Source organism: Tangfeifania diversioriginum, assembly GCF_900141875.1.
GTDB lineage: Bacteria > Bacteroidota > Bacteroidia > Bacteroidales > Prolixibacteraceae > Tangfeifania > Tangfeifania diversioriginum.
The window spans coordinates 1-57,671 of the sequence record NZ_FQZE01000011.1 but is presented as its reverse complement, the minus strand read 5'-3'; the positions used below and the strand labels follow the sequence as shown (position 1 = coordinate 57,671).

Below are 57,671 nucleotides of genomic sequence, written 5' to 3'. Positions count from 1 at the left end.
TTCCCGAGGCCAGCATGGGGTCGGATAGTATAACCACTTTCCCGTCGAGCGATGGCGAGGCCATGTATTCAAATTCAATATCGAAACCACCGTTTTCGGTGTATTTCCGGTAGGCCGAAATAAAACAGTTCTCAGCGCGATCCAAAATTTTCAGCAACCCGTTGTGCATTGCCAAACCGGCACGTAAAATGGTAGCCAGCACCGGCTGCTGTTTCAGCACCGGCACCTTTGCAATCCCCAGCGGTGTTTTAATATCTGAAGTTTCATATTCCAGCTCCTTGCTGATTTCGTAGGCAAACAATTCGCCAATGCGGTACATGTTTTCCCGAAAACGCATCGGATCTTTCTGAATATTGCAATCTCTGATTTCCGCCAGATACTGGTCGAATATGGTATGGCTATTTCCAAATACCTTAACTTCCATGCGATTTTACTTTAATTATCTTTGAAGTGATTGTATTAATTGTTTAATTCAACAATTTTCGGGTTCAAAAATATCAAAAATATTAAACAATCTGCCATGAGTGTACTGCCTGATTTCTTATTAGTTGGCGCTTCAAAAAGCGGCACTTCCTCCATTTACCATTATTTGAGGCAACATCCTGAAATATTTTTGTCGGATGTTCAGAAAGAGGGCAGGTATTTTTCGCAGATGGAAGGAAACTTCAGTGGCCCGGGCGACACGAGAGTGGATGCGACAATTACACGCAATCCGGAACAGTACAAAGCACTTTTTCAGAATTGTAAAAATGAAAAAGCTGTTGGCGATATTTCTCCCGAGTACCTTTATTTTCATGAGAAAGCGATTCCCTTAATTAAAAAGGTTTTAGGCGCCGACACAAAAATTATTATCATTCTCCGCTCGCCGGTTGAGAGGGCATTTTCGGGCTATTTGCATTTTAAACGCGACAAACGAGAGACACTTTCATTTGAACAAGCACTTGAAAAAGAGGAGGAGCGGAAGCAGAAAAACTGGATTTGGGCCTGGCAGTACAAAAATTCGGGTTTGTATTACGAACAGGTGAAAGCGTATCTCGACAATTTCACGAATGTTAAAGTAATTGTTTTCGATGATCTCAGGGAACAGCCGCAAAAAGTACTGGCTGAAATTTGTGCGTTTATTGGAGTAAACCCCGGTTTTGATTTCGATACCAGTTACAAATACAATGTATCGGGAACGCCTAAAAATCAGGCACTCTACAAGTTGGAAACTTCGCGCAAATTTGTGATTTTTCTGAAAAAGCTGATGCCGAAAAAACTGGCACAAAAATTAAAAAACAGATTGACCGGCGAAAAGCAAATGGAAAAAGAAGAAATGCTGCCCGAAACCCGTAAACAGTTGATTGAATTTTTCAGGGATGATATTTTGAAGCTGGAAAAGCTGATTCAGAAAGACCTGTCGCACTGGTTAAAGTAGCGGGATTTAGTGCCTCACAGTGTCCTTGCCAATCAATTTCCGCAATTCGTAATACATAAATTCTCCTTTTAAATTGAGTTTAAAGTTGCCGGGCTGCTCCATCGGGTAGCGCTGAAAATGGAATTTGAATTCATCGTATTTTACTCCGGCCGTTCCAAAAGTGATGTCGCAAATTTGTTCTTTTTCAATGGTTTTCAATACCGGTGCCGGAACCCCGGAATCGGTAAACGGAAAAGCAAATGCTTTGATTTTTTGCGGAATGTTTGCCGAAATCCAGTCCATGCTTTTTCTGATTTGTCCGAGTTGCTCATCTGAAGAAATTTTCCAGAACTCCGGATGATCGAAACTATGCGCGCCAATTGAAAAACCGTTTTCTGCAAGCTTTTTGGTTTGCTCAACTGTGAGATAGGGTTCTTGATTCTGCAAGAATTTTTCAAAATCAATCCCTATTTTTTCTGCTGCCTGATCGAGTACAGCAATTTGTGAAAACTCCGCCTGCAATATTTTCCGGCCCGATAATTTATTTTCCTGAAGGATTTTTTCCGCTGCTTTGTTCGGCTTTTTTTGCAGTTCACTCAAAATCAGGCTGGCTTTGTATTTGTGGAAAAGCTGTTTATTACCAACAAATCCGGGGTTAATGAAAAAAGTAGCCGAAATTCCTTTCTGCTGCAAAACCGGTGCAATAATTTCGGCACATTCGCGCAAACCGTCATCAAAACTAAGGTGAAATATTTTTGAGGAACTTTCGCTGTTTTCAATCAATTCGTCAAGCGAAACCGGTTCAAAATGTTTCAAAAAAAAATCCAGCTCTTTTTCAAAATCGGCAACATTCCGGTAAGGATAATTCAAAATGTGTGGAAGTTTGTCGTTGCTCACCACATGATAAAAAGGAAGAAAAACCGGCGCTGTTCGTCTGAAAAGCGTTTTTGCCGGCACCAACCGGCCAATTTGTTTGCTGACTGAACGTGCGAACGTGTTCATTTTATTTCCGTTTCATCCATTTAAACGGCAAAGGTAACCGATTAAATTTAAGTTGATGATAGGTTTCCGGTATAGCTCCAAAACCTTTATAAAACCTGGCTACTCCGGGAATGGTGGACCCTTCGAGATCGAGCAGGAAATTGCTGTCGGCGTTTTCACGAATAAACTGGTCGAGCAGAAAAAACATACCGCCCAACTCTTTCCCTTTCAAACTGGTTGCTGCATTCATATAAATGACCCGCTCTTTCCACCGGCAAAAATACACGGCCGCACACAACTCATTTTCTGATGTATAAACTCCATAAATTTCGCCAATTCCTTTGTACCGGCCCAGTGCAAAAATGCTTTTCAGTTTTTTGAATGCATCGTCCGAAAGCCTCGCAGGCAGGTTATTTCGCTTAAAATCGAGGTACTCTTCAATTCGGATTCCGGCAACATACGACAATGCATTTTTGCGGGCTTTTTTGATGTTTCTGGAAGTATTCTTCGAAAATCCGGAAGCAATTTCTGTATAATTTTTTGAAAGGTCGAGCAAATAATTGTCGCGGGGAAAAAATGCGATTGGTCCGGCTACCTTATTATTCTTTGAGTTTATTTGGGAATCGGCATAACGAAAATGCTGAAATAAAGCTGAATAAAACTGTTTCAGGAGGAGTTCAGGAGGATCGGGAAAAATACCGAGTTGCTGGCTGAACAGCGGTTGGTAGAGGTATTTTATACCCCATTTTTTCCGGTATGGAAGTGGCATTACCACATCGTAATCTCCCAGAATTAAAGCATCCCAGATTTCAGCCGTGCGATCGAGGTGCCACGACATGGCGTAAATCCGGGAGTTGGCTGCATTTTCAACACACCTGTCCCATTTTTTATAGTCAATATTTTTATGTTCCAGGTATTTTAAACCTCCGCCGTTATTGCTCATTAGCCCACTTAAATCCTTTTTTGTTCATTTTCTCAAAAACGTCGCGGTATCCTTTCCAGTGCCCGGTATCGTTTACTGTTTCGTTGTGCCAGATGCTGATAAATGTGCCACCCGCTTTTTTAACCTCTTCCATTAAAGTTTCGGTTTTCTCCTGCGCTTCACCGGGCGAAAGTCCCAGATAATTGCGCAACGTAACATCCATCACCTGAAACGGATAAATTTTAAGATTTGTTGCCTTCTCTTTTTTTACATCAAAAAAATAGAAAGGAGTGCAAATTCCGGCCCTGAACCCGGCCTGCGAAGAATATCCCATGGTATAATCTTCCTCAATACCAGCTTTAACCAGTCGCCGGTAGGTTCGTGGAAATTTCAGTCGCAAAAAATGCTGGCGGCTTTTTATTGGTTTTTCGCCTGTTACTTCTTCCAGTCGTTTTATTTCAGCATTTAATTTTCCTTTCCCTTTTTTCTTGCTTGAAGAATAGGACGGATGAATTCCAATGTCGTACTTTTGGGCTGTTTCCTGAATAAGTTTTCTGAACAATTTGTTTTTGTAAGAGATGTTTTTGTCATACCTTTTATAATCGCCCAGCAGAAAAAAGTACAGCACATTGGTCTCATTTCCTTTAAAAACCGAGTCGAGATAACTGAATGTGTCATACGGATCGGCTTCTTTTCCCTGCCAAACGCGCAACCTGTTCTTCACCTCCTGGATTTTTCCTTTCAAAACAGATTTGGAAACAGCGCCAAATCCCCGCCAGAATCCTTTATGCGAAAAAGCCCAGGCATTGTCGATATCGATGGTTGAGATGAAATTAAAATCCGATTTAGGGAATTCAACTTCCGGATATTTTTCCTTCATTTTGGCGGCCAGCATGTGTGCCCAGATATTTACCACGGGCTTTTCAAGAAGGCCGTATTTGTACAGAATGCTTTTTTCAGCGGGGTAGCGTTTATATTTCCCATGTTCTTTTTCAATATATTCTTCGTACCGGCTGACCAGGTAAAACGCTGCTGCAAAAAGGTCGAATGGGAAAACAGAATCCCTTGAACTTTCAAAAAAATATTTCTCGCCTTCATACCAAACCGGTTGAATATTGGGCTGAATAAGTGCTTTGCAGTGCATAAACCGGTGCGGTTTGATATACAGTTCATCGCCAAATTTTTCGTACGAGTAATTTATTTTGGGCAGTTCCGAATTTAAAAATTCAGAAGACTTACTCGTAAAAGCCACTTCTGCATTAAGTATTTGGGTAAAAATTAGTTTTGCAGTGTACTCAATCCGCGAATTCAGTTCATCAGAATAAAAAAGTATCATCGTTTTGGTTCTTTTACATCATGCCTTCATCGGCAAGACTAAGATAACTGTTTTGTCCGATTATGATATGGTCGAGCACGGAAATGTCCATCACGGCGGCGGCATTTCTTATTTTCCGGGTAATTTTCAGATCGGCTTCCGAAGCTTCCATTGTGCCTGACGGGTGGTTATGGCATAGAATAAGGGAGCTGGCCAGTTTTTCAAGCGCATTTTTCAGGATGATACGCACATCGATAACTGTACCTGAAATGCCACCCTGGCTGATCATAAAGTGATCGATGATTTTGTTGCCGCGGTCGAGCAGAAGTACCCAGAATTCTTCGTGGTTCAAATCGCCCAGCAACGGGGTGAAAAAATCGGCACCATCGCGGCTACTGGTAATTTTCTTTTTCACAAAGACCTCGGCTTCTTTGCGGCGTTTGCCCAGCTCAAGCGCCGCCACTATAGAAATGGCTTTTGCCTCGCCAATTCCGTTGAATGTTTTCAGGTAGTCGATTCCTTTCCGGCCCAGGTCGTTGAGGTTGTTATTCACTGAAACCAGGATGCGCCGCCCCAGTTCTACCGCGGTTTCATTCAGGTTTCCTGAACCAATAAGGATTCCAATAAGCTCGGCATCGGTAAGCGACCGTGCGCCTTTAACCAGTAGTTTTTCACGTGGGCGGTCTTCTACAGCCCATTCTTTTAGTTTAATTTTTTTGTATTCGCTCATTGCTATGGTATGGAGTGATTTAACAGGAGTAAAATACAAAAAAAATAATAACCCACAGTAGCAGGCAGCAAAAAAAGCCTCTCCGCAAAGCGAAGAGGCTTTCAATTTATCATGAAAATTTCTTTTATAAGCTACTCAGCTGACCTGCAAGTTTCGATTTCAGGTTGGCTGCTTTGTTTTTATGAATGATATTCTTTTTTGCCAGTTTATCAATCATAGAAACCACCTTAGGAAGTCTTTTTACAGCTTCTTCTTTATCGGTCTCATTCCGCAAATCCCTAATCGCGTTGCGGGTAGTTTTGGCGTAATATCTGTTGTGTACGCGCCTTTTCTCGTTTTGCCTAATTCTTTTTAAAGCTGACTTGTGATTTGCCATTTTGTTCTATTAAAGTCTTAAAAAATTAAGTAGCCCGTAGGGGATTCGAACCCCTGCTACCAGGATGAAAACCTGGCGTCCTAACCCCTAGACGAACGGGCCATCATATGTTTCCCTGAAATTGGGACTGCAAAAATACTTCATTTTTGTTATCCACCAAATTTTCTTTATAAATTTTTTCTCTGCCGTGATTTTTTAACCTAAACCTTAACGAACCCGGCTGACAGCATTCTGAAATCAAGCTTTTTAAGAATGTGAAAATTATTTTAACGCAATTCAAAATTCTGTCCCAGGTACACTCTTCTCACATCCTCGTCGTTGGCCAGCTCTTCGGCATTGCCTGCTTTCATAATCGATCCTTCAAAAAGCAGGTAGGAGCGGTCGGTAATTGACAATGTTTCGTGAACGTTGTGATCGGTAATGAGCACGCCAATATTCTTCTCTTTAAGCTGCATAACAATCTGCTGTATGTCTTCCACAGCGATTGGATCAACACCGGCAAACGGTTCGTCAAGTAAAATAAATTTGGGATCGATCGCCAGCGCCCGGGCAATTTCTGTACGGCGGCGTTCGCCACCCGAAAGCTGGACCCCCTTGCTCTTTCGGATGTGTTGCAGCCCGAATTCATCAAGCAGGCTTTCAACCTTTTCACGCTGGTATTCTTTGGAGTATTTGGTCATCTCGAGTACAGCCTTCAGGTTATCTTCCACACTCAGTTTTCTGAAAACCGATGCTTCCTGTGCCAGGTAACCGATTCCTTTTTTTGCACGCTTATAAACCGGTAGTTTGGTGATTTCTTCCTGGTCAAGAAAAACTTTTCCTGAAAGGGGTTGTATCAGGCCCACAATCATATAAAACGATGTGGTTTTGCCGGCACCATTGGGGCCAAGCAACCCTACAATTTCCCCTTGGTTCACATCAAAGCTAACTCCTTTAACTACCGTTCGTTTACGGTATTTCTTAACAATATTTTCTGCTCGAAGAATCATTCAGGCAAATAACGAATTTATAGTTGAATATTATATTTCATCCATCTCTTTTTCACGTTTTTTAACTACCCTGCGCGAAATAATAATACCTATTTCATACAGAAACACCAACGGGAAACAAACCATTATCTGGCTGAATATATCGGGCGGTGTAATAACAGCCGAGAGGAGCAACATAACAACATAGGAGTGCCGCCGGTATGTTTTCATAAACTGCGGGGTGAGCAAACCCACCTTGCTCAGGAAATAGGAAAAAATGGGTATTAAAAATATTACACCGGCTGCCAGCGATATGGAAGTAACCGAGCCTATGTACGACTTCAGGTTAATTTGGTTGGTTACATCACCACTTACATTATAGGTGCCTAAAAAATGGATAGAAAGTGGTACTATTAAATAGTATCCAAACAGTATCCCCATTAAAAACAAAACAGAAGTAAAGAAAACAGCACCGCTGGCATGTTGTTTTTCGTTATCATAAAGTGCGGGTTTAATAAAGCGCCAGAATTCATAAAAAACCACAGGTGAAGCAATAATAAAACCTGCAATAATCGAAACCCAAATGTGGGTCATAAACTGTCCGGCAATTTTAATACTTATCAACTCCAACGGAGTTTGGTTAATTCTTAACGCATCAGTTCCCACTGCGTCAGCCAGCTGTGCAAACATCCGGTTAGTCCAGAAATCGGGAGTACGCGGATTTAAAATTACAGTATTGAAAATGAAATCTTTTAAAATAAATGCCGCCACAGCAAACACAATAATGGCAAGTGCCGACCGGATGATGTGCCAACGCAATTCTTCCATATGCTCCAAAAACGACATCTCGGCATAGGCTGATTTCATTCCGCTTTTATCTTCCTCGTTTTTCTTCTTCCCAAAACGCTTATTTCTTTTTTCTTCTTCGCTCATTAACCTTTTCTTTAAAAACTCCACAAATATAAATACTTCCTGCTATTTGAAGCTTTCCATCAATCCAATAATTTAAAAGATTGCTATATATTTATAAAATTTATTAAAATGTATTGACATTTTTTCTACTTTTAATAATTTAGAATATTAAGAATTAGCAGAAGACATTGAGGGAGAATTGTTTTTATGAATAACCAAAAAACTTTAACGGATTACTTACAGCACTATTTTGGGTTCGACCGCTTTAAAGGCCAACAGGAAGAAGCGGTAAAAAGTGTGATGGATGGAAATAATACATTTGTACTGATGCCAACCGGCGGAGGAAAGTCATTAATATATCAGCTCCCTGCACTACTGCTCGAAGGAACTGCTATTGTTATATCTCCGCTAATTGCCCTGATGAAAAACCAGGTGGATTCCATAAGAGGAATGCATTCCGAAGATAAAGTCGCCCATTTTTTAAATTCATCATTATCGAAAGCTGCCTTACAGGAAGTAAAAAATGATGTACTGGCAGGAAGTACAAAACTTTTATACGTAGCGCCTGAGTCGTTGACAAAAGAAGATAATATTGAGTTTCTTAAAAAAGTGAAAATCTCATTTTATGCCATCGACGAGGCGCATTGTATTTCTGAATGGGGACACGACTTCCGTCCGGAATACCGGCGCATCAGGCCAATTGTTGATGAAATTGGCAACGCCCCCATTATTGCACTTACGGCAACAGCAACTGCAAAAGTACAGCACGACATTCAGAAAAACCTGGGTATTCTCGAGGCACGGGTATTTAAAGCTTCGTTTAACAGGGCCAACCTTTATTACGAAATAAGGCCAAAAGTAAAACCCGAGGCCCAAATTATCCGGTTCATTAAACAAAATGAAGGCAAGTCGGGCATTATCTACTGTCTGAGCCGTAAAAAAGTGGAAGAGCTGGCCGAAACACTACAAGTTAACGGTATTAAAGCATTGGCTTACCATGCAGGCATGGATGCGGCCACCCGCTCGGGCAACCAGGATAAATTCCTCATGGAAGAGGTGGATGTAATTGTGGCTACCATTGCTTTTGGAATGGGAATTGACAAACCCGATGTGCGGTTTGTAATCCACTACGATATCCCCAAAAGCCTTGAAGGATATTACCAGGAAACCGGGCGTGCAGGGCGCGATGGCGGTGAAGGGCAGTGCATTACTTTTTACAGCTATAAAGATATTCAGAAGCTGGAAAAATTTATGCACGGCAAACCCGTGGCCGAACAGGAAATTGGCAAACAGCTTTTGCTCGACACTGTTTCTTACGCCGAATCGGCAATATGCCGACGCATTATATTATTACACTACTTTGGCGAAACATATACTAAACAGAATTGTGGCAACTGCGACAACTGCCTCAACCCCAAAGAGCAACTTGAAGCAAGCGACGAAGTGGTACGGGGCCTGAAAGCCATTATTGAGGTAAATGAGAAATACAAAGCCGACCATATAGCCAATATATTAATTGGTAACAAAACAGCAGCCATCAAATCATTTAAACATTATAAGGTTAAATCGTTCGGCGCGGGAAAAGACCACGACGAACGCTTCTGGAACGCAGTTTTCAGGCAGTCGATGATTGCAGGCCTAATTAATAAAGACATTGAAAACTACGGTCTGTTGAAAATGACTGAAAAAGGGCACGAATTTCTTAAAAACCCCACCAGTTTTATGCTGGTAAAAAACCACGAATACGAAGAGGAAGGAGATGACGTTAACACCGGTGGTGCTCCGTCGGGAGGAACAGGCGGTGACCCGGCATTGTTTGCCATGTTAAAAGACTTACGTAAAAAAATTGCCCGAAAAAAGAACCTTCCTCCTTTTGTAATCTTCCAGGATCCTTCACTGGCCGATATGTCAATCCAGTATCCGGTAACACTCGACGAACTTCAGAAAATACAGGGAGTTGGTCAGGGAAAAGCCCGAAGGTACGGGAAAGAATTTGTTGAGCTGATTAAAAACTATGTTGAGGAAAATGAAATTGAACGTCCTGAAGATTTTATAGTACGCACCATCGCCAACAAATCGAAGATGAAAGTTTTCATCATCCAAAGCATCGACAGGAAAATTTCATTTGAAGACATTGCCGGCTCCAAAGGAGTTGAGGTAAAAGATATAATTTCGGAAGTGGAAGCAATTGTCAACTCCGGCACGCGATTAAATATCGACTATTACCTGAACGATGTGTTGGATGAAGATCATCAGGAAGAGGTGTTCGACTATTTCAGGGAAGCGGAAAACGATTCGGTACAGGAAGCTCTCGACGAGCTCGGAGAAGATGAATACTCCGAGGATGACATCCGGCTGATGCGTATCAAATTTATGTCTGATATGGGTAATTAATCCTTTTTTCACCCGATTGAAAACAAAACATTAATCAAGTGTAATTTGTTAACTTTGCACCGTTTTTAATCGAAAAATTAATAAAAGAAATGAGTGTTGCAGTAAACGAAAAATTGAAATACAAAGTGGCAGATATCGGGCTGGCAGAATTTGGGCGTAAAGAAATTGATATCGCCGAAAAAGAAATGCCCGGCTTAATGTCAATCCGCAAAAAGTTTGGCCCGTCAAAACCCCTGAAAGGAGCCCGGGTAATGGGCAGTTTACACATGACCGTGCAAACTGCAGTATTAATTGAAACCCTTGCCGAGCTGGGTGCAGAAGTGCGCTGGGCAAGTTGTAATATTTTTTCCACACAAGACCATGCCGCAGCTGCTATTGCAGAGTCCGGCATCCCCGTTTTTGCCTGGAAAGGCGAAACACTCGAAGAGTACTGGTGGTGTACTGAAAACGCCCTCGATTTTGGCGACGGAAAAGGCCCCCACCTGATTGTTGACGACGGCGGCGATGCCACCCTGATGGTCCACCGTGGTTACCAGGCAGAAGAAAACGCTTCATTACTCGATCAGCCGGCAGAAGGAGAAGACGAAGTTGAACTCAATAAAATACTGAAACGAATTCTGAAAGAAACGCCTGACCGCTGGCACAAAGCCGCAAAAGACATGAAGGGAGTTTCTGAAGAAACCACAACCGGTGTTCACCGCCTCTACCAAATGAAAGAGGAGGGCAAACTGCTCTTCCCGGCCATTAATGTGAACGACTCGGTTACCAAATCTAAATTTGATAACCTCTACGGTTGCCGCGAATCGCTGGCTGACGGGATAAAACGCGCTACCGATGTAATGATTGCCGGAAAAGTTGTGGTTGTAGCCGGTTACGGCGATGTGGGCAAAGGATGCGCCAAGTCGATGAAAGGCTACGGCGCTCGTGTAATAGTTACCGAAATTGACCCGATTTGCGCACTGCAGGCCGCCATGGAAGGCTTTGAAGTAAAAACAATGGAAGAGGCCCTCGACGAAGGAAATATTTTTGTTACCACAACCGGAAACAAAGATGTAATTACCGCCGAACACATGGCCAATATGAAGGACCAGGCAATTGTTTGTAACATCGGGCATTTCGACAACGAAATACAGGTGGCCAAGCTCGAAAAATTTCCGGGCATTAAAAAACTGAACATCAAACCACAGGTTGATAAATTTACCTACGAAGACGGACACAGTATCTATCTGCTCGCCGAAGGCCGCCTTGTTAACCTGGGTTGCGCAACCGGCCACCCGTCATTTGTAATGAGTAATTCATTTACCAACCAGTCGCTGGCGCAAATTGATTTATGGCAAAATGACTATGAAATTGATGTATATCGTCTGCCTAAAAAACTCGACGAGGAAGTAGCACGCCTGCACCTCGAACAACTGGGCGTGAAACTCACAAAAATGAACGACGAACAGGCCAAATATCTTGGAGTTCCCAAAGAAGGGCCTTTCAAACCAGACCATTACAGGTATTAATATAAAAGGATGAAATTTTCAAAACGGGGTTCTTTGCAGGATCCCGTTTTTTAATTATATACCCGAAGCGTAAATTCATTAACCACCGAAACATTATACTGTTTCAGCGGCATTTCGGCAGGCCCACGCGAAGGATACGCACCGCTGATTAAAATAAACTGCGACTCACAACACGGACATTCGGCCAGCACTCCCTCGTTTTTAACAATGCAGCCACGGCTTACTTCATGAGTGCACGTGGCATCAAAAGCATAATACGAACCCGGCAGCTCGCAATACACAATTATGCCACCATAACCCACATTAGGAAAATAAACTGAATTTGTTGCAACAGTCAGTTCGTTCACGATATTCAAATTAATGGTGAATGAAACCGGCACATTCGGAACAGGAGTGTTTTGAGGCTTTTTGCATGCAACTGAAAAAAGCATCAACAACATGGAAACCATAAAATACTTTCTGCTTTTCAGGATCAGCTGCTTCATTTTTCTTATTTTTACTAAAACTTTCCAGTAGCCAATTTATTGCTGCAAAAATACAAAGAATATGGATGATTTATTAGTTATTATTTTAACATTGATTTTTGCTGCTGCCGGCATTTTCGGGCAGTCGAAAAAAAAGAAAGCACAGCAAGCCAAACAGCCGGTGCCAAAACCGCAACCCGAAGAGCATGACAGTTTCTGGGATTTCCTGGAAGGCGAATCGCCGAAGCCCCGTGAGTCAAAGATTGAAGCCCAACCGGAACAAGCCTACCGGCAACCACAGCAGAACACCGAAAATAAAAAACCTGAACCGGTTCAAAACGTTCAGCCGGCCAAAAAAAAATCATCCATTTATTCTACTGACCTAACCGGAAAAAAGGAGGCTGAAAACCAAAGGAAGTCGAAATTAAAAAACAAATTTTCGCTAAGGAAAGCCGTAATTTACAGCGAAATATTAAACCGCAAATACACTTAGATTGCCATAAATCATTCATTTTTAATATTTTTATAGAAGTTATTTTTAATATTGCAGAAATTAACTATTTTTGTGAAAGGAAGAGTTCCGGGAGATCTGGAATTCTTTCTGTTTTTTTATAGCTCAATTATAAATGAGGAGGAATTAAAAATGTCGACAGTAACATATTTGACACAAAAAGGACTTGATAAACTAAAAAAAGAGCTGGAACGGCTAACAAACGTAGAACGACCGGCCATTTCAAAGCAAATTGGTGAAGCCATCGAGAAAGGCGATATTTCGGAAAACGCTGAATACGATGCCGCCAAAGATGCCCAAGGTATGCTCGAAGCAAAAATCGCTGAGATACAGTCAAAAATCGCTAATGCCCGTATTCTCGATGAATCGAAAATCGACACTACTCAGGTTCAGATTCTGAATACCATTAAAATTAAAAACAAAAAGAACAATGCTACAATGAAATATACCATTGTTCCTGAAAGTGAAGCCAACCTGAAAGAAGGAAAAATTTCAGTAACAACCCCTATTGCCAAAGGATTAATGGGCAAAAAAGTGGGCGACGAAGTTGAAATTAAAGTGCCTTCGGGTATTATTCCTTTTGAAATTGTAGAAATCTCAATTTAAAAAATTATGGCAAGCATTTTCACAAAAATCGTAAATGGCGAAATCCCGGCTTACAAGGTAGCGGAAGATGAAAAATTCCTTGCCTTTCTGGATATTTCACCCGTTGCCAAAGGCCACACGTTGGTAATTCCCAAAAAAGAAGTTGACGACCTCTTCGATCTTGAAGATGAACTTTATTCAGGATTGCAGCTTTTTGCAAAAAAAGTTGCTTCCGGGCTAAAAAAAGCAGTCCCTTGCATTAAAGTTGGAATGCTGGTTCTGGGGCTCGAAGTGCCACACGCGCACATTCACCTTATCCCCATGCAAAGCGAAGCCGATGTTTTAAACTTTTCGCAAAAAATAAAAATGACTGAAGAAGAGTTTGTGGAGTTGAGCAAAAAAATTGCACAGGAAATAAAATAAGACATTAATCTTTTTTACTGAAAAGCCCGGTTTTTTTACCGGGTTTTTTTATCTCATTTTTTTCAACAATTGAAATTCCGGCCTTCAAAAATAGTAACTTTATGCTTCCTTTGGGGCAGGTAAAATTTTAAAAAAAGGCATAAAATGGTTCCGTTTTCACATTTACACGTACACTCACAATATTCAATTTTAGATGGTGCTGCCAGTGTTGCCGATTTGGTAACCAAGGCAAAAAAAGACGGCATGAGGGCCCTGGCACTGACCGACCACGGCACCATGTTTGGCATAAAAGAATTTCATTTAAAATGTAAAAATGCGGGACTGAAACCCATTCTCGGTTGCGAAACCTATGTTGCCCGGCGCTCGCTGACCGACAAAACAAACAAAGAGGACCGCTATGGCGACCACCTGATTTTGCTGGCCAAAAACAAACAAGGGTACAGAAACCTGGTAAAACTTATTTCAGTAGCCTACATCAACGGATTTTACTACAAGCCCCGAATCGACAAAAATCTGCTCGAAAAACACCGCGAGGGACTGATTGTTTCCTCGGCTTGCCTTGGTGGCGAAATTTCCACGGCAATAATGAACAACCACGTGGAAGATGCTGAAAATGCAATCCTGTGGTACAAAAATTTATTTGGCAGCGATTTCTATCTCGAACTCATGAGGCATCCATCCGAAATGCCCGAACAGCGCGAGAATGTGTACGACAAACAGGTGCTGGTTAATGAAACATTGCTGAAACTGGCAAAAAAACACGACATAAAAGTAATTGCAACCAACGATGTGCATTTTACCAATGCCGAAGATGCCGATGCCCACGATCTGCTTATTTGCCTGAACACCGGGAAAGACATCGACGATCCGTCGCGGATGCGTTACACTAAACAGGAATGGTTTAAAACCCAGAAAGAAATGAACGAACTGTTTGCTGACGTGCCGGAAGCGTTATCGAACACCGCAGAAATAGTGGATAAAATTGAAAATTATGAACTGGATTCCGATCCAATTATGCCCTACTTCCCCATTCCGGAAGAGTTTGGAACCGAGGAGGACTTCAAAAAAGAATACCCGGAAGCAAAACTAATTGAAGAATTAGGAGAAAAGGACTTCATCCGGATGGGCGGTTACGAAAAAGTAATCCGTGTAAAAAGGGAAGCAGCCTACCTGCGTCATCTTACTTTTAAAGGTGCCGAAGAAAGATACGGTTCGCCAGTTCCTGAAAATGTTGTAAAACGCCTCGATTTTGAACTGAACACTATCAAACAGATGGGATTTCCGGGATATTTCCTTATTGTTCAGGACTTTATAAATGCCGCCCGAGAAATGGGAGTCCTTGTCGGCCCCGGGCGTGGTTCGGCTGCCGGAGCTGCCGTCTCCTACTCTACCGGAATTACCAACATCGACCCCATTAAGTACGATCTGCTTTTTGAGCGTTTCCTCAACCCCGACCGGATATCAATGCCCGATGTGGACATCGACTTTGACGACGACGGCCGCGAGAAAGTACTCGACTATGTGACAAAAAAATACGGACACGATAAAGTAGCGCACATCTGTACTTTCGGCACCATGGCCACCAAACTGGCCATCCGCGATGTATCCCGCGTGCTGAAACTCCCGCTTCCCGAAGCCGACAGGCTGGCAAAGCTCGTTCCCGATGCCCCAAAAATGACTTTCCCAAAGGCATTCAAAGAAAATCCGGATCTTAAAAAAGAAAAAAATTCCGACAATCCGCTAATTGCCAAAACCATAAAATTTGCCGAGACGCTCGAAGGTTCGGTCAGGCAAACCGGAGTGCACGCCTGTGGCGTACTTATCAGCCGCGACCCGCTTACCGACCACATTCCACTAATGCCTACCAAAGACGGTGAAACGCTGCCAACCACGCAATACGACGGGCGTTTCGTGGAAGATATCGGGTTGCTGAAAATGGATTTTCTGGGATTGAAAACCCTTTCGATTATAAAGGAAACACTCGATAATATCAAATTTTCAAAAGGAATAGAAATTGATATTGACAATATTCCGTGGGACGACGAAAAAACGTTCGAACTGTTTAGCCATGGTGAAACAACGGCCATTTTCCAGTTTGAATCCGACGGGATGAAAAAACACCTCCGCGACCTCAAGCCCAACCGGTTTGAAGACCTCGTGGCCATGAACGCCCTCTACCGTCCCGGCCCAATGGAATATATTCCAAGTTACATTGCACGTAAACACGGCCGCCAAAAAGTGGAATACGACCTACCCATGATGGAAACATACCTGAGCGAAACATACGGAATTACGGTATTCCAGGAGCAGGTGATGTTACTGTCCCGCCTGCTTGCCAATTTTTCGGGCGGCGATTCAGACACCCTCCGCAAGGCAATGGGTAAAAAAATTACTTCCCTTATGGAAGAGATGAAAGAGAAGTTTGAAAAAGGATGCATGGCCAACTACAAATTTTTGGACGAATGTAAACTGGTTGGCAAAAAGCCCGAGTCGGTAATCGAAAAAATATGGAAAGATTGGGAGGCATTTGCATCATACGCTTTCAATAAATCACACTCGGTTTGTTACGCCTACATTGCTTACCAAACCGGCTACCTGAAAGCACACTACCCGGGTGAATTTATGGCTGCCAACATGAGCCGAAACCTCAACAATATTACAGATATCACCAAACTGATGACCGAATGCAGACGCATGGGAATGAACGTGTTGGGGCCTGACGTAAATGAAAGTTTCATCAAATTCACCTCCAACAAAAACGGCGACATACGTTTTGGAATGGCCGCCATTAAAGGCGTGGGCTCCAACGCGGCAAAAGACGTAATTGAAGCCCGCAACAGCAGCGGGAAGTTTGAAACTGTTTACGATTTTGTAGAGAATGTGAACCTGCAAACCGTCAACAAAAAAAATATGGAAGCACTTGCAATGGCAGGCGCTTTCGATAGTTTGAAAGGACTGAAACGAAGCAGTTTTTTTGCCGGCGAAAATGAAAACGACAGCACCACATTTATTGAAAAATTAATTCGCTACGGAAACAAAATTCAAACCGAAAACCAAAGTATGCAGCAAAGTTTGTTTGGCGATGCAGGAAGCAGTTCGGTAGTGAAAAAACCGGCAATTCCCGAAGTGGATGAATGGCCGCAACTTGTTTTGCTCGAAAAAGAGAAAAACCTGATAGGGATTTACCTTACCGCACATCCGCTCGACGATTACAAAATTGAAATTGAAAACTTTTGCGCACGTGATGTGGCACTGAAAGACCTGAAAAACGATATCGATAAATACAAAGGTCGCGATTTTACTTTTGGCGGAATGGTGGTTGCCGCACGCGAAGCCACTTCCAAAAACGGAAATCCGTTCAGCACACTCACCCTGTCAGATTATACCGACACGTATGAATTCTTCTTTTTTGGCCAGGATTACGTCAACTTTCACAAATTCTGCAAAACCGGGCTTTTCATTTTGGTGAAAGGCACTGTTAAACAACGGTTCAACAGCGAATCGTATGAATTTAAAGCCACTCAGATTGAGTTGCTTTCAGAAGCGCGTAAAAATTATGTGCAAAGCGTAACTATAAATATTCCGCTCGGCAAAATCAACGAATCGGTAGTGGAAGAAATTGAAAAACTGGCTCAAAACAATAAGGGCAAAGCGTTGTTAAAATTTAATGTTTACGATCCGGAAAGCAACATGTTCATTAACCTGTTTTCGCGCAGTAAACGGATATTTTTGTCCAATGAATTTGTTCGCTTTTTTGAAGGGAAAGAAGATATTGGATACAGAATTAATTAAATTTGTATAAAACAAAAGAATATTCACATTAAAATAAAAAAATTATGGCGAAAGAAATAACTGATGCCAATTTCGAAGAATTGGTTTTAAAATCCGACAAACCTGTAATGCTCGATTTCTGGGCAGTTTGGTGTGGCCCCTGCCGTATGATTGCCCCTATTGTTGAAGAGATGGCTGAAGAATACGAAGGGAAAGCGGTAATTGGAAAAGTGGACGTGGATTCAAATCCTGAAGTGGCTATGAAATACGGAATCCGCAACATTCCCACCACGCTTTTTGTGAAAAACGGCGAAGTGGCCGACAAACAAGTGGGCGCAGCACCTAAAAATGTTTTTACTGACAAGCTCGACGCACTGCTTTAATTAAAATGCATTGCTGAAGAAATAGTGCACCGGATGGTTTTTGCTGTCCGGTGCTTTTGTTAATTTCGCTGCTGTGAAAAATATTTTCGACATAGAACAATTTCATCAGTTCGATAACCTCGGCCTGATTGCCCGCGAAGTAGTAGAAGGTTTCATAACCGGTTTGCACCGCAGCCCGTTTCACGGTTTTTCGGTTGAATTTGCCGAGCACCGGCTGTACAACCAGGGCGAATCAACCAAACACATCGACTGGAAACTGTTTGCCCGCACCGACAAGCTGTTTGTAAAACAGTACGAAGAAGAAACAAACCTGCGCTGTCAGCTGGTTATCGACACTTCTTCCTCAATGTTGTTCCCGTACCACAAAGGGAAAAAACACCTGCAAAACAAGCTGGCTTTTTCGGTGTACACGGCCGCCGCTCTCATTTATCTGCTGCGCAAACAACGAGATGCAACCGGGCTCACACTTTTTTCTGATGAAATTGAATTTCACACAGCACCACGGCTCTCGTCGGTAAATGCCGAATTGATGTATGGTAAGCTTTCGGAACTTATTCAACCCGAAAATGCCCACTTGCGCAAAAACACCAATACCACCGAGGTGCTTCACCAAATTGCTGAAAATATCCACAAACGCTCGCTGGTAGTCCTTTTCAGCGATATGATTGACAGCAGCGAAACCGACGAACTCTTTTCGGCCCTGCAGCACCTGCGCTACAACAAGCACGAAGTCATCCTTTTTCACGTGACCGACCACAGGCAGGAACGCGAATTTGATTTCAGCAACCGCCCGCACAAATTTGTTGATCTTGAAACTGGCCAAGCCATAAAACTGAACCCCTGGGAAGTAAAAAACCGGTATGTTTCATCGGTGAAATCGTATTTTAACGATCTGAAAGTGAAGTGCGGCCAATACCAAATAGACCTGGCCGAAGCCGACATCAACAAAGATTTTAAAGAGGTTTTGCTGGCCTACATGGTGAAGAGGAAGCAATTGTTCTAAAAAATCAGAGAATAAAATTCTGGTAATTTTCTGAATTTATAACTTCAAAATCAGCATTTTCATAGGTTTCGAGCCACGACCTGGGAACTTTTGATTTCTTCTTTTTCCATTTTATTTCATAACCGGAAAGTTTTCCTGACGATTCTTCAATATAATCCAATTCTGCTCCGGTATACGTTCGCCAAAAATAAGATTTGGCATGGGCTCTTTTGTAGCTATTCCTTTTTATTCTTTCTGAAATTATAAAATTCTCCCACAGCGCACCAATATCGGGGCGTTTATCCGGCAATGAAAAATCTTCGATAACTGAGTTCCTTATTCCGGTATCGAAAAAATATATTTTTTTATTCTTGGTGATCTCCTTCCGAAGGTTCCGGCTAAATCCGGGTAATCGATAAATTACAAAAACTTTTTCGAGCAGGTCGATATAGGAAATAACAGTATCGGTGCTTAACCCCAGTTTTCTTCCCAGTTCGCTGTAAGAAACCGGAGAGCCTATTTGATAGGCAAGAAGTTGCAGTAATTCATAAATTTTCCCTGAATTTTTAATCTGGCTAAGTGTAAGTAAATCTTTATACAAAAACGACTCGATTATTTCTTTCAAATAATCCATTTTGTCTAATTTGTTTTCATAACTAAAAACTTCAGGGTACATTCCAAACATCAGATAATCTGCCAGTTCGGAATCTAATTCAAAAGAATTTTTAAGTTTGGATATTTCAAGCAGTGAAATAGGGAATAAGGTAAATGTCCACTTCCGGCCCGTTAAGGGTTCGCTTATTTTATTGGCAAGCTCAAAAGAAGAAGAACCTGTTGCTATAATTTTTAACTCAGGAATATTGTCTTTGATGATTTTTAGATTTAGTCCAATATCCGGCACTTGCTGAGCTTCATCAATGAAAAGCAAGTCGTAGCCTGAAACAAGACGTTTAATTTGAGTTAGGTCTGCACTCGATAAAATTTCTCTGTATTTTAACTGATCGGCATTAATTTCCAGTCCTTTGCCAAAATCATTTTTAAGTATTGTTTTTATGAGCGTGGTTTTACCAACCTGTCTTGCGCCGTAAACCACAATGATTTTATCCGATTGCTTCAATCGATGAATGATGTTTGCTGCAATATATCTTGGTATCATCTCCAAATTTTTATTTCAAATATAACAAATATTCGACAAATTAGCGTGAATTCATCGAATTGACTCGACAAATTAGCGTGAATTCATCGAGAACATGAGACAAATTAGCGCAAACTCATCGAATGAAAGGTTTTTGAAATCGACTCGTTTCCCATAAACCACTGGGTATTTTCCTTTTCAACATAAAATTCCTACATTTAACTGTTCAAACTAAAATACCCTGACCCATGCTGGTAAAAACTTATGGAAGCTCAGTTTTCGGAATCGATGCCACCACCATCACCATTGAAGTAGATGTTACAAAAGGGATTAAATTTATGCTGGTTGGCCTGCCCGACAGTGCCGTAAAAGAGAGCCAGCAACGCATTGAATCGGCTTTGCGGCTGAACGGTTTTAAATGGCCACGCTACAAAATCATCATCAACATGGCACCGGCCGATATCCGCAAAGAAGGCTCGGCTTATGATTTACCGCTCGCAGCTGCAATTCTGGCTGCATCAGACCAAATCAGTGCCGAAAAACTGAGTAAGTTTGTACTGATGGGTGAACTTTCGCTCGACGGTACTTTGCAACCCATAAAAGGCGTTTTGCCCATTGCTATTAATGCCCGCAAAGAAGGTTTCGAAGGGTTCATCCTGCCCAAACAAAATGCGCGTGAAGCAGCAGTAGTGGACAAGCTGAATGTTTATGGCGCCGAAAATATCCGCGAGGTAATTGATTTTCTGAACGGCGAAAACAAAATTGAACAAACCATTGTGGACACCCGCGCCGAGTTTTATGCCCGCATGAACAACAACCCACTCGATTTTTCGGATGTAAAAGGCCAGGAAAACGTGAAGCGGGCGTTGGAGATTGCTGCTGCCGGCGGGCACAATATTATTTTAATCGGTCCGCCCGGTTCGGGGAAAACAATGCTGGCCAAACGAATTCCCACCATTTTGCCGCCATTTACTTTGAAAGAAGCACTCGAAACGACCAAAATCCATTCGGTAGCCGGAAAGATTGGCAAAGACACTTCACTGATGACCCGGCGCCCCTTCCGGAGTCCCCATCACACCATTTCTGATGTCGCACTCGTGGGCGGTGGCAACTATCCGCAGCCGGGCGAAATTTCGCTGGCACACAATGGGGTGTTGTTCCTCGACGAACTGCCCGAATTTAAACGCACGGTGCTGGAAGTGATGCGCCAGCCGCTGGAAGACCGGCTCATTACGATTTCACGCGCTAAATTTTCGGTGGAATATCCCAGCAGTTTTATGCTGGTGGCTTCCATGAATCCCTGTCCGTGCGGGTATTACAACCACCCCACCAAAGAGTGCGTTTGCGGACCCGGTGTGGTGCAAAAGTACCTCAACAAAATATCCGGCCCGCTGCTCGACCGCATCGACATTCACCTGGAAGTGGTGCCGGTGCCATTTAAAAAACTGGCCGAGGCGGAGTCGTCCGAGAACAGCGAAACAGTTCGTGAGCGGGTGATGAAAGCCCGGAAAATTCAGGAAGCACGGTTTGAAAACCACAAAGGCATATATGCCAACGCGCAAATGAACTCGAAACTCATCCGAAAATATGTGCAACTGGACGAAGCCGGCAACGAACTCATCAAAAATGCCATGGATAAACTGGGCCTCTCCGCCCGCGCCTACGACCGCATTTTAAAAGTAGCGCGCACCATTGCCGACCTCGAAGCAGAAGAAAACGTGCAGGCACACCACCTCTCGGAAGCCATTCACTACCGGAGCCTGGACCGGGAAAATTGGGGAGGATAGGAAGTTGGCAGCCTGCCCTGCGGAATCCGACGCAGGAGGAAATTCCGGCAGGGTTGGCAGTGTGCAGTTGGCAAAGTGGCACAAATTACAAATTTTCGCCAGCTTTGCAGACTTTAATGGTAGGCGTTACGATGCGCCTCGTTTATCTCCAGGAAGGCAATCAGGCTTAAACCAAAAGATTAGTTCTTTTATTTACCTAACGGAAGACTTACGTCCAAATCCTTACATATCTTTTCAGCAGTGAATTGCTTAATATCAGGGTGTCTTGGAATTGTTGAAATTTTCCCGTTTGCAGGATTATAAAAAAGACTGTGTTTTTTCCCTTCTCTCAATAAATAACATCCATTTTTGGTAAGATGCTTAATAAATTTTCTCCGTTTCATTCCGAGAGATCAATTGTTTCCCTGTAGCTTTTGGAACCCGCAACAACACTTTTTTGGGAAAGGATCTTGTTTGATTCAAGAACCATTTGGAGAGCATCTTTCAAATTCTCTTTTGCCTCATCTAACGTTTCTCCCTGAGTATTTGCGCCGGGAATTTCCTCAACATACGCAGAATATCCGCCTTTGGGTTCTTCAACAAAAACGGCAGTAAATGTGCAATTATTTAATTTCATCATATTTGATTTTCACCAAAGATATTAAATTACCACTGAAAATTCTACAATAATAAGCAAAAACAAATCAACTTAACAAACTCACTATGAATTCATTTCATTTTTCACAACCTCCGTTTTCTTCACTCTACTTCCCGGATAAACTTTTAACGCTTCTTCCAAAATTTTCAGGCTTTTGGCCAAATCCTGCCGGTTGAGCACATAGGCAATGCGCACCTCATCCACTCCTTTGTCGGACGCGGTATAAAACCCCGACCCCGGCGCCAGGTAAATGGTTTCGTTTTGGTACTCAAAATCAGCAAGCAGCCAGGCACAAAACTTTTCGGCATTATCAACGGGCAGGCGGGCAACCGTGTAAAATGCCCCCATCGGGATGGGTGAATAAACCCCTTCGATGCGGTTCAGTCCGTCGATTAAAAACTTCCGGCGGTTCACATATTCATTGTAATTACTGAGCATATATTCCGGGTCAGCGTCGAGCGACGCTTCGGCAGCAATCTGTCCGATAAGCGGCGGGCTCAAACGGGCCTGGCAAAATTTCAGCACATTGCGTTTCACCTCTTCGTTTTTGGTAATCAGCGCCCCAATACGTAGTCCGCACTCGCTGTAACGCTTTGAAACCGAATCGACCAGCACCACATTCTGCTCGATTCCCTCCAAATGAAACGACGAAATATATGGCGAACCAGTGTAGCAAAACTCGCGGTAAACTTCATCGGAAAACAGGTACAGGTCATACTTTTTCACGAGATCGCGGATTTTGTTCATCTCCTCCTGCGTGTACAAATAGCCGGTCGGGTTGTTGGGATTGCAAATCATAATCCCTTTGGTTTTGGAGGTAATCAATTTTTCAAACTCCTCCACCGGAGGCAATGCAAAACCATCTTCAATACTGGCAGCAATGGATTTAATTTGTGCGCCAGCCACAATGGCAAACGCTTCGTAGTTGGCATAGGCCGGTTCGGGCACAATAATTTCATCGCCCGGATCGAGACAGCTCATAAACGCAAAAGTCACCGCCTCACTTCCGCCGGCAGTTATAATAATATCTTCAACATCCACATCAATTTTAAATTTGTGGTAATATTTCGCCAATTTTTCGCGAAAAGAGCGAATTCCCTCGCTGGGAGTATATTCCAAAATGGCACGATCGATATTTTTTATCGCCGCAAGCGCTGCCGGCGGGGTTGGCAAATCGGGCTGACCAATGTTTAAATGATAAACTTTAACCCCCCGCTCGCGGGCTTTATCAGCGAGTGGCGCTAATTTTCGAATGGGCGAGTCAGGCATGGCCTTTCCTCTGTCTGAAACTTGTGGCATGTTGTAAAATATATTTTAAAGGGAACAAAGATATAAGTATCAATCTGAAAACAATAAATATTAAAAAATTTCAATTCAGCTTGTTAGTGAAACCTTAACTTTCAAATTGACATTTACCTGTTATATAAAACCATTCCACAGCCAAATCCTTAATATTTATCATATTTTGGTAAATTGCAGGATTCTATTTTTGGCCAAAACATTTAAAACTAACAACTATGATTATTGGAGTTCCCACAGAAATAAAAAATAACGAAAACCGCATTGCGCTTACGCCGGCGGGAGCAGCAGAATTGGTAAAACGCGGACATGTGGTTTATATCCAGTCGGGTGGCGGAAACGGCAGTGGTTTCAAGGATGAAGACTACACAGAAGCCGGCGCTAAAATCCTGCCGACCATTGAAGATGTTTATGGCATTGCCGAAATGATAATGAAGGTGAAAGAACCGATTGAGCCTGAATATAAACTGATTAAAAAAAACCAGGTGCTTTTTACCTATTTCCATTTTGCATCGTCGGAAAAATTAACCAAAGCAATGATTGACAATGGCTCGGTTTGTATTGCTTACGAAACCGTGGAGCTCGACGACCGTTCGCTGCCGTTGCTTGTGCCCATGAGCGAAGTAGCAGGCCGCATGTCGGTTCAGGAAGGCGCCAAATTCCTCGAAAAAACTTTTGGTGGCTACGGTGTATTGCTGGGAGGTGTCCCCGGAGTTCCTCCTGCGAAAGTATTGATTCTGGGTGGCGGGATTGTTGGAACCGAAGCGGCAAAAATGGCTGCCGGACTGGGCGCCGATGTTACCATTATGGACATCAACCTGAAACGGCTTCGCTACCTCGATGACATTATGCCGGCCAATGTGAAAACCTCGATGAGCAATGATTACAATATTCGCGATTATGTGAAAACTTACGACCTGATAATCGGGGCAGTACTCATCCCGGGAGCTAAAGCGCCGCGGCTAATTACCCGCGACATGCTCAAAACCATGCGTCCGGGAACAGTTATGGTTGACGTTGCTGTTGACCAGGGAGGTTGTTTTGAAACCACAAAAGCTACCACACACGCCGATCCTACTTTCAATATCGACGATGTTATTCACTACTGCGTGGCCAACATGCCGGGAGCTGTTCCGCGCACTTCAACAATAGCGCTGACTAACGCTACCCTCCCCTACGCGCTGCAAATTGCAGAAAAAGGATGGAAACAGGCCTGTACCAACAGCATTCCACTGCGCAAAGGATTAAATGTGGTGAATGGGAAAGTGGTTTACCAGGGAGTTGCCGAAGCTTTCGGTCTGCCCTTCGAAAAAGCAGAAACTGTGCTGTAAAAATCTAACCAAATCAAATATTTCAAAGCCTTCTGTTCTTTTACAGGAGGCTTTTTTAATTTGATTTCATTCGCTTATCTTTAACCTGAAAATAGATGGAATGAACCGCTTAAAAGAAAATATTTACGAAATCATTTTTGAAGCCGATACCCGGACAGGCAAAGTATTCGACATTGCCCTGCTAATTATCATACTAATGAGCGTGGTTTTGGTGATGCTTGAAAGCGTTCCCGGAATCAGGAAAAGTCACGGGGAAATGCTTACAATTCTGGAATGGGGCATCACACTCATTTTCACTTTTGAATATTTTGTACGCATTGCTGTGGTCCGAAAACCACGGAAATACATTTTCAGCTTCTATGGAATTATTGATCTTCTCTCCATTCTGCCCACCTATCTCAGCCTGATCCTGATTGGCTCACAAAGCCTTATAGTAATTCGCATGCTGCGCATGTTAAGGGTTTTCCGCATCCTGAAACTCACCCGCTACACACAGGCAGGACGCACACTGGCCCGTGCCCTTTGGGCCAGCCGCGAAAAAATCAGCGTGTTCATCTTTTTCGTTATCATTCTGGTAGTCATCATTGGCACAATGATGTACCTGGTTGAAGGGAAGGACGGAGGGTTCACAAGTATTCCAACAAGTATTTACTGGGCCATTGTCACACTCACAACAGTGGGTTACGGTGACATCAGTCCGGTAACTGCATTTGGTCAGTTTCTCGCCAGTTTTGTAATGATTTTGGGTTATGCAATAATTGCCGTTCCCACCGGAATTGTAACTGCCGAAATGATTAATCCAACCGGAGAAAAAAATATGCAGGTTTGTCCCACCTGCATGCACGACAAACACGATAACGATGCGGTGTACTGCAAAAAGTGCGGCGCGAAATTAAATCTTTAACGAAAGATGGAGTTTTCAACTCAAAACTCATGGCACCACAGGAGTGATTCCATGAGTAAAAAACCGCCCGGTTAACAACACTTCAATATTTGTGGATATTTAAAACTGATTTTTCTGAAACAAAAAAATTGGTTTGGTTATTTTTGTGAAATGTTTGTTGGATTTCATTAATAAGAATCCCGATTAAAACGATAAAAATTATCACGATTTAAGATTTTGAACCACAAAGAAAAAATGAATTCCTTTCTTGAGTCTCAAAATCTTGTGTTTTGATACTAACTTGTAAATTATGAAACAATATTTGCACCTTCTTGATACCATTCTGAAAAACGGGACTGAAAAAGGCGACCGCACCGGAACCGGCACCATCAGTGTTTTCGGTCATCAAATGCGCTTCGATTTAAGTGAAGGATTTCCGGTTGTCACCACTAAAAAGCTCCATCTGAAATCTATTATCCACGAACTGCTGTGGTTTTTGGCAGGCGATACCAACGTAAAATATTTGCAGGAAAACGGCGTGCGCATCTGGAACGAATGGGCCGACGAAAATGGCGAACTGGGCCACATTTACGGTTACCAGTGGCGCAGCTGGCCAACTCCCGACGGCCGGCACATCGACCAGATTTCGCAGGTGATCGATTCCATTAAAAACAATCCAAACTCGCGCCGGCACATTGTGAGCGCTTGGAATGTGGGTGAACTCGATAAAATGAACCTGCCCCCCTGCCACATTCTTTTTCAGTTTTATGTGGCCGACGGAAAACTCTCGTGCCAACTGTACCAGCGCAGCGCCGATGTATTTCTGGGCGTACCGTTTAACATCTCTTCCTATGCGCTGCTCACGTTGATGATGGCGCAGGTAACCGGGCTAAAGCCCGGCGATTTTGTGCATACTTTCGGCGATGTACACATCTATTCCAACCACATCGAGCAGGTGAAACTGCAGCTCACCCGCGAACCGTATCCGCTGCCAACTATGAAAATCAACCCGGAAGTAAAAAGCATTTTCGATTTTAAATACGATGATTTCGAATTGGTGGGATACCAGTCGCATCCGCATATAAAAGGGAAGGTGGCGGTATAGCAAAAATGCTGATTAGGTGAATTTTTGTAATCATACTTATTCTGTTTACCTTTGAAAAAAAGAAAATGGAAAAGGCAATTCATATAAAATATCCCGAGTCTCTGGCCAACGCATTAAAGCTTAGCCCTGAGAACTTTGAAAAAGAGATCAAAATGAGCTCGCTGGTAAAATTATATGAAATGGGCAAAATTTCATCTGGAGTTGCAGCAAAGGTTCTTGGGATAGCGAGAATTGATTTTTTGGATCAGCTTTCCAATTATAAAGTTTCTCAATTGGGGTATTCAAACCTGGACGAAGTAAATGAAGATATCGAAAATGCCTAAGATTGTATCGAATACCACCCCCCTAATCTCATTAATGAAAATATCTCAACTTGAAATCCTTAAAAAAATCTATTCTGAAATCATTATTCCTGAAGCTGTATATAAAGAAATTGAAGCTGGGAAACATAAAGATTTTTATCGAGACCTTTCAGAAATTGACTGGATTAAAATTCAAAGTATCAAAGATAAACACTCAACTGATTATTTTTTAGAATTGGATGCCGGTGAGGCTGAAGCGATTATATTAGCCTCGGAAATAGGAGCAGATTTAATTATTATGGATGAAAAATTAGGGCGGCACCATGCCAAACATGCCGGAATAAAAATCACCGGAACAATTGGAGTTCTTGTGAAAGCTAAAAAGCTGGGATTGATATCGAAACTGAAGCCATTGCTAAAAGAATTGACAGAAAAAAACGTTTGGATAAGTGATAAATTAATATCGCAAATTTGTAAAACAGTTGATGAATAAAACTATGATTCACAAAAACATTTCGATAATTGTGGCCATTGCCGAAAATTTTGCCATTGGTAAAAACAACGACCTGCTGTTTCATTTACCAAACGATTTGAAACGGTTCAGGGAAATTACCACCGGACATAGCCTGATTATGGGCCGGAACACGTTACTCTCGTTACCCAAATGGCCGCTTCCCAACCGGCGGCACATCGTGATAACCGACAAGCCTGATGACAATTTCCCGGGCTGCGAAACCGTGTTTTCCATAGAAGAAGCCATTGAAAAAGTAAAAAACGAGGAGGAAGCTTTTGTAATTGGCGGCGGAATGGTTTACAAACAGTTTTATCCGCTTGCCGGAAAACTCTACCTCACACTGGTACACCAGCCATTTGATGCCGATGTTTACTTCCCGGAAATCGATTTCTTGGAGTGGGAAGAAACTGCCCGCCAGAATTTTTACGATGAAAAAAATGGTTTCAACTATTCTTATTTAAATTTGAAAAGAAAAAGTATTGAGTGAATATTCTGCTGGCAATAGGGCTGCTGTTAATTATTGGCTACTCACTTGGATTTTTAGCCGACAAAGTCGGTTTGCCAAGAATCATCGGTTACATCGCCACCGGAATACTTTTTAGTCCGCACACTTTCAGTTTTCTTGAAGCAGGAATGGTCACCAAAACCGAACCGTTAATCGATGTCAGCCTGGCATTCATTGCTTTCGAAGTAGGTGGCTCATTAAAATGGAGTAAACTCAAAAATTACGGCTCAACACTGTCCCGCATTCTTTTGCTCGAAAGTCTTACACCATTTCTCCTGGTCTTGGTTTTGCTGGGAAGTGCCGGTTTTTTATTCTCTGAACTATTTTCTTTAAGCAGTCAGTGGGTTGTTGTCCTTGCCTTACTAATTGCACCGTTGGCAAGCCCTACCGATCCGTCGGCCACCATTGCTGTCATGCATCAGTACAACGCAAAAGGCGATGTTTCTGATACCATTATGGAAGTGGCAGCACTCGACGATGCAATGGGCGTTTTCCTGTTCAGCATTTCGGTAACAGTGGCGGCAATTGTTGCGGGAAACAGCGATGCGAGTATTGGTGATTCTCTTTTCCATGCACTTTACAAAATTCTTGGGGCAATTATTACTGGTGGAATTTTAGGATGGCTTACAGGATTGATTTCCAAATTTTTCAACATTGAAAGTGAAGGACAGTGGATTGTTTTGCTTTCCGCTTTTATCATCCTAACATTTGGAATTTCAACACTTTTGGGACTGGACGAATTGCTTGCGGCAATGGCAGCCGGCGCTTTTATTGCCAACTTTAATAAACAAAGTAAATTTCTTTTTAAAATCATTGAACGATACACAGAGGATCTTATCTTCTTATTTTTCTTCATTTTATCAGGGTTGCATCTCGACATTACTGCTATTCCGGCTGCAGCATTCCTTATTGCCGTTTTTGTAGTGCTTCGTATTTCAGGCAAGTATTTTGGCTCACGTGTTGGCGCTGCCTGGGCCAACGCACCGAAAAATATCAGGAAATACACTGCCGGCGGGCTCATTCCGCAGGGAGGCATCGTAATTGGGCTGGCACTGCTGATTTCGAAAAATCCTGACTTCTCACAAATCTCAGATACACTGCTCGCAGTTGTTATGGGCAGTGCCATTTTCCATGAAATTATAGGACCACTTACCGCTGTTCGTGCTTTAAAAAAAGCGGGTGAAACCAATGCTGAAAATTCAGAATAACATCTGTTTTAAACGAATTCATATTACATTTGTTCCTTCAATTTTAATTTCAATGATGAAAGGTATTAAATTAACGTTGTTGTTTCTTTTAATTTCGGCAACTGCTTTTTCACAAAATTCGGGGTTTCTAAACCTGAAATACGAAGAAAACTACACCCCCACCTACGACGAAGTAATTGAAATGTACCAAAAGTTGGATACGCATCATGAAAATGCGCGGCTGTTTGAAAAAGGTTTGACCGACTGCGGAAAACCGCTTCATCTTTTTGTGATGAACAGCGAACCGGAATTTGACGTGGAGGCTATTAGAAACCAGGGGAAATCGGTACTCCTCATTAACAACGGAATCCATCCGGGTGAGCCAGCCGGAATAGATGCCAGCCTGCAGTTTGCCGATGATATCTTACGCAACAATGAAGGAATGGCCCAAATTCTGGACAACACGGTAATTATTATCATTCCGGTTTACAGCATTGGCGGCCACCTAAACCGCAGTGCCTACAACCGCTCGGGACAAACCACACCCTACGAAACCGGTTTTCGTGGAAATTATGCCAATCTCGATTTAAACCGCGATTTCACCAAGTGCGATTCAGAAAATGCACGCAGTTTTCATAAAATTTTCAGCGAGTGGGAACCCGATATTTTTCTCGACACGCATACTACCAACGGCTCCGATCATCAGTACAGCATCACTCTTGTTCCGCCACCGCCCACACTTTTCCCGCCGGTAATGAAAAAGTTTCTGCGCAACACATTCCTTCCCATGCTTTACACCGAAATGAATTCCAGGGAGTACGAACTGATTCCGTATGTGAACTATTTTTATCACGACCCGAAACAGGGAATTGCCATGTCGCAGGAGGGACCGCGCTACTCCTCGGGTTTTGCTTCCATGTTCCACACCATTGGAATGATGACAGAAAATGAAATTTACAAACCTTACGCCGATCGCGTAAAATCATGTTACCAGTTTATTCAGGTTTTGGCAGAATACACTTCCGAAAACAGCAAAAACATTCAGGAGTTACGAGCCGAGGGAATTCGCGAATCAATGGCAATGAAGGAATTTCCGGTGGCTTACAAGCTGGACTCAACCCAGTTCCAGACAATTGAATTCAAAGGGTACGAAGCCGTGGACGAGCAAATCAGTCCGGTTACCGGGCTGCCCCGCTTTGGTTACGACAAATCGCAACCCTACACTGCGCAAATAAAATACCTCAACACGTGGGTGCCCACCGAAACTGTTCCGGTGCCGGAGTTTTACGTTCTTCCGCAAAGCTACCGGGAAGTTATCGAGCGACTCAATCTTCTAAATATTCAATATTCAAGACTTCAAAATGATACTGTGCTGGAAGTTACTGTCGATTATATTGATGAAATTACCAGCCCCGCGCAACCTTACAACGGGCACTTTTACCACAACAAAGTGGAAACACGGAGCGAAGTGCAAAAAATTAAATACTACCGCGGCGACCTGGTCATTCCAACCCGACAGGAAAAAATAAAATACCTGCTCGAAATGTTTGAGCCCAAAGCCGAAGATTCATTTTTCAGGTGGAACTTTTTCGACAACATTCTCGACCAGCGCGAGTATTTTTCATCGTATGGTTTTGAAGAAAACGCACTGAAATACCTGGAAGAACACCCTGAGTTCAAAGCTGAATTTTTAAAAGCACGGGAACAGAATCCCGAGCTCGCCAGAAATCACCGAGCCCAATTGGCGTGGATTTACAACAACTCCGAGTGGAAAGAAAAAACCTGGAAACGTTATCCGGTGGGGCGCATTTTCCAGTAAACTTCAAAAAAACAATTATCCGAGCAATTTGCCAAGATTATCAAATTTGAGGTTGTAATCTTCCATTGAATATTCAATAACCTCAAAAGCCTCACTGGCCCCGTAAGTTGCAGCTATTTCGGTGTTGCTGTCCTGGCCGGGCATATCCTTGTAAGTCAGAAAATAATGTTCGAGCCGTTGCACAACTATTCCCGGCACTTCGTTGATATCTTTCAAATGACCGTAAACTGTATCGTTTAACAGCACTGCAATAATTTTATCATCGGCCTGGTTGCCGTCAATCATGCGAAAACCTCCAATCGGGCGGGCATTCACGAGCAAATCGCCGTGAGCCAGCGCTTTTTCAGTAAGCACACAAATATCGATAGGATCGCCATCGCCTTTAATATTTTGCTTGCCTGTTTTCTTGCTTGCCAGCGCTCCTACTTTATCGCCGCAATACGTTTGCGGAACAAAACCGTAAAGCGCCGGCACCACGTTCGAGAATTTCTGCGGACGATCAACCCGAAGATAGCCGCTTTCCTTATCAATTTCGTATTTCACCGTATCGGTAGAAACCACTTCGATAAAAGCGGTCAACTCCTGCGGTGCATCTTTTCCAATGTAAACCCCGTGCCAGGGATGCGATTTATAGCGAAGCCCCATTAATCGTCCGATGGGATCGGATATCCTGTCTGCCATTTGTTTTAGTATTGGTTTGTTTGATGAACCCTTCAAACTGATTTTGGTTCAACTCAAACGTGATAAAAGCTGTTTGCAATCTGATTACTACTCTTCAACTCCGAACTCATAAACACAAACCGAATAGTATTCTTCTCCCGGGTTTAAAATTGTTGAAGGAAAATCTTCCTGGTTCGGGCTGTCTGGAAAATGTTGCGTTTCGAGGCAAAAAGCCGAACGATGATCGTAGGTTTTTCCGTATTTCCCGGTGTCGCTTCCATCGAGGAAATTACCGCCGTAAAACTGCAATCCGGGCTCGTTGGTGTAAACTTCGAGCGTGCGGCCCGAGTTGGGTTCCAGTACCCTCGCAGCAAAAGTCAGCGCTTCGTCGGAAGGCAAAAGTACCCAGTTGTGATCGTAGCCTTTGCCAAACTCCAGCTGTTTAAAATCAGCGTCAATCCGCTCGCCAATGGGAGTCGGCACCCTGAAATCCATTGGCGTACCTTCAACGGGTGCAATTTCGCCGGTAGGAATCAAACCGTCGTTTACCGGGGTGTAAAAATCGGCATTTATCTGAAGTAAATGATCGTTAACAGTTCCGTTTCCGGCACCTTTCAGGTTGAAAAAAGAGTGGTGGGTTAAATTTACCGGAGTAGCCTTGTCTGTTGTAGCCCAGTATTCAATTTTCAACTCGTTGGCACTGGTGAGCCGGTATTGCACTTTTACATCCAGGTTGCCCGGGTAGCCTTCCTCCATGTGTGGCGATGTGTAGGTTAAAACCAACGTATTTTCGTCGGGCTGGGCGGCATCAAATACCACATCGTTAAAGCCTTTAACGCCCCCGTGCAAATGGTTATCGCCATCATTCTGAGCAAGATGGTAAATGGTATCGTTCAACACAAACTCTCCGCTGGCAATGCGGTTTCCGTAACGGCCAATCAGTGCTCCGTAATAAATTTCGCTGGAGTTGAGATATCCATCAAGTGTTTCGTAACCTATAACAATATCTTCGAAATTACCGTTTTTATCGGGCACCCAAAGATTGACCACCCGGCCACCAAAATTGGTAATCTGCGTAACAATTCCGCTATCATTTTTAAGAGTAAACAGGTTCACTTCCTTCCCGTCAATTACACCTCCAAAATCAGATTCATCAATAAGCACAGGTTCATTTGAACACGATAATAAAACGATTGAAACCAATAAAACAGCAATTTTCTTCATTATGGTTAATTTTTGATTTGTTGAACGAATCCGCTAATTTAAGCGATAAATTTACACTTTGAAAGTTCAGATAAAAGTATTTTAGATTTTAAAATGAATTCAACCATGAGACTTCAATCGTTTTTATCAGCTGCCTTGTTCGTGTTTCTTTTCATACTCACTGGTTGCCAGCAAGAACCGGAACCGGCAAAACGCCCCAACATTTTATTTGCCATAGCCGACGATGCATCGTGGCAGCATTTTGGCGCTTACGGCTGTAACTGGGTAAAAACCCCGGCGTTCGACCGTGTGGCTGAAGAAGGAATTTTATTTTCGCGGGCCTACACACCCAATGCCAAATGTGCTCCTTCGAGGGCATGCATCCTTACCGGGCGTAACAGCTGGCAGCTGGAAGAAGCCGCCAATCATTCGCCACACTTTCCGGCAAAATTTAAAACCTATGCTGAAGCGCTGGGCGAACACGGCTACTGGGTGGGCAGTGTGGCCAAAGGCTGGGCACCCGGCAATCCGGGTGAAATAAACGGAAAGCGAAGGGAACTCACAGGTCCAAAATTCGATGAATTAAAAACCGAACCACCGGCAAAATTTATTTCGAATAATGATTATGCCCGAAATTTCGAAACTTTTTTGGATGCCCGCCCCGATGGACAGCCTTTCTGTTTTTGGTACGGAAGCACCGAACCTCACCGGGCTTACGAATTTGAGGCAGGAATGAAATACGGCGGAAAAAACCGCGACGATATTGATAAAGTTCCCGGGTTCTGGCCCGATGTGGATACAATACGAACCGACATGCTCGACTATGCTTTCGAGATTGAATATTTTGACCACCACCTGCAACTGATGTTACAGAAACTTGAAGAAATCGGGGAACTGGAAAATACACTGGTAATTGTTACGGCCGACAACGGAATGCCTTTCCCCCGAATAAAAGGGCAGGCTTACGAATATTCGAACCACCTGCCACTGGCTATTATGTGGCCCGACGGTATTAAAAATCCGGGAAGAATCTTTCACGATTTTGTCAATTTCATCGATTTTACCCCCACTTTTCTCGAACTGGCCGGTCTCACCGATAAAGAAGCCGGAATGCAACCGGTTACAGGAAAAAGCCTTACCGATATTTTTTATTCGGATGAAAACGTAACTCCTGAACGAGATTTTGTTTTGGTGGGGAAAGAGCGCCACGATGTGGGACGCCCCGACGACAAAGGCTATCCTGTCCGGGGCATTTTAAAAGGTGAATACCTTTACCTGCGTAATTTTAAGCCGGAGCGCTGGCCCAAAGGAAATCCCGAAACCGGCTACCTGAATTGCGACGGGAGCCCCACAAAAACGTACATTTTGAATACTCGTCGAAATCAAGGAATAATGGAATATTGGCAGTTGAATTTCGGGAAACGTCCCGGAGAAGAATTGTACCATATTGAAGAAGACCCTTTTTGTATGACAAACCTTGCCGGTAATCAGTCTTTTTCAGAAATAAAAGCGAACCTTTCACAACTAATGGAGGAAAAACTCAAAGCACAGGGCGACCCCAGAATACTGGGTAACGGGGATATTTTTGACAACTACGAATACGCCGGTGCAGTTCGAAATTACTATAACCGTTACATGTCGGGTGAAGATGTCCCGGCCGGTTGGGTAAATAAATCGGATTACGACACTGATTTGGCTGAAAAATAACCTCTGCCAACCCACTGGCGGCTTTACCTAAAATTCAAATTGCTGTCAATTTATATTTTAATACCTGCAAGCCGGAACGATTTATTAATTTTGCAGCGTTAAAACTGGACAGAATGAAAGTTATTGATATCATAAACAATGCGAAAAAACCTGTTTTTTCGTTCGAATTGCTGCCACCGTTAAAAGGAAATGACACGAGCCGGATTTACCGGACCGTTGAAAGCCTGACAGAATTCGATCCCAAGTACATTAATATTACCACACACCGCGATGAGGTTGAATTTTACGAGCAACCCGACGGGGCGATTGTAAAGCGCACTACCCGCAAACGACCGGGGACAGTTGCTATTGCAGCATCTATTCAACATCGTTACGGAATTCCGGTTGTGCCGCATATCCTGTGCGGCGGTTTTACCAAAAGTGAAACCGAATATGTGCTTATCGATTTGCATTTTCTGGGAATAGAAAATGTACTTGCCCTGCGCGGCGATGGCGTAAAAACCCAGCACGTTTTCAAACCTGAACCCGAGGGACATGCCCACGCCAATGAACTGGTTGAACAAATTGTAAACCTGAAAAACGGAATATATCTCGAAAAAGATTTGAAAAACAACACCCCACTCGATTTTTGCATTGGCGTGGCCGGCTATCCTGAAAAGCATTTTGAAGCCCCGAATATGGATCAGGATTTGGCTTACCTGAAACAAAAAGTGGATGCCGGCGCCGAATACATTGTTACCCAAATGTTTTTCGACAACCGGGTGTATTTTGATTTTGTGGAGAGATGCCGTGCGATCGGGATCAATGTTCCCATCATTCCCGGAATTAAGCCCATCAATTTAAAAAATCAGCTCACTGTGTTGCCCAAAATATTCAGTATTGATTTGCCCGCTGAACTATCGGGCGAACTGGCCAAATGCAAAAATAACGAAGAAGCCAGGCAGGTAGGTACCGAGTGGGCTATCCACCAGTCGAAAGAACTGGTGAAACATAATGCTCCGTCGCTGCATATTTATACCTACGGCGTTTCTGACAATGTAAAAAAAATTGTGAAGGCAGTTTTCTGATTCTCCCCCGGCAACTTATTGGTTGGCCTGAACATCAATTTCAATGGCATCCTGCTCATTCAGCAGATCATTCTCTTTCTGATTGTTCAGTTTCAGGGAATAAATCATGGCTTCCACCTGCCGCAGGTAATTCCGCTTATCTTTATTGGGTGCAAAAACATAACCAAAAGCCACAATAATCCGCTGATTGGCTGCATCCAGCTCAGCCAGGGAAATATAGGGCCCGCCCATATAATCGTTCATTAATCGCCAAAGGCCACGCATTTCGGAGGTGTAGTTGCCATTGTGTTTAATAATATTCTGAACTTGTTCAATTCTCCTTTCGGTGGCCATGTAACTGCCTTCGGTGGGACCGGGAACATTGGCTCGCAATATACTGTCGCGTACTTTTAGCAGGTAATTTTCGGTAAAAGCACTATCGGAAACATAAGGGAAAGTGTACAAAACAATGCCTTGCGAAATGGCTGGAGTTTCATACCGTAACCAAATGAAATCCTCTTTTTGCTCGGCTATCTGGAATCCGGGGGCAACTTTCATAGTCACACCAAATTCATCGTTCAGCACATTGTAAACCCCCCGCTCAAAATACTTATTATAATTGCCTGTCAACCTGTCTTTTTCTGCTTTAATAAAATAGGAAAGTATTCGATCTTTATTCTCATTAAAAAGCTGTTCAAACTCTGCCCTGTTTTTTGCCTGTATAATAACTGTTGCCTGCGGCTGCGCCCAAACATCATTTTTAAATACCACCCTCGATGTATCGACAGCTGAAGATATTTGAGTCTGCAGGATATTCCGTGTGGTTTTAAAAATTTTGGTGAAAGCAACATGCGGCACTTTAACCAGATCGAACAATGGCTCGTCCTGCGGCAGGGCAACATGCTCCTGCGCCAGGTGCTGACGAATAAGCTGGCCAATATCACTGTTCCATTCTTCTTCAGAAATTACTACGACCACCTCTCCGGCCTTTCCGGTAACATTTGTATGTATTCCGGTATTGGTGTCTTTACATGACGAAAAGACCAACACCGCAAAAAACATTAATACTATCCGTGTCACATTTTTTATGCCCATTTTATCAGTTTTTTAGTTTGTGAAAACTGCAACAAAAATCTTACCAGTATAAAATAAAAAATCCCGTTCATGCACTATGGCATAAACGGGATTTTTTAGTCTTTTTCAGTTATCAACTGTTTATTTTTTCGGGTTCTTCTTTGTTGTCACCCTTCGCCTCTTCATCATCCTCCTTGGTGGCTTTTTTGAATTCTTTCATTCCTTTGCCCAGGCCCTTCATTAACTCTGGTATTTTGCGCCCTCCAAAAAGAAGTAGTACTATAATTAAAATGATAATTATTTCCTGTGGCCCGATAAATCCTGCAATTACAAATAAGTTCATGTTTCAAAATTAAAAAGTTCTGATGCAAAAATAGAATTTTTTTACTTAAAAAGTCCCATTAATCATCTTAATTATATCATTTGCGTTGGCAAACAGTACTAATGCTACAAGTACAATCATTCCGGCAATTTGTGCATACTCTAAAAATTTCTCTCCGGGTTTTCTTCCCGACACCATTTCAAAAAAGAGGAACATCACGTGCCCGCCGTCGAGTGCCGGGATGGGCAACAGGTTCATAATGGCCAGGATAATGGAAATGAACGCGGTCATGTTCCAAAATGAGAACCAGTCCCACTGCGATGGGAAAATATTTCCGATGGTGGCAAAACCGCCAAGTGATTCGTACGCTTTTGTTTCGGGGCGAAAAATTAGTTTAAACTGCTTCAGGTAATCTTTGGTAGTTTGCACCCCCCGCTGAATTCCAGCCGGAATCGATTCGAAAAATCCATAATCGACAGTGGCCAGCTCAAACACATCAGTATTGGTAAATGTAGGATAAAAACCCAGTTTACCTTCTTCTGTAACCCCTACTTCTTTTTCAATTTCATTTCCATTGCGAAGCAGCGTAAGTGTAACTTCTTCATTGCTTTTTGATGATAAATAATCGGCAAACTGGTCGTAATACTCAAATTTATTTCCGTCAACGTTCACAAGAACATCTCCTTCCTGAAGACCGGCTTCGTCTGCGGGAGATTCTTTCTCTAACCTTCCAACCTGAATATCGAACGGCCTGCGGGGTGCCATCACCTCTTTACTTTTCAGCATCATGGCCAAATCAGCACTGCTGATTTCAACATTCACCTTTTCGCCATTTCTGTCAACCTGCACCGTTTTTGCATCATCGAAAACAATTGTAGGGATTATTTTCATGAAATTTTCAACCGGTTTGTTTTCAACGGTTAAAATTTTATCGCCATCCTGAAACCCGATTTCTTCGCCTACTTCATTCACTTCAATGCCATATTTCACATTTTCGGTAGGCAGGTAAGTTTCGCCCCAGGCATACAAAACGCCAATGTAGATTAACATGGCAAAAAGGAAATTCATGAGCACACCGCCAAGCATTATCAGCAACCGCTGCCAAGCCGGCTTGGCCCTGAATTCGTAGGGCTTGGGTGGCTGTTTCATGGCTTCCTTGTCCATCGACTCGTCAATCATTCCCGAAATTTTCACATATCCGCCAAGGGGAAGCCAGCCTACTCCATACTCGGTTTCGCCCTTCTTAACTTTAAAAAGCGAAAACCAGGGATCAAAAAACAGGTAAAATTTTTCGACTCTTGTTTTAAAAAGGCGGGCAAACATAAAATGCCCGAATTCGTGCAGTACCACCAGTATTGAAAGGCTTAAAAGTAACTGGGCAGTTTTTATCAATATCGTCTCCATTCTTCTATTATCTGATTTTTCTTAATTCCTGACTCCTGTTAACAATTCTGTAACTCTTCTTGTTTCGGTATTGGTATGAATTAAATCATCCATGTCTGGTTTTTCAATAAAACTCACTTTTTGCATTGCCTTTTCAATCAGGTCGGGCATCTGTAAAAACCCTGTTTTTCCTTCGAGGAAAGCCTGAACCACCACTTCGTTGGCGGCATTTAATACGCAGGGCACATTTCCGCCATCTTCCAAAGCTTTAAAAGCGAGTGCAAGGTTACGAAAAATTTTTGTATCTGGCTTGGCAAAGTCAAGTGTTGGGTAATCGAGAAAACTAAACCGGGGAAAATTATTTTTTATGCGGTACGGAAAACCGAGGGCATATTGAATAGGCAGGCGCATATCGGGCAGGCCCATTTGGGCTTTTATTGAGCCGTCTTCGAACTGAACAAGCGAGTGGATGATAGATTGCGGATGCACCACCACATCAATTTGTGCGGCAGGAAGCCCAAAAAGCCAGCGGGCTTCAATCACTTCAAATCCCTTGTTCATTAACGAGGCCGAGTCGATTGTAATTTTTGCCCCCATGTCCCAGTTGGGATGATCCAGCGCATCGTTAACCGTTACATTTTCCAGTTCCTTTAATGACTTTTCACGAAATGGCCCTCCCGAGCAGGTCAGAATTATTTTCTCAACCGGGTTGGTAAATTCACCCACCAGGCACTGAAAAATTGCCGAGTGTTCAGAATCTACAGGAATAATATCTACCTGGTTTTCTTTTGCAAGCTGTGTAATTATTCCCCCTGCCACAACTAGTGTTTCTTTATTGGCAAGTGCAATATTTTTCCCGGCTTTTACAGCATGGTAAGTTGGTATTAATCCCGAGTAGCCCACCATTGCTGTAAGCACAGTATCAACAGTTTCCATTTGCACAATCTGGTTCAAAGCATCTGTGCCGGCAAAAACTTTAACAGGTTCATTTTCCAATGCGGCAGAAACTTCTTTGTACTTCTTTTCGTTGGCTATAACAACTGCATTGGGCTGAAATTTTTTGGTCTGCTCAATTAATAAACCAACATTGTTGTTGGCCGTTAATACTTCCACCTCAAACATTTCGGGATTTTCAGCAATAACCTCGAGCGATTGAGTTCCGATTGACCCCGTTGAACCAAGAATGGCAATTCTTTTTTTCATAAAACTTAGAAATCAATATATTCTGCCGGATTAACAGCTGTTCCGTCGTGCCAAAGTTCAAAGTGAAGGTGCGGGCCAGTTGTCTGTTCGCCGGTATTGCCAATTATGGCAATGGCTTCGCCGGCCCTGACCCTGTCGCCAACTTTTTTTAGCAACTCGGCGTTGTGTTTGTAAACTGAAATCAATTCAGCATCGTGCTGAATATATATAACGTAACCCGTTTCAATGGTCCACCCCGAAAAAATAACGGTGCCGTCGAGCACCGATGAAATACGGGAGTTTGGCTCGCCCACCAGGTCCACTCCAAAATGTTCGGCCGATGAATTGAAGTGGTTTGAAACAACTCCTTTTACCGGCAAAAAGAAATGAATCTGGCTGAGGCTCAGGTTTTTCCTACTGCCACTCCCCAGCGACAAGCTGGTTTGTTCGGCCAAAAGTTTATCCTGAAATACAGAATCATGGTTATACTCATGAAAATCAACCTGATTGGGTTCTACTGTTGAATCAATAGCAATTTGATCACCGGGAGTTTCGCCCTCCAAAATAGCCTGGATACCATTAAAAAACTTGTCCCGTTTCTCCAGTTCGTTTTCCAGTGAATCGAGTTTTAAGGCAGATTCAACCATCATCTGGCGGTATTCGGATCTCGGATAGCCGGGAATATATTCACGAAGACCGGTTGTGGCAATAAGCAAAATAACGAGCACAACAATCAGTGCCGACAAAAGGCTGGTCACGGTAAATACCTTAAGCCGTGTCAGTTTCATGCTCCAAACCGATTGAAATGTGGTATCGTTATAAATAATTAACCGGTACCGGTCGCTGAGTTTTTTAAACAGTTTTTCCTTCACTTTCCCCTGCCATTTTTGCAAGCTACAAATTTAGTAAGAAATGATAAACCACAGCAGGGTTTAGGTTTTTTTAACCACTGACCAATAAACGCAGGGGTTACCTCACCGGATAGCAGATTTTCGTGTGCCATTTGTCGGGGTCTGCTTCATTGGCCGGGTTGGTGGCATACATTTCAATTGGTGGACCTGCAAGTTTAAATTTCCGGGTTTCAATCCAGTTTTGAATGGTGGTATGTGCAATCTCCAGTTGCTGGTAGTCGCCAAAATAGCTCAGCGTTGCGCATGTATTTGCCGGGAATTTCCCTGTTTGAAAGGGTTCCCGGGGTGTGATTTCTCCTGAAACCGGGAATCCGCATTCCAAATCAATGGTCCCGTCGGCAATTTCATGATAAATGGCAAACGGCATTCCGGCAGTTTCAGCCGCTGAATTTTCAATGAACCCGGTCACCTCATCAAACATTTCCCCCATTTTTTCACTCACAATTTCAGCACTTACTTTTTCGCGGATTCCGGCATAGTAAAACGGTTCCACACTTGTCAGCTCAACAATCAGCGCGTTTTCATCATCCAGCACTTCACATACAGTTTTCAGATAATCAAGGCTTTCCTGTAAATCGGGCCCCACAATTTTATTCTTCAGCAAACCCGCCCAACGTGCAAACGGATTGTAACCCACGTCGCAAACCAGCAACCAGGTCAGCACAGTTTCTTCGCCTTTCTGTTGAAGGGAAAATTCCATTTCTGAAGGTCGCTTGTCAGGGAATTCAATTTTAAAATGAATCAAACTGTAAGGATCCGACTCAACAATCGTTAACCGGCCTCTCTTATTTTCAAATTGTTCACTTTCCCAAACAACTCCTGCGCTGTCGCCAACACCGTTATTTATAAACCTCAGTTTGAGATCAGGATCATCAATGTGCCATTTCGACCATTTCTCCCAGCTGTGCAAATCGTTTACCTGGCTGAAAACAATTTTGGGGGAAGAGTTTATGGTTGTATTCCGCTCAATTTCAACGTTACGCGGCAACAAATAGGCCAGCAAAATGAAGAGCGCAAAAACAAACAAAATCCACATTAATGTGCGTATAATTTTTTGCATAGTTGTATTCATTTTTAACGTACTGAAAGTAATTCATTTTTAGTTGAAATCAAAAACCGGTAATTTAATTTCTTTCGGCATTTTGTCCGTTTGAACCAGCTTCCCTTAACACATTCGCCCAGGAAAAGACAAATGTCACCAGCTAATGAAATTTGAAATATTATATTTGCGGTTCCAATATTTTAAATGAAGAATAAAAAAAGATGAGAAAATTGAGTTTTTTACTGCTCCTTGCAACACTGTTTGCGGGCAAAGCAGTTGCAGATGAAGGGATGTGGCTTCCCTCGTTAATTCACAAACTGAATATTAATGAAATGCAGGAGATGGGCCTCCAATTGAGTGCCGACGACATCTACAGCATAAACAATTCAAGCCTCAAAGATGCAGTGGTTGCCCTCGACCGGGGTTCTTGCACCGCGGAACTTGTTTCAGAAGACGGTTTGCTGCTCACCAACCACCATTGTGGCTTTGGAGAAATCCAGGCACACTCAAGTGTTGAAAACGATTATTTGCAGGATGGTTTTTGGGCCATGACACGCGATGCAGAACTGCCCAACCCGGGAAAAACAGTTTCTTTTCTGGTTCGCATTGAAGACGTAACCGACAAAGTGCTGGCCGACGTAACCGATACCATGAGCGAAGAAGAAAGAAGAAATGAAATACGCTCGGTTACAAGCAAACTGGAAAATGAAGCCAAAGGCGATACTCATTACGAAACGTATGTACGCAGCTTTTTCAATTCCAACGAATATTACCTGTTTGTTGTGGAAACGTTCCGCGACATCCGCCTGGTGGGGGCACCACCACAGGCACTGGGTAAATTTGGCGGCGACACCGATAACTGGATGTGGCCCCGCCATACCAGCGACTTTGCCATGTTCCGCGTTTATGCCGGCCCCGATGGAAAACCTGCCGATTTCTCAGAAGAAAATGTCCCATACCATCCCAAACACTTTTTGCCCATTTCTTTAAAAGGCATTGAAGAAGGCGATTTTGCCATGGTTATGGGCTATCCCGGCAGCACCAACCGGTACAAAACTTCGTATGGAGTAGATTACACCATGCAGGTAACCAACCCGGTACGCGTTGAAGTTCGCGAAAAGAAACTCGATATTCTCGACGATTATATGAATACCAGTCAGAAAGCACGTATTCAGTATGCCTCAAAATATGCAGGCAGCTCCAACTACTACAAATACAGCATCGGCCAAAACAGGGGGCTGAAAAACCTGGAAGTTATTGCCAAGAAAAAAGAACTGGAAGATGAATTTACAAGCTGGGTTAATGCCAACAGCGAACGCCGTGAAAAATACGGTGAAGCACTGAAGTACATTGCCGACACCTACGCTGACAATGCTGACAATAAAGCGCGGGAATATATGGCCGAATCTTTGATCCGCGGACCGGAAATTTTTATGTTTGCCTATCGCACGCTCCCTTTGTACCGTATGCTCGAAGAAGGTGACCATGGCCCTGAACGGGAACAAATGATTGCCGACAGAATTGCAGAAAGCCTCGACAATTTCTATAAAGACTACCATGCTGAAACCGACATGAAAGTTGCTGCGGCGTTAATGGAGCTTTATGCTGAAAACAATCCGGTGAAATACCATCCTGACTTTTTTGAAGATGCGCGGAAAAAAGGATTTGAAAAATACACCGAAAAAATGTTCAGAAAGTCGATGTTCGATGATCAGGAAGAACTGACAGAATTTCTGAAAGCCCCACGTTTCAAGGATCTGAAAAAAGACTGGGTTTTTCAGGCTTCGCGCGATATTTTCGATAAATTCCGTGAGATTGGGGAACTGGCCAGCCAAAAAGATGACCAGCTTGCCAAAGGCCGCCGCCTGTTTGTGGCCGGTTTAATGGAAATGCAGGAAGACAAAAGTTTCTACCCCGATGCCAATTCAACCATGCGCCTTACCTACGGGCAGGTACTCGATTATGAACCGCGCGATGGTGTGATTTACAAACACTACACGACTACCGACGGATACCTGGAAAAAGAAATTCCGGGCGACAACGAATTTCACGTGCCGGAAAGAATGAAAAATTTACTGCAGGCCGAAAATTTTGGCCGCTATGCAAACGAAGAAGGTGAACTCGTTGCCTGCTTCATTACCAACAACGACATTACCGGCGGCAACTCCGGAAGCCCCGTTATTAACGGAAAAGGCGAACTCATCGGGATTGCATTCGACGGCAACTGGGAAGCCATGAGCGGCGACATTGCCTTCGAACCCGAACTGCAACGCTGCATTAACGTGGACATCCGGTTTGTGCTGTGGGTAATCGACAAATATGCCGGCGCCACACACTTAATTGACGAAATGTTGATTGTGGAATAAAGAACTTATTTCTTTCAAAGAAAACAGGCTTCACTTCGAATTAAGTAAAGCCTGTTTTTTTATTACCTGCTACAATGGTAACCGCTGAATTGACCACATATTCGGGTCGTTGTGATCTGCCGGAGGTTGTTCCTGAATCACCCAGATTTCACTGCCCGAAACCGATGGAAAAATTTTCACTGTTTCCGACCACCACGTATTTCCTGGAGGATAACCAAATGGCGGGTTTGGACTAAGTTCCAGCGTTTTTTGTTCCACAAGCGTATTGTGATCAATTATCTTAATGTAGGAAGTGCTTCGGTTCCAGGGCACATCACATGCAATAAAAATTTTCCCCGGAGAATTTTGGTGTGCCATAGAATAGATTGTCAAGTCACTGGAAAAATCAAATTCACCAAGTACCGGCGGAGTTTCCATGCTCCACAATTGCCCGGGCACATATTCAGGGATCTGATAAATACGGCGCGTACCGGCAAATATCCGCTCTCCGTCTTCAGCCAGCCAAAACCCGTTAAGCGACATCCAATATTCGTTTAGCGAATCGGGAACCAATTCATGGGAAATATCGAAAACAAACAATCCATCTGGGCTCCAGCCCGGCCGGGAAGCAAGAAGTAAATTTTTCCCCGGAACTTTTTTAAGAATAGAAATACCTCCGGTGTAATTTTTCGCCTTGTTTCGGTTTCCTGATTCCAAATCGAGGCCGGTCAGGTAATAACCAAATTCTGAATTTTCCAGAAAAAACAAGCGGTTTTCTGAGGCAAAAGCAATATTTGCCGGAATATTTCCTGCCGGATAAGTTTGGAGCAACGCCCCGGAATTAGCGGAATAGGTTGAAATTTCAGCATTCGAAAATCCAACAGCGAAGGTGCTTTCGTCTTCCGATATATCAAAACATTGCGGAATTCGATCGAGATTCAGCGTATCGGCATCCTGCGAATCGGCGCTGAAAAAGAGCAGGTTGTTGGGATTTTTAGTTAACACCACTACCTGATTCATGTTTTTGATGTACCTGGCGTCAATAAATTCACCCGACAAATAATTGCCGTAATAGGCTGATTCTTCTATGGTAAATTTAAATTCAATGAAATAGGATGAAGAAGCTGCATTGTGCCGGATTTCCACCTTCCCGGAATATTCACCCGGTTCAAGGTCTTCGGAATCAATAGTATATTGCCAGATTCCGTATTCATGTGCGTTAAGCATTCCTTCGGTGGTTTCCAGCGTCAGCCAATCGGGTTTGTTCACCACTTCCCACAAAAGAATTCCGTAACCGCTGTTATTAATCTGGTACATGCCCTGGAACGTGTAGTCCACTTCAATCACCGGCGGCGTGTTGCTGATATCCGGTTCACCCACATTCCAAACCACAATTGTGTGCTGCACCAGTCCAACATCTTCCACCTCAAAAACCAGCGGAAGGGCAAAAATGCCAAGGTCAAAATACATTTCGTTTTTGTTTACGCTGAATTGAAAATTCACCCCGGAGCCCGGATTTACAGTGCCTTCCTTCGGGCTGACTTCCAGCCACCGCGGAAACTGAAAAAGTTTCCAGGAAGCCGCTTCTGTATTTCGCATATTGATTTCCTGCTCAAAGCTCTGGACATCGCTCATCACAAAAATGGAATCACCCGCCACATAATCTGTTGGATATTTTGTATCCAGAAAATCGTTACTGCATGAGGCCAGCAATCCAATCAAAATGAGCAAGCCAAAACCAAATTTTGAATGAAATTTATTTTTTCTGTGAATTGTTTTCATGTTCTTCGTTTCAAGGTAATTGATTACAAATAAAATCTCAGTCCTGCTCCAAGATCAACTCTCGACAAACCTTCCATTTGTTCTTTTTCCAGTTTAATATCCTGAATATTATCGCCATTGTTGACTTTTATTTTCGAGATGGTTGACTGAAAAAATCCCGCGCACAGAGCCACTGAAATTTTTTTCCCGATAAAATACTCCAGACCAAATTCCGAGTTCCCGCCATACGCCTTCCCGGTAATCAGCAAAGGAGTGTAAATAATTACCGATTCTTCCCTGAAAAGAGTAAGGCCGCTGGAAACCTGTCCGTAAAACTTAAATTTAGGGTTTATCCGGTGCTGCATATAAAGCGATAAACCCACGTAATTGGTGTAAATGTTATCGGTGAATTTGCCGTAAATAAAAGTGTATGTATCTCCCGAATCAACCGCCCCGTGAAGGCTTCCTGAAGAATGGTGAAACTGGTAATCGACTCCCAGTCCGCAGTTTTCCCAAAACATGTAGTGTATCTGTCCGGCAGTTTTAACTCCTGTTTTTAGCTGTTTGAAATAGGAATCAATTTCCGAAGAGGGAATTCCCTGGTTTTCCAGATTTCTTCGCGATTCTTTTGTGCTGGCAATGCGGTAACCTCCGCCACCAGTTATTGAAAACCGCCATCTTTCGGTTTGAAAAACGTTGCTTGTAAAACTGTTTTCGGATTTCTCCGCATCACTAACCTGCCATGATTTAACATCTCTTCGGCTGATGCTCGATTTGGTTTTCACTTCTCTGGTGAACTGCGTGAAATGGATGTATTGAGCGGATACCCGGTTGATTTTGCAATCAATAGTATCGTTTGAAATAGTGATAATCCTGTCCTGGGCAGAAGAAGACAGAAAAAATCCCAGCCCCAAAAGCAGGGTTACGGTCAATAATCGGGTTTTAAACATTGAAGATGGTTTTTTTGATATTCGCGTAAAGATAGACTTAAAATTTCTAAAAAATTATGTTGTGAATTGACTCTTTTTATTGGATTTTAAAAAAATTACATCCTCTTTTGTACCAACTTTTGTTAAGTGAAAATGGCAAAACCTAAAATAACGATATACACTGACGGCGCTGCCCGCGGGAATCCCGGCCCGGGAGGTTACGGAATTGTGCTGATTTCGGGGCAGTACCGCAAGGAACTTTCGCAGGGATACCGCAACACCACCAACAACCGCATGGAACTGCTGGCCGTGATCGTAGCACTCGAAACACTCAAAATTCCCGGTAGTGAAGTCACTATTTACACCGACTCTAAATACGTGGCCGACGCTGTGGAAAAAGGATGGGTATTCAACTGGGTGAAAAAACGGTTCAAAGGCAAAAAAAATCCCGACCTCTGGATGCGTTTTCTGGAAATCTACAAAAAACACCACGTGAAATTTGTGTGGGTGAAAGGCCATGCCAACAATCCGCTCAACGAACGCTGCGACCAGCTGGCCGTGGAAGCTTCCATGCAGCCTGGTTTGTTGGAAGACACTGGTTATCAAACTTCATGAAATACGCAAAAAAATGGATTTTGTCATAGAATAAAATCCCATTTCACTTTAAATTGCAGCTTTCTTTCAGAAAAATATTTTCAGAAATAAAACATATTAAATATTTCGAACATGAAACATTTCAAACTTTCTGCCAAAACCCTCCTGGTAATCATCCTGACAATTTTAACCAGCTCAACCGGATTTGCCCAGCAACCACGTGAAGAAATAGCCGAAAAATACAAATGGAACTTTTCCGACATGTATGAATCGGATGCTGCATGGCGCGAAGCCCTTGAAAGTTTCAAGCAGAAAATAAATGAAATTGACCAGTACAAAGGAACCCTGACCGAATCGCCTGAAAATTTACTGAAGGCCCTGCAGTTCAATACAGAACTGAGCAAGCAGGCCAGCAAAATATACACCTACGTGTCGATGAAATCGGATATTGACACGCGCCAAATGAAATACAACGGCATGAAACAGGAAGTGCAGCAGATTTTTTCTGAATTTGGTGCACGCTCCGCATTCTTTCAACCCGAAATTTTATCGGCCAGCCAGGAAAAAATAGAAGGTTTTATTGAGGAAGAACCTCAACTTGAAATTTACCGGATGGGCCTGGAAAATATGTTCCGCACCAAAAAACACACGCTCAGTGAACCCGAAGAGCGCATCATGGCTCTGTCTGGCTTGGTAACGGGTGTGCCCAATGCGGTTTTTAACACTTTTTCGAATGCCGAAATGCCCCGGCCTTCTGTTACGCTATCGAACGGCGAAGAAATACAGATTGGAACAGCAGCCTACAGTCGTTACAGGGCGCATCCCAACCGCAACGACCGCCGGAAAGTATTTGAAACGTACTGGAACAATTTCGGTGATTTCAGTGGCACCTACGGAGAAATGCTCTACGGAAATGTAAAAACCCACATTTTTAATGCGCGGGCACGCAGCTACGAATCGTCGCTCGAAGCTTCGCTTTATCCCAACAATATCCCGGTTGAGGTCTATCATTCATTAATTGACAATGTGAATAAAAACCTCCCGGCATTTCATCGCTACCTGAACATTAAAAAGCGAATGATGGAGGTGGACACGTTGCGATACTACGATTTGTACGCTCCCGCTGTAAAGGATCTCGATTTGAAATACGAATATGACGAGGCAAAACAAATCATTCTGGAAGCGCTGGAACCACTGGGTGAAGAGTATGTTTCAACAGTTGAAAAAGCATTTAATGAGCGCTGGATTGATGTCTATCCGTCTGAGGGAAAATCCTCGGGCGCTTACTCCAATGGCTCCGATTACGACGGGCATCCCTACATTCTGCTAAATTACAACGATTTATACAGCGACGTGAGCACGCTTGCCCACGAGTTGGGGCACACCATGCAAAGCTACTTTTCAAATAAAACACAGCCTTACCCGCTGGCCGATTACTCCATTTTTGTTGCTGAAGTGGCCTCCACTTTTAATGAAGTGCTGCTGTTTAATTACATGCTCAACAAAATTGAAGACGACAACGTGAAGCTCTCATTGCTTATGAACTGGCTCGATGGTTTTAAAGGAACGCTTTTCAGGCAAACGCAATTTGCTGAGTTTGAATTGAAAATCCACGAGGAGGCAGAAGCCGGAAAACCGCTGACCGGCCAATCGTTTTCATCCATTTACGACAACATTGTGAAGCGTTACTACGGGCACGAAAAAGATGTGTGCTTTATTGATGACTACATTGATATGGAATGGGCTTTTATTCCGCATTTCTACTACAATTTTTACGTGTACCAGTACAGCACCTCTTTTACAGCGTCCATTTCGCTGGCCGAAAAAGTTTTGAGCGGTGACCAGGAAGCACTTAAAAAATACATCGAATTCCTTTCGGCAGGTGGTTCCGATTATTCCATTGATCTACTAAAAAAGGCAGGCGTTGACATGACTTCTTCTGAACCATTCGACAAGGCAATTGAAGCAATGAACGGCGTGATGGACCAAATTGAAGAAATACTGGATAAAAAAAAGCAGTAAAAAAAGGCGAATTCTGTAAAAATAACCTCAGTTGATTTCCCAGTACAACATGCTGCCTTTCAGTTCAAGGTAGTCGAAATCGAAATACCGGTAAATAAAATTAATGGGGAAAAGCTGATAGTAACGAACGGGCTGTCCGTTGAGTTGCGCAGGCACCCATTTATCGGGGAGGGTGTGAAATGCCTGCAGGGCAAGATTGTTGAGCTCCCGGGTCATGCCCTCTTCAATGCGTATGCCGTCAATTTCGCCATTTTCCATAACAACAAAACCAACCACAATCCGGCCTTCAACATCCGAAATATCTACTTCCGATTCCTGAAACGTTTTTAAAATGTGGTCGTGCAAATAGGGCATTCCCAACGAAAAACGTGGTTCAGTATCCACCGAATAAAAAACATTGTCGATGTAATTTTCTCCGTTCTCCTTCCGGTTCCTGTTCGAAACCAGTTCATTTTCAACATATTCCGAGACTGACTTTTTATTGCCGTTCGGATAAAACTCGGTAACCGTACCATGTAATATCAACGGTAATTTTGAAAGCGTAAATCCTTCGCGTTTAATTTGTCCCCTCTGCCAGTCAGTAAATTTGAAAAGTGAATCGTTTTTTGGCGAGAATGTCCGGGTTAGTTTTTCCCTCGAAAAGGTTTTTCCTCTGACAGTAACAGAAAAAACTGAAGGTTTTTCAATTTTAATTTTTTCAGTAAATGTCCGCATCCATTCACCATCTTCCCATCTGCTGGTGCGCACTCTCACTCTTTTATCAGAGCGGTATTTAATTTCTTTTTTGAATATTTTGGTATTTACTTCTCCGATTTTCCCGTTCACTCCAATGAACAAAACTGTATCATTTTGCCCGGAAAGGCCGCACGGAAACAAAAAAAGCAGTATAACAATCAGTTTCTTCATTTTTTAATACTTGCCAATCAACCTGGAAAGTTCAGACTCAATTACTGAAATTAATGAAAAGAAAACACAATCAAGTACTTCTCCTGTTCTTTTTATATTTTTAAAGCCAAAATTCAATTGAAAAATGAAGAATCTGATCTATTTATTCACCGCTTTGTTCCTGTTTTCCTGTGCACAAAATCAATCAGCAACTGTTCAAAGTCCCGATGGAAAAATCCGGCTTCAATTTGGAGTAAACGATTCGGGCCGACTATTTTACTCGGTTGATCACAACAAAAACAATGTAATCCGGGAATCGCAACTGGGTTTTCAATTTTCAAAAAATGATTTCTTTGGAAAAAATCTTGAGATGGTATCAAGCGAGCAAACTTCAGCCGATGCCACCTGGAAACCTGTTTACGGCGAACAGGCTGAAATCAGGAATCATTACAACCAGTTAAAAGTTCAGCTACGGGAAACAACTACTCCGGGCAGGAAATTCGAAATGACTTTCCGTGTTTACAATGAAGGCGTTGCTTTCAATTATACTTTTCTGCCAAACGATGGAGATAATTCGCTTACAATTGAAAAAGAGCTAACCGAGTTTCACCTCCCGGGTAATTATGACAGTTGGGTGGCCAACCGTGCTCAGGCAGAATACCGCAGAACTCCGGTAAACGAAATATCAGAACCTGCTGAACGTCCGCTCGTGATTGAAGCAGATAAGAATTTCCTCGCCATTGGCGAAGCAAAACTGATTGATTTTTCGCGGATGAAACTGCAGGCCGGCAAAAAGGAAAATTCGCTGGTGGCTGTCCTTCACGACGAACCAACAGTTGAACTTCCTTATACTACCCCGTGGCGCACCATCATGATTGGCGATTCACCCGGAGAACTACTCGAAAACAATTATTTTGTATTGAACCTGAACGATCCTTGTGCCATCGATGATGTTTCGTGGATAAAACCGGGAAAGGTAATTCGTGAAGTCACGCTCACCACGGAGGGAGGTTTGGCTTGTGTTGACTTTGCCGCCCAAAACGGACTGCAATATGTAGAGTTCGATGCCGGATGGTACGGTCCTGAAGGCGATGAAAAATCGGATGCAACCACGGTTACCGTTGACCCTTCCCGTTCGCCGGGCCCGCTCGATTTGCGCCGGGTAATTGAATATGCAGAAAATAAAGGAATCGGGATAATTGTTTATGTGAATCGTCGCGCGCTGGAAAAACAGCTTGACGAAATTCTGCCGCTTTACAAATCGTGGGGAATTAAAGGCGTAAAATACGGTTTTGTGCGGGTGGGCGACCAGAAATGGACAGCCTGGTTGCACGAAGCCGTGAAAAAAGCAGCCAACAACCAGTTGATGGTCGATATTCATGACGAATACCGCCCCACTGGATTTTCGCGAACCTATCCCAATTTAATGACACAGGAAGGAATTCGTGGCGATGAAGAAAGTCCGTCGAACCAACACACGCTGATTACACTTTTTACACGTATGTTGGCGGGAGCAGGCGATAATACCATTTGTTACTATGCACCGCGGGTAACTGAAGAAATGAGCGGCCATGTTTCGCAGCTGGCAAAAGCAGTAATGATGTACAGTCCGTGGCAGTTTCTGTTCTGGTACGACCGGCCATCTTCGCCATCAACCAACCTGGGCGGTGTACCCGGTTCCGATGGTTACATTCAAAATGACCCGGAACTGGAATTTTTCAACCAAATGCCCACCGTTTGGGACGAAACAAAAGTGCTGGAAGGTAAAATCGGGGAATATGCCACCATCGCCCGCCGAGCTGATAATGATTGGTTTTTGGGATCGCTCACAGGAGAAGAATCCCAAACGCTCGAATTGGATCTCTCCTTTTTAGATTCCAGCAAAAGTTATGAAGCAACAATTTACACGCACAATGAAAATTCGCCCTCATCAACAAACGTGGGAATTGAAAAAAGAGAAGTTGATTCTGAAACTGAGCTAAATTTTGAAGTGGCTGCTAATTCAGGATTGGCAATCCATTTTCAGGTTGAATAATCAAAAATCCAACGCCAACTGCTCATCTTTTAACCGAAACGAAAGCCGGTGATATTTGCTTATTCCGTTAACAGCAATGGCTTCGCGATGAAATTTGGTGGCGTAGCCTTTGTTTTTCACCCAGTCGTACACCGGAAATTCGCGGTGGATTTTCGCCATGTACTCGTCGCGCCAGGTTTTGGCAAGCACCGAAGCTGCAGCAATGGAAAGAAAACGTCCATCGCCTTTTATCATGCAGGTAAACGGGATGTCGGTTTGCGGACGAAAACGGTTCCCGTCGATGAGCAGGTGCTGCGGCTTTACTTTCAATTTTTGAATGGCCCGGTTCATGGCCAGAAAGGAAGCATTCAGGATGTTCACTTTATCGATTTCTTCGTTGGAAACCATTTCAACTGCCCAGGCCAGTGCTTCCTTTTCAATGGTTGGACGCAGTTCATTTCGTTGTTTTTCGGAAAGTTGTTTGGAATCGTTCAGAAACGGATGTTCAAAATTTTCAGGCAGAATGACCGCCGCTGCCGCCACCGGCCCGGCCAGGCAACCGCGACCCGCCTCGTCGCAGCCGGCTTCAAGTAATCCTTTTTTATAATAACCAAGTAACGAACCCGCCATTTTGCGCTATTCAAAATATTGCAACAAAACTTCTCCCCAAATATCGTAGCCTTTTTTATTCATGTGAAGGTTGTCATCCAAAAAAACATCGGTAAAAACCTGTCCGTTTTCATCGAGCATTGGGCTCCACACATCGGCAAATTCCAGGTTGTCGGTCTTCCTGCACAACCTTTCCAGTTTTCGGTTCAGCCTGTTGTATTTTTTGCTGTATAGCCAACGCGCCACGCTTGGTTTGGCCGAAATCAAAACTACTTTTGTGTGGGGTAAATCTTCCTGAATCATTCCAACAAGCAATTTCGCTTCTTTATAAATTTCCCGTGGTTTTTCTTCGTCGGCAATGTCGTTATCACCCTCGTAAATAAACAGGTAATCGGGATTGTATTCGGGAATTAACTCTTCGTAAAAATAAATCAGATCGCTGAAATGTGAACCACCAAAACCATTGTTAATCACGTTGAATTCGGGGAAATACTCTGCCACATCTTTCCACATTTTCACGCTGGAGCTTCCGGTGAAAACGGCGATTTTCTTCCCGGACTCAAATTGATATTCTTTTTGAATAAGTTCATCGATTTCGTTTTTAAACCGGTTGGGATCCTGGGCGCTAAGGGTAAAAACGCCAAACAGCAAAACAATCACTTCCAGATATCGTAAAAATCTCATCTTCAACTATTTTAAATCTTTATAACTAATCAGTTTTATTCCTTTTTTCTGAATGGTTTGCTTCACCTTTTCGCTGGTAAAAACGCGGGTGACCCATTCGCGATCTTCGGCCACATTCTCGTAACCCACGTGACCCACGGTTTTCATTTCATGGGAAGCAACTGCCGGATGTTCCACAAAAAGGTATTGGCCAGGGGTAAGTTTTTCGAGATTCATGCAAAATTCTTCGATGCGTTGTTCCATGGGCGCATCCCTGTCCCAGCCGGTGAAACGCTGCAATCCTTCGGTATTCACTTTTAGATTGTACTCTTTAGCCAGCCGGTTCACCAGTTCGGCAATTTTCGGGTCGAGCATGGTAAAACCCATGTGGTTGGAAAGGTGCGAAATATGCGACACATGCTTCAGCGAGAGTTCGATTTGTGCACGCAGTTCCTTTTCAACTTCTGCCAGGTTCCAGTCCGATTCAGAAATGGAAGAACCTTCCGGGAAGTTGGGATTCTTCCAAACCATCGGAAGAAAATAGCCGTCCTCGTCCACCAGGCCGGGGCAATGAATAAGTGGGCGCCACTTTACGTTGCTCCACTCACTGGTTAGTGTGAGGTGAATGCCTACATCGAGTCCCGGATTTTCGTTCAGTAGTTGCACCGCCTCGGGGAACCAGGCACAAACCGGCATCAGTTCCACCGAGCGGGCAATTCCATTTTGGTACGATTCAATGCAACCCACATTCGCCGCGTGAAACGAACCGATATCGTCGGCCCGGACGAGGAGGTAAATGGTGTTGTCATTCTGAGCAGTTCCCATAAAAACTGACATTAATAAAACGAAGAAAAAGAATAATTTTTTCATGCTAAAATTTATTTTGGGTTTTCCTTTGCGACTTGGCGAGAACTTATAATCACGCGAAGACCCAAAGTTAATTGACAACAATCCTCTCATCCAAACCACTCCCGTTTTCTGCCCTGCAAGTTGTTCAGCGTATCGATGGTGATGTTCACGTCGTTTACAATCTGAAAATCGAACATGCCCACACAAATAAAATCGGCACCGTTTTGGAACGCCCATTTAAAGCCGTCTTCGGGCGAAATAGCCCCGGCAGCAAGTACTTTGAAACCCATTACCGGAACTTTGGCCCGCTCAACAAACGCAGTGGTTTTATCCGGGAACAGACAGAAACAATTGTCGTGAAACCGGTTGTGGTCGAGGTGTTTTTTGCCATCCACTTCAAACGGCACCCGGTTTTCACGTGGGTGTGCCGACCAGTATTGATCGTGGTGCATGGTTTTCATGTAATAATCCGGTATAATTCCCTGTTCCTCGCAGGCAATGAGTGAATCCACCGTGTGCGAAGCCAGTCCGGCAGTGTAGCCTTGCGAGCGAATGCGATCCATCATTTTTTCTATCACATCCAATTTATTGTCGCGCACCAGCCAGTCGCACCAGTTTCCCTGGATTTGGATCACATCCATTCCCGAGTCGATGGCTTTGTCAATATTGACGTAGTAATCGCTATTCTCCATATCAGGATGCACCTGAACAATTACCTTGATGTTGCTGCCGGTCATTTTCCGGTATTTCACCATGGTTTCAATAGTTGGGAACCCGATATTTATGGAGTCGATTCCGGCTTTTTCGGCCAGCATCAGGGTTTCAAAAATCTTTTTTTCGGTGTTGTACGCCCGGAAAAGCGAGGGTACGTAAATGAGGTCGCGAGAGTGTGCCCATCCGCCAATAAGATTCCCGCCCAAAACGAGCCGGCTGAATTCCATGTTGCCTATTTTACCTTTTGGCAATTCACCTTTCAGTTCCGAAATGTCTGCACCGCCCACCTGGATGGTTGCCCCGGAAAGTGTATCGACACCATATTTTTCGTTGCTGCTGAAAGCCCCCCAGCCCAAAACTCCAAGAGCCGGCAATGTAGCCAGGTTTTTCAACGCTTCCCGGCGCGACGAAACCGCATTTTCATTTTCAATTGCCTGTTCGGTTTTCTTTTTTGGAAGAAAGTAGGGCAATGCATGAATTCCAAAACCTTTTTCTTTCAAAAAGAAAAGGGTAATCAATGCCAACGCTTCAATCAGGTTTCTGTTTACCACAAAAACATTCCCTTCAACAGCTCCCATCTGTAATCCTCCAAAAGGTGGATATGCAAAATAATAAAGCAGTAAAAGTACCACGCCCGAAATGGCGGAAACACGAATAGCCACGCCAAGAAACAGCGCCAGACCGATTAAAATCAGGGCCACAATGTTAACGGGATCGATTATGCTCATCAATGTTTCGGAGCCACCCATCCAATGGTAAAAACCGGCAAAAGGCCCGGTGGCATTTGCCAGGTAGCCTGCTGCCGACCAGTTTTCGATCCATAATTTCGACAATCCTTCATACAAAAAATGCCAGCCAATGGCCACGCGGAAAAAGGTGATGATGAGTTTTTTCAAGTCCGGTTTATTCATGATTCAGTAATTGATTTTATGAAACCTGATTATTCCAAAACGAAAATAATGAAATGGCGCTAAGATTTAATTTTTAGCAAAACAACTTTCATTTTCATTACTTAATTTAGATTTCTTCTTGATAATCAATCTTTAAAACTGTTGATTTCTCGCCATGTTCCCAATTAAATCAAAATTGTATCTTTCATAAATTCGTCAAATTATTACATTTGTGGCTTACTGAAAAATCAATATAATGAACAGCACATTTGCGAAAACCAATTACCTTCTGCAATCTGTAAAATCGGGAAAAACTTTTGATGACACCGGCTGGGTGTTGGATGCACCCAATGAAAAAGATCCCACTTTAATTCGGGCCATTTATGAAGAAAAGCAACTTGACGTAAAAGACGATTCATGGGGGCTTTACAAATTTGCTGATTGGCTTCCGGTGAGCCGCACATTAAAAGGTTCGTCGGCTCCGGTTACTTATAAGAGCGAAAAACTGGCGGCCGAACTTGGTTTGAAAAACCTGTGGATTACCTTCAGCGGCTACTTCCCCGAAAAAGGGGCAAGCATGACTACCTGCAGTTTTAAGGAAACGGAAGCCTACTCGGTTTGCGGAAGAATGACCCCTGAGATGGATAAAGTCCTGGTGGTTGCGTCAGCCGGAAACACCTCTCGTTCGTTTGCAAAAGTTTGCTCCGAAAACAATATCCCGTTGCTTATTTGTGTTCCGGAAGACAACCTCGACGCACTTTGGTTCGACGAACCGCTGAACGATTGCGTAAAACTGATTTGCAGCCGCTCGGGAAGTGATTATTTTGATGCCATTCATCTTTCGAATATAGTTGCCGGCCTGGATGGGTTTATTCCCGAAGGGGGAGCTAAAAACGTGGCCCGCCGCGACGGAATGGGCACAACTGTTTTATCGGCAGCCACTACCATCGGGCAGATTCCGGAATATTATTTCCAGGCTGTTGGAAGCGGAACAGGCGCTATTGCAGCGTGGGAAGCCAACCTTCGTTTGCTGGAAGACGGCCGGTTCGGCAAAAATAAAATGAAACTGATGGTTTCGCAGAATGCGCCGTTTGTACCCATATCAAATGCATGGAAAGCCGGTTCGCGTGCTATGCTGCCGCTGGATGAGTCGCTGGCCCGCAAACATGTGGAAGAAATTGATGCCAAAGTGCTTTCAAACCGAAAACCGCCTTATCCAATAGCCGGCGGATTGTACGATGCGCTGAAAGATTCCGGCGGCGATGTGCTGATTGCCACCAACGAGCAAGCCAGGGCTGCCGCAAAATTATTTGAAAAAACAGAAGGAATCGACGTTCATCCTGCAGCAGGCATAGCAACTGCTACTTTGATAGATACAACTCGCCAGAACCAAATTGATAAAGAGGCGCTAATAATGCTGAACATTACCGGCGGGGGTGAAAAACGGTTTAAAACTGAAAAAAACCTCTTCTACCTGAAACCGGACATAATTTTCGACATTGAACCCGATCCTGCCGATGTAGAAAAAAAGGTAACAGCACTCTTCTGAATCCTGGGTTCTTAAATTACCAACCGATTTAAATTTTACATTACCTTTGGTATAGGTGCAATACGCCATTTTTTCGTCAGAATTGAAAGAACTAATTAAGGTTTGCTGAAAAACAATATTAACAATTGATTGTCAATAAATTACATACAAAAAAGTCACACAATTTAGCTTCAAAGTGCAAACAAAATATTA

The 57,671-nt window shown here is 43.3% G+C and carries 53 protein-coding genes and 1 tRNA gene (1 of these 54 running past the window's edge); 25 read left to right on the top strand and 29 right to left on the bottom strand.

What is annotated here, in order from left to right; all coding sequences use genetic code 11:
* On the bottom strand, nucleotides 1–424 hold the 5' portion of the coding sequence (gene upp, locus BUC07_RS08820) for a uracil phosphoribosyltransferase (protein WP_073168471.1). Its footprint begins 239 nt before the window's first position; 424 of the gene's 663 nt are visible here — the first part of the coding sequence; the start codon lies at nucleotides 422–424; the stop codon falls past the left edge of the window.
* 96 nt (nucleotides 425–520) lie between these two features.
* On the opposite strand from upp, the gene BUC07_RS08815 reads away from it, so the two are divergent.
* Nucleotides 521–1,417: a sulfotransferase family protein gene (locus BUC07_RS08815; RefSeq protein WP_073168594.1), complete on the top strand. Its 897-nt coding sequence runs from the start codon at nucleotides 521–523 to the stop codon at nucleotides 1,415–1,417.
* Between the two features lie 6 nt (nucleotides 1,418–1,423).
* On the opposite strand, the gene BUC07_RS08810 is transcribed toward BUC07_RS08815, so the two are convergent.
* The 8 genes from BUC07_RS08810 to tatC all read right to left on the bottom strand — a co-directional run bounded on the left by BUC07_RS08810 (nucleotide 1,424) and on the right by tatC (nucleotide 7,621).
* Nucleotides 1,424–2,398: a polysaccharide deacetylase family protein gene (locus BUC07_RS08810; RefSeq protein ID WP_083578174.1), complete on the bottom strand. Its 975-nt coding sequence runs from the start codon at nucleotides 2,396–2,398 to the stop codon at nucleotides 1,424–1,426.
* Nucleotide 2,399: 1 nt separating this feature from the next.
* Complete coding sequence (locus BUC07_RS08805) at nucleotides 2,400–3,320, bottom strand: hypothetical protein (RefSeq protein ID WP_073168469.1); 921 nt, start codon at nucleotides 3,318–3,320, stop codon at nucleotides 2,400–2,402.
* A complete protein-coding gene (locus BUC07_RS08800) occupies nucleotides 3,310–4,635 on the bottom strand; it encodes a polysaccharide deacetylase family protein (protein WP_073168467.1) in 1,326 nt (441 codons plus the stop codon). Before BUC07_RS08800 ends, BUC07_RS08805 begins: the two co-directional genes overlap by 11 nt.
* A gap of 13 nt (nucleotides 4,636–4,648) precedes the next feature.
* On the bottom strand, nucleotides 4,649–5,344 hold the full coding sequence (gene radC, locus BUC07_RS08795) for a RadC family protein (RefSeq protein WP_073168466.1): 696 nt from the start codon (nucleotides 5,342–5,344) through the stop codon (nucleotides 4,649–4,651).
* Nucleotides 5,345–5,468: 124 nt separating this feature from the next.
* Nucleotides 5,469–5,720 carry a 30S ribosomal protein S20 gene (gene rpsT, locus BUC07_RS08790; protein WP_073168464.1) on the bottom strand — a complete coding sequence of 84 codons (252 nt, stop codon included), beginning with the start codon at nucleotides 5,718–5,720 and terminating at the stop codon, nucleotides 5,469–5,471.
* A 30-nt stretch (nucleotides 5,721–5,750) separates the two neighbouring features.
* A tRNA-Glu gene (locus tag BUC07_RS08785) sits at nucleotides 5,751–5,822 on the bottom strand.
* Between the two features lie 164 nt (nucleotides 5,823–5,986).
* The gene (gene lptB / locus BUC07_RS08780) at nucleotides 5,987–6,709 is read right to left on the bottom strand and encodes an LPS export ABC transporter ATP-binding protein (protein ID WP_073168462.1); all 723 of its coding nucleotides are present in this window, start codon (nucleotides 6,707–6,709) and stop codon (nucleotides 5,987–5,989) included.
* Nucleotides 6,710–6,739: 30 nt separating this feature from the next.
* The gene (gene tatC / locus BUC07_RS08775) at nucleotides 6,740–7,621 is read right to left on the bottom strand and encodes a twin-arginine translocase subunit TatC (RefSeq protein ID WP_245792677.1); all 882 of its coding nucleotides are present in this window, start codon (nucleotides 7,619–7,621) and stop codon (nucleotides 6,740–6,742) included.
* 186 nt (nucleotides 7,622–7,807) lie between these two features.
* Here tatC and recQ point away from each other — a divergent pair, with 186 nt between their 5' ends.
* Both recQ and ahcY read left to right on the top strand, forming a co-directional pair.
* The gene (recQ, locus tag BUC07_RS08770) at nucleotides 7,808–9,994 is read left to right on the top strand and encodes a DNA helicase RecQ (protein WP_073168460.1); all 2,187 of its coding nucleotides are present in this window, start codon (nucleotides 7,808–7,810) and stop codon (nucleotides 9,992–9,994) included.
* An 89-nt stretch (nucleotides 9,995–10,083) separates the two neighbouring features.
* Nucleotides 10,084–11,502: an adenosylhomocysteinase gene (gene ahcY / locus BUC07_RS08765; protein ID WP_073168459.1), complete on the top strand. Its 1,419-nt coding sequence runs from the start codon at nucleotides 10,084–10,086 to the stop codon at nucleotides 11,500–11,502.
* A 50-nt stretch (nucleotides 11,503–11,552) separates the two neighbouring features.
* Here the strand turns inward: ahcY and BUC07_RS08760 are convergent, their stop codons facing one another.
* Nucleotides 11,553–11,987, bottom strand: coding sequence for a Rieske (2Fe-2S) protein (locus BUC07_RS08760; protein ID WP_073168457.1), 435 nt, complete (start codon nucleotides 11,985–11,987; stop codon nucleotides 11,553–11,555).
* A 61-nt stretch (nucleotides 11,988–12,048) separates the two neighbouring features.
* On the opposite strand from BUC07_RS08760, the gene BUC07_RS08755 reads away from it, so the two are divergent.
* From BUC07_RS08755 to BUC07_RS08730, 6 genes are all read left to right on the top strand, one after another.
* Nucleotides 12,049–12,459 (top strand): hypothetical protein, encoded by a 411-nt coding sequence (locus BUC07_RS08755; protein ID WP_073168455.1) that lies wholly within the window; start codon nucleotides 12,049–12,051, stop codon nucleotides 12,457–12,459.
* Nucleotides 12,460–12,609: 150 nt separating this feature from the next.
* Nucleotides 12,610–13,083: a transcription elongation factor GreA gene (greA, locus tag BUC07_RS08750; protein ID WP_073168589.1), complete on the top strand. Its 474-nt coding sequence runs from the start codon at nucleotides 12,610–12,612 to the stop codon at nucleotides 13,081–13,083.
* A gap of 6 nt (nucleotides 13,084–13,089) precedes the next feature.
* The gene (locus tag BUC07_RS08745) at nucleotides 13,090–13,485 is read left to right on the top strand and encodes an HIT family protein (protein WP_073168453.1); all 396 of its coding nucleotides are present in this window, start codon (nucleotides 13,090–13,092) and stop codon (nucleotides 13,483–13,485) included.
* Nucleotides 13,486–13,629: 144 nt separating this feature from the next.
* On the top strand, nucleotides 13,630–17,277 hold the full coding sequence (dnaE, locus tag BUC07_RS08740) for a DNA polymerase III subunit alpha (protein ID WP_073168451.1): 3,648 nt from the start codon (nucleotides 13,630–13,632) through the stop codon (nucleotides 17,275–17,277).
* A gap of 44 nt (nucleotides 17,278–17,321) precedes the next feature.
* Nucleotides 17,322–17,639, top strand: coding sequence for a thioredoxin (gene trxA, locus BUC07_RS08735; RefSeq protein WP_073168449.1), 318 nt, complete (start codon nucleotides 17,322–17,324; stop codon nucleotides 17,637–17,639).
* 73 nt (nucleotides 17,640–17,712) lie between these two features.
* Nucleotides 17,713–18,642, top strand: coding sequence for a DUF58 domain-containing protein (locus tag BUC07_RS08730; RefSeq protein WP_073168587.1), 930 nt, complete (start codon nucleotides 17,713–17,715; stop codon nucleotides 18,640–18,642).
* A gap of 4 nt (nucleotides 18,643–18,646) precedes the next feature.
* Here BUC07_RS08730 and BUC07_RS08725 read toward each other — a convergent pair whose 3' ends face one another.
* The gene (locus BUC07_RS08725) at nucleotides 18,647–19,777 is read right to left on the bottom strand and encodes an ATP-binding protein (RefSeq protein ID WP_073168448.1); all 1,131 of its coding nucleotides are present in this window, start codon (nucleotides 19,775–19,777) and stop codon (nucleotides 18,647–18,649) included.
* 227 nt (nucleotides 19,778–20,004) lie between these two features.
* Between BUC07_RS08725 and BUC07_RS08720 the strand changes: the two genes are divergently transcribed.
* Nucleotides 20,005–21,543, top strand: a complete 1,539-nt coding sequence (locus BUC07_RS08720) for a YifB family Mg chelatase-like AAA ATPase (protein WP_073168446.1) — start codon at nucleotides 20,005–20,007, stop codon at nucleotides 21,541–21,543.
* 188 nt (nucleotides 21,544–21,731) lie between these two features.
* On the opposite strand, the gene BUC07_RS21620 is transcribed toward BUC07_RS08720, so the two are convergent.
* From BUC07_RS21620 to BUC07_RS08705, 3 genes are all read right to left on the bottom strand, one after another.
* Nucleotides 21,732–21,926, bottom strand: coding sequence for a type II toxin-antitoxin system HicA family toxin (locus BUC07_RS21620; protein WP_073168444.1), 195 nt, complete (start codon nucleotides 21,924–21,926; stop codon nucleotides 21,732–21,734).
* Nucleotides 21,923–22,162 carry a type II toxin-antitoxin system HicB family antitoxin gene (locus BUC07_RS08710; RefSeq protein WP_217652669.1) on the bottom strand — a complete coding sequence of 80 codons (240 nt, stop codon included), beginning with the start codon at nucleotides 22,160–22,162 and terminating at the stop codon, nucleotides 21,923–21,925. Before BUC07_RS08710 ends, BUC07_RS21620 begins: the two co-directional genes overlap by 4 nt.
* Before the next feature lie 81 nt (nucleotides 22,163–22,243).
* On the bottom strand, nucleotides 22,244–23,479 hold the full coding sequence (locus tag BUC07_RS08705; RefSeq protein ID WP_073168443.1) for a pyridoxal phosphate-dependent aminotransferase: 1,236 nt from the start codon (nucleotides 23,477–23,479) through the stop codon (nucleotides 22,244–22,246).
* A 218-nt stretch (nucleotides 23,480–23,697) separates the two neighbouring features.
* Between BUC07_RS08705 and ald the strand changes: the two genes are divergently transcribed.
* From ald to BUC07_RS08665, 8 genes are all read left to right on the top strand, one after another.
* Nucleotides 23,698–24,810, top strand: coding sequence for an alanine dehydrogenase (ald, locus tag BUC07_RS08700; protein WP_073168441.1), 1,113 nt, complete (start codon nucleotides 23,698–23,700; stop codon nucleotides 24,808–24,810).
* Nucleotides 24,811–24,910: 100 nt separating this feature from the next.
* Nucleotides 24,911–25,714, top strand: coding sequence for an ion transporter (locus BUC07_RS08695; protein ID WP_073168439.1), 804 nt, complete (start codon nucleotides 24,911–24,913; stop codon nucleotides 25,712–25,714).
* A 289-nt stretch (nucleotides 25,715–26,003) separates the two neighbouring features.
* Nucleotides 26,004–26,798 (top strand): thymidylate synthase, encoded by a 795-nt coding sequence (locus BUC07_RS08690; RefSeq protein WP_073168438.1) that lies wholly within the window; start codon nucleotides 26,004–26,006, stop codon nucleotides 26,796–26,798.
* A 65-nt stretch (nucleotides 26,799–26,863) separates the two neighbouring features.
* Nucleotides 26,864–27,121, top strand: coding sequence for a UPF0175 family protein (locus BUC07_RS08685; protein ID WP_073168436.1), 258 nt, complete (start codon nucleotides 26,864–26,866; stop codon nucleotides 27,119–27,121).
* Entirely contained in the window at nucleotides 27,114–27,593 is a 480-nt protein-coding gene (locus BUC07_RS08680; protein WP_073168584.1) for a PIN domain-containing protein, read from the top strand. Before BUC07_RS08685 ends, BUC07_RS08680 begins: the two co-directional genes overlap by 8 nt.
* Nucleotides 27,586–28,101, top strand: coding sequence for a dihydrofolate reductase (locus BUC07_RS08675; protein WP_217652668.1), 516 nt, complete (start codon nucleotides 27,586–27,588; stop codon nucleotides 28,099–28,101). Before BUC07_RS08680 ends, BUC07_RS08675 begins: the two co-directional genes overlap by 8 nt.
* Complete coding sequence (locus BUC07_RS08670; protein WP_073168434.1) at nucleotides 28,098–29,327, top strand: cation:proton antiporter; 1,230 nt, start codon at nucleotides 28,098–28,100, stop codon at nucleotides 29,325–29,327. The genes BUC07_RS08675 and BUC07_RS08670 overlap by 4 nt, the downstream gene beginning before the upstream one ends.
* A 52-nt stretch (nucleotides 29,328–29,379) precedes the next feature.
* Nucleotides 29,380–31,125 (top strand): M14 family zinc carboxypeptidase, encoded by a 1,746-nt coding sequence (locus BUC07_RS08665; RefSeq protein ID WP_175552501.1) that lies wholly within the window; start codon nucleotides 29,380–29,382, stop codon nucleotides 31,123–31,125.
* 15 nt (nucleotides 31,126–31,140) lie between these two features.
* Here BUC07_RS08665 and BUC07_RS08660 read toward each other — a convergent pair whose 3' ends face one another.
* Entirely contained in the window at nucleotides 31,141–31,806 is a 666-nt protein-coding gene (locus tag BUC07_RS08660; protein ID WP_073168433.1) for an inorganic pyrophosphatase, read from the bottom strand.
* A gap of 87 nt (nucleotides 31,807–31,893) precedes the next feature.
* On the bottom strand, nucleotides 31,894–33,009 hold the full coding sequence (locus BUC07_RS08655; protein WP_073168431.1) for an aldose epimerase family protein: 1,116 nt from the start codon (nucleotides 33,007–33,009) through the stop codon (nucleotides 31,894–31,896).
* A gap of 105 nt (nucleotides 33,010–33,114) precedes the next feature.
* On the opposite strand from BUC07_RS08655, the gene BUC07_RS08650 reads away from it, so the two are divergent.
* Entirely contained in the window at nucleotides 33,115–34,695 is a 1,581-nt protein-coding gene (locus BUC07_RS08650) for a sulfatase family protein (protein WP_073168579.1), read from the top strand.
* A 113-nt stretch (nucleotides 34,696–34,808) separates the two neighbouring features.
* The gene (gene metF / locus BUC07_RS08645; protein ID WP_073168429.1) at nucleotides 34,809–35,762 is read left to right on the top strand and encodes a methylenetetrahydrofolate reductase [NAD(P)H]; all 954 of its coding nucleotides are present in this window, start codon (nucleotides 34,809–34,811) and stop codon (nucleotides 35,760–35,762) included.
* 15 nt (nucleotides 35,763–35,777) lie between these two features.
* Here metF and BUC07_RS08640 read toward each other — a convergent pair whose 3' ends face one another.
* The 6 genes from BUC07_RS08640 to BUC07_RS08615 all read right to left on the bottom strand — a co-directional run bounded on the left by BUC07_RS08640 (nucleotide 35,778) and on the right by BUC07_RS08615 (nucleotide 41,673).
* Nucleotides 35,778–36,836 (bottom strand): DUF4837 family protein, encoded by a 1,059-nt coding sequence (locus BUC07_RS08640; RefSeq protein WP_073168428.1) that lies wholly within the window; start codon nucleotides 36,834–36,836, stop codon nucleotides 35,778–35,780.
* Nucleotides 36,837–36,948: 112 nt separating this feature from the next.
* Nucleotides 36,949–37,158, bottom strand: a complete 210-nt coding sequence (tatA, locus tag BUC07_RS08635; protein ID WP_073168426.1) for a twin-arginine translocase TatA/TatE family subunit — start codon at nucleotides 37,156–37,158, stop codon at nucleotides 36,949–36,951.
* A 45-nt stretch (nucleotides 37,159–37,203) separates the two neighbouring features.
* Complete coding sequence (gene rseP / locus BUC07_RS08630; RefSeq protein WP_073168424.1) at nucleotides 37,204–38,541, bottom strand: RIP metalloprotease RseP; 1,338 nt, start codon at nucleotides 38,539–38,541, stop codon at nucleotides 37,204–37,206.
* A 21-nt stretch (nucleotides 38,542–38,562) separates the two neighbouring features.
* The gene (locus BUC07_RS08625) at nucleotides 38,563–39,723 is read right to left on the bottom strand and encodes a 1-deoxy-D-xylulose-5-phosphate reductoisomerase (RefSeq protein WP_073168423.1); all 1,161 of its coding nucleotides are present in this window, start codon (nucleotides 39,721–39,723) and stop codon (nucleotides 38,563–38,565) included.
* 5 nt (nucleotides 39,724–39,728) lie between these two features.
* Complete coding sequence (locus BUC07_RS08620) at nucleotides 39,729–40,574, bottom strand: M23 family metallopeptidase (RefSeq protein ID WP_139279516.1); 846 nt, start codon at nucleotides 40,572–40,574, stop codon at nucleotides 39,729–39,731.
* A gap of 97 nt (nucleotides 40,575–40,671) precedes the next feature.
* Entirely contained in the window at nucleotides 40,672–41,673 is a 1,002-nt protein-coding gene (locus tag BUC07_RS08615; RefSeq protein ID WP_175552500.1) for an SRPBCC family protein, read from the bottom strand.
* A 203-nt stretch (nucleotides 41,674–41,876) separates the two neighbouring features.
* Between BUC07_RS08615 and BUC07_RS08610 the strand changes: the two genes are divergently transcribed.
* Nucleotides 41,877–44,021, top strand: a complete 2,145-nt coding sequence (locus BUC07_RS08610; protein ID WP_073168418.1) for a S46 family peptidase — start codon at nucleotides 41,877–41,879, stop codon at nucleotides 44,019–44,021.
* Nucleotides 44,022–44,090: 69 nt separating this feature from the next.
* On the opposite strand, the gene BUC07_RS08605 is transcribed toward BUC07_RS08610, so the two are convergent.
* The gene (locus BUC07_RS08605) at nucleotides 44,091–45,782 is read right to left on the bottom strand and encodes a BACON domain-containing protein (protein ID WP_073168416.1); all 1,692 of its coding nucleotides are present in this window, start codon (nucleotides 45,780–45,782) and stop codon (nucleotides 44,091–44,093) included.
* Nucleotides 45,783–45,805: 23 nt separating this feature from the next.
* Nucleotides 45,806–46,711, bottom strand: coding sequence for a hypothetical protein (locus BUC07_RS08600; protein WP_073168414.1), 906 nt, complete (start codon nucleotides 46,709–46,711; stop codon nucleotides 45,806–45,808).
* 132 nt (nucleotides 46,712–46,843) lie between these two features.
* Here BUC07_RS08600 and rnhA point away from each other — a divergent pair, with 132 nt between their 5' ends.
* Nucleotides 46,844–47,305 (top strand): ribonuclease HI, encoded by a 462-nt coding sequence (gene rnhA / locus BUC07_RS08595; protein WP_073168413.1) that lies wholly within the window; start codon nucleotides 46,844–46,846, stop codon nucleotides 47,303–47,305.
* A gap of 111 nt (nucleotides 47,306–47,416) precedes the next feature.
* Nucleotides 47,417–49,306 (top strand): oligoendopeptidase F, encoded by a 1,890-nt coding sequence (pepF, locus tag BUC07_RS08590; RefSeq protein ID WP_083578171.1) that lies wholly within the window; start codon nucleotides 47,417–47,419, stop codon nucleotides 49,304–49,306.
* Nucleotides 49,307–49,333: 27 nt separating this feature from the next.
* Here pepF and BUC07_RS08585 read toward each other — a convergent pair whose 3' ends face one another.
* Complete coding sequence (locus tag BUC07_RS08585; RefSeq protein ID WP_073168411.1) at nucleotides 49,334–50,212, bottom strand: energy transducer TonB; 879 nt, start codon at nucleotides 50,210–50,212, stop codon at nucleotides 49,334–49,336.
* Nucleotides 50,213–50,336: 124 nt separating this feature from the next.
* On the opposite strand from BUC07_RS08585, the gene BUC07_RS08580 reads away from it, so the two are divergent.
* Nucleotides 50,337–52,226: a glycoside hydrolase family 97 protein gene (locus tag BUC07_RS08580; RefSeq protein WP_073168409.1), complete on the top strand. Its 1,890-nt coding sequence runs from the start codon at nucleotides 50,337–50,339 to the stop codon at nucleotides 52,224–52,226.
* Here the strand turns inward: BUC07_RS08580 and BUC07_RS08575 are convergent, their stop codons facing one another.
* The 4 genes from BUC07_RS08575 to BUC07_RS20905 all read right to left on the bottom strand — a co-directional run bounded on the left by BUC07_RS08575 (nucleotide 52,227) and on the right by BUC07_RS20905 (nucleotide 55,951).
* On the bottom strand, nucleotides 52,227–52,835 hold the full coding sequence (locus BUC07_RS08575; protein WP_073168407.1) for a ribonuclease HII: 609 nt from the start codon (nucleotides 52,833–52,835) through the stop codon (nucleotides 52,227–52,229).
* A 6-nt stretch (nucleotides 52,836–52,841) separates the two neighbouring features.
* A complete protein-coding gene (locus BUC07_RS08570; protein WP_073168405.1) occupies nucleotides 52,842–53,498 on the bottom strand; it encodes a GDSL-type esterase/lipase family protein in 657 nt (218 codons plus the stop codon).
* A gap of 6 nt (nucleotides 53,499–53,504) precedes the next feature.
* The gene (locus BUC07_RS08565; protein ID WP_073168403.1) at nucleotides 53,505–54,347 is read right to left on the bottom strand and encodes a polysaccharide deacetylase family protein; all 843 of its coding nucleotides are present in this window, start codon (nucleotides 54,345–54,347) and stop codon (nucleotides 53,505–53,507) included.
* An 86-nt stretch (nucleotides 54,348–54,433) separates the two neighbouring features.
* The gene (locus tag BUC07_RS20905) at nucleotides 54,434–55,951 is read right to left on the bottom strand and encodes a DoxX family protein (RefSeq protein ID WP_073168402.1); all 1,518 of its coding nucleotides are present in this window, start codon (nucleotides 55,949–55,951) and stop codon (nucleotides 54,434–54,436) included.
* Between the two features lie 235 nt (nucleotides 55,952–56,186).
* Here BUC07_RS20905 and BUC07_RS08555 point away from each other — a divergent pair, with 235 nt between their 5' ends.
* Nucleotides 56,187–57,479 carry a cysteate synthase gene (locus tag BUC07_RS08555; RefSeq protein ID WP_175552499.1) on the top strand — a complete coding sequence of 431 codons (1,293 nt, stop codon included), beginning with the start codon at nucleotides 56,187–56,189 and terminating at the stop codon, nucleotides 57,477–57,479.
* Nucleotides 57,480–57,671: the final 192 nt, after the last annotated feature.

What these genes read in the sequence shown, in the direction of transcription:
- BUC07_RS08815 (WP_073168594.1), top strand. Translation starts at nt 521, where the DNA reads ATGAGTGTACTGCCTGATTTCTTATTAGTTGGCGCTTCAAAAAGCGGC.
- BUC07_RS08810 (WP_083578174.1), bottom strand. Translation starts at nt 2,398, where the DNA reads ATGAACACGTTCGCACGTTCAGTCAGCAAACAAATTGGCCGGTTGGTG.
- BUC07_RS08805 (WP_073168469.1), bottom strand. Translation starts at nt 3,320, where the DNA reads ATGAGCAATAACGGCGGAGGTTTAAAATACCTGGAACATAAAAATATT.
- BUC07_RS08800 (WP_073168467.1), bottom strand. Translation starts at nt 4,635, where the DNA reads ATGATACTTTTTTATTCTGATGAACTGAATTCGCGGATTGAGTACACT.
- radC (WP_073168466.1), bottom strand. Translation starts at nt 5,344, where the DNA reads ATGAGCGAATACAAAAAAATTAAACTAAAAGAATGGGCTGTAGAAGAC.
- rpsT (WP_073168464.1), bottom strand. Translation starts at nt 5,720, where the DNA reads ATGGCAAATCACAAGTCAGCTTTAAAAAGAATTAGGCAAAACGAGAAA.
- lptB (WP_073168462.1), bottom strand. Translation starts at nt 6,709, where the DNA reads ATGATTCTTCGAGCAGAAAATATTGTTAAGAAATACCGTAAACGAACG.
- tatC (WP_245792677.1), bottom strand. Translation starts at nt 7,621, where the DNA reads ATGAGCGAAGAAGAAAAAAGAAATAAGCGTTTTGGGAAGAAGAAAAAC.
- recQ (WP_073168460.1), top strand. Translation starts at nt 7,808, where the DNA reads ATGAATAACCAAAAAACTTTAACGGATTACTTACAGCACTATTTTGGG.
- ahcY (WP_073168459.1), top strand. Translation starts at nt 10,084, where the DNA reads ATGAGTGTTGCAGTAAACGAAAAATTGAAATACAAAGTGGCAGATATC.
- BUC07_RS08760 (WP_073168457.1), bottom strand. Translation starts at nt 11,987, where the DNA reads ATGAAGCAGCTGATCCTGAAAAGCAGAAAGTATTTTATGGTTTCCATG.
- BUC07_RS08755 (WP_073168455.1), top strand. Translation starts at nt 12,049, where the DNA reads ATGGATGATTTATTAGTTATTATTTTAACATTGATTTTTGCTGCTGCC.
- greA (WP_073168589.1), top strand. Translation starts at nt 12,610, where the DNA reads ATGTCGACAGTAACATATTTGACACAAAAAGGACTTGATAAACTAAAA.
- BUC07_RS08745 (WP_073168453.1), top strand. Translation starts at nt 13,090, where the DNA reads ATGGCAAGCATTTTCACAAAAATCGTAAATGGCGAAATCCCGGCTTAC.
- dnaE (WP_073168451.1), top strand. Translation starts at nt 13,630, where the DNA reads ATGGTTCCGTTTTCACATTTACACGTACACTCACAATATTCAATTTTA.
- trxA (WP_073168449.1), top strand. Translation starts at nt 17,322, where the DNA reads ATGGCGAAAGAAATAACTGATGCCAATTTCGAAGAATTGGTTTTAAAA.
- BUC07_RS08725 (WP_073168448.1), bottom strand. Translation starts at nt 19,777, where the DNA reads ATGATACCAAGATATATTGCAGCAAACATCATTCATCGATTGAAGCAA.
- BUC07_RS08720 (WP_073168446.1), top strand. Translation starts at nt 20,005, where the DNA reads ATGCTGGTAAAAACTTATGGAAGCTCAGTTTTCGGAATCGATGCCACC.
- BUC07_RS21620 (WP_073168444.1), bottom strand. Translation starts at nt 21,926, where the DNA reads ATGAAACGGAGAAAATTTATTAAGCATCTTACCAAAAATGGATGTTAT.
- BUC07_RS08710 (WP_217652669.1), bottom strand. Translation starts at nt 22,162, where the DNA reads ATGATGAAATTAAATAATTGCACATTTACTGCCGTTTTTGTTGAAGAA.
- BUC07_RS08705 (WP_073168443.1), bottom strand. Translation starts at nt 23,479, where the DNA reads ATGCCACAAGTTTCAGACAGAGGAAAGGCCATGCCTGACTCGCCCATT.
- ald (WP_073168441.1), top strand. Translation starts at nt 23,698, where the DNA reads ATGATTATTGGAGTTCCCACAGAAATAAAAAATAACGAAAACCGCATT.
- BUC07_RS08695 (WP_073168439.1), top strand. Translation starts at nt 24,911, where the DNA reads ATGAACCGCTTAAAAGAAAATATTTACGAAATCATTTTTGAAGCCGAT.
- BUC07_RS08690 (WP_073168438.1), top strand. Translation starts at nt 26,004, where the DNA reads ATGAAACAATATTTGCACCTTCTTGATACCATTCTGAAAAACGGGACT.
- BUC07_RS08685 (WP_073168436.1), top strand. Translation starts at nt 26,864, where the DNA reads ATGGAAAAGGCAATTCATATAAAATATCCCGAGTCTCTGGCCAACGCA.
- BUC07_RS08680 (WP_073168584.1), top strand. Translation starts at nt 27,114, where the DNA reads ATGCCTAAGATTGTATCGAATACCACCCCCCTAATCTCATTAATGAAA.
- BUC07_RS08675 (WP_217652668.1), top strand. Translation starts at nt 27,586, where the DNA reads ATGAATAAAACTATGATTCACAAAAACATTTCGATAATTGTGGCCATT.
- BUC07_RS08665 (WP_175552501.1), top strand. Translation starts at nt 29,380, where the DNA reads ATGATGAAAGGTATTAAATTAACGTTGTTGTTTCTTTTAATTTCGGCA.
- BUC07_RS08660 (WP_073168433.1), bottom strand. Translation starts at nt 31,806, where the DNA reads ATGGCAGACAGGATATCCGATCCCATCGGACGATTAATGGGGCTTCGC.
- BUC07_RS08655 (WP_073168431.1), bottom strand. Translation starts at nt 33,009, where the DNA reads ATGAAGAAAATTGCTGTTTTATTGGTTTCAATCGTTTTATTATCGTGT.
- BUC07_RS08650 (WP_073168579.1), top strand. Translation starts at nt 33,115, where the DNA reads ATGAGACTTCAATCGTTTTTATCAGCTGCCTTGTTCGTGTTTCTTTTC.
- metF (WP_073168429.1), top strand. Translation starts at nt 34,809, where the DNA reads ATGAAAGTTATTGATATCATAAACAATGCGAAAAAACCTGTTTTTTCG.
- BUC07_RS08640 (WP_073168428.1), bottom strand. Translation starts at nt 36,836, where the DNA reads ATGGGCATAAAAAATGTGACACGGATAGTATTAATGTTTTTTGCGGTG.
- tatA (WP_073168426.1), bottom strand. Translation starts at nt 37,158, where the DNA reads ATGAACTTATTTGTAATTGCAGGATTTATCGGGCCACAGGAAATAATT.
- rseP (WP_073168424.1), bottom strand. Translation starts at nt 38,541, where the DNA reads ATGGAGACGATATTGATAAAAACTGCCCAGTTACTTTTAAGCCTTTCA.
- BUC07_RS08625 (WP_073168423.1), bottom strand. Translation starts at nt 39,723, where the DNA reads ATGAAAAAAAGAATTGCCATTCTTGGTTCAACGGGGTCAATCGGAACT.
- BUC07_RS08615 (WP_175552500.1), bottom strand. Translation starts at nt 41,673, where the DNA reads ATGCAAAAAATTATACGCACATTAATGTGGATTTTGTTTGTTTTTGCG.
- BUC07_RS08610 (WP_073168418.1), top strand. Translation starts at nt 41,877, where the DNA reads ATGAGAAAATTGAGTTTTTTACTGCTCCTTGCAACACTGTTTGCGGGC.
- BUC07_RS08605 (WP_073168416.1), bottom strand. Translation starts at nt 45,782, where the DNA reads ATGAAAACAATTCACAGAAAAAATAAATTTCATTCAAAATTTGGTTTT.
- BUC07_RS08600 (WP_073168414.1), bottom strand. Translation starts at nt 46,711, where the DNA reads ATGTTTAAAACCCGATTATTGACCGTAACCCTGCTTTTGGGGCTGGGA.
- rnhA (WP_073168413.1), top strand. Translation starts at nt 46,844, where the DNA reads ATGGCAAAACCTAAAATAACGATATACACTGACGGCGCTGCCCGCGGG.
- pepF (WP_083578171.1), top strand. Translation starts at nt 47,417, where the DNA reads ATGAAACATTTCAAACTTTCTGCCAAAACCCTCCTGGTAATCATCCTG.
- BUC07_RS08585 (WP_073168411.1), bottom strand. Translation starts at nt 50,212, where the DNA reads ATGAAGAAACTGATTGTTATACTGCTTTTTTTGTTTCCGTGCGGCCTT.
- BUC07_RS08580 (WP_073168409.1), top strand. Translation starts at nt 50,337, where the DNA reads ATGAAGAATCTGATCTATTTATTCACCGCTTTGTTCCTGTTTTCCTGT.
- BUC07_RS08575 (WP_073168407.1), bottom strand. Translation starts at nt 52,835, where the DNA reads ATGGCGGGTTCGTTACTTGGTTATTATAAAAAAGGATTACTTGAAGCC.
- BUC07_RS08570 (WP_073168405.1), bottom strand. Translation starts at nt 53,498, where the DNA reads ATGAGATTTTTACGATATCTGGAAGTGATTGTTTTGCTGTTTGGCGTT.
- BUC07_RS08565 (WP_073168403.1), bottom strand. Translation starts at nt 54,347, where the DNA reads ATGAAAAAATTATTCTTTTTCTTCGTTTTATTAATGTCAGTTTTTATG.
- BUC07_RS20905 (WP_073168402.1), bottom strand. Translation starts at nt 55,951, where the DNA reads ATGAATAAACCGGACTTGAAAAAACTCATCATCACCTTTTTCCGCGTG.
- BUC07_RS08555 (WP_175552499.1), top strand. Translation starts at nt 56,187, where the DNA reads ATGAACAGCACATTTGCGAAAACCAATTACCTTCTGCAATCTGTAAAA.